This is a genomic window from Mesorhizobium sp. (genome assembly GCF_004963255.1).
Lineage (GTDB): Bacteria > Pseudomonadota > Alphaproteobacteria > Rhizobiales > Rhizobiaceae > Mesorhizobium.
Window position 1 is genome coordinate 110,625 of the sequence record NZ_SUGA01000010.1, and the last position, 54,708, is coordinate 165,332.

Annotated in this window: 58 protein-coding genes and 1 tRNA gene (1 of these 59 cut by a window edge); 29 read left to right on the top strand and 30 right to left on the bottom strand. The window is 64.6% G+C overall.

Going from position 1 to position 54,708, the window contains the following annotated elements; all coding sequences use genetic code 11:
• Positions 1-618: the 5' portion of an argininosuccinate lyase gene (gene argH / locus E5X34_RS14025; protein WP_292565473.1), read on the bottom strand. 783 nt of this gene lie to the left of the window's left edge; the window shows 618 of its 1,401 coding nt (coding positions 1-618); it begins with the start codon at positions 616-618; its stop codon lies beyond the left edge, outside the window.
• A 33-nt stretch (positions 619-651) separates the two neighbouring features.
• Here argH and E5X34_RS14030 point away from each other — a divergent pair, with 33 nt between their 5' ends.
• Positions 652-1,332, top strand: coding sequence for a TlpA disulfide reductase family protein (locus E5X34_RS14030; RefSeq protein WP_292565476.1), 681 nt, complete (start codon positions 652-654; stop codon positions 1,330-1,332).
• A 9-nt stretch (positions 1,333-1,341) separates the two neighbouring features.
• Here E5X34_RS14030 and E5X34_RS14035 read toward each other — a convergent pair whose 3' ends face one another.
• Positions 1,342-2,382 (bottom strand): endonuclease/exonuclease/phosphatase family protein, encoded by a 1,041-nt coding sequence (locus tag E5X34_RS14035; RefSeq protein ID WP_292565479.1) that lies wholly within the window; start codon positions 2,380-2,382, stop codon positions 1,342-1,344.
• 242 nt (positions 2,383-2,624) lie between these two features.
• On the opposite strand from E5X34_RS14035, the gene E5X34_RS14040 reads away from it, so the two are divergent.
• The 5 genes from E5X34_RS14040 (at position 2,625) to E5X34_RS14060 (ending at position 7,854) form a co-directional block, all read left to right on the top strand.
• Positions 2,625-3,977 carry an extracellular solute-binding protein gene (locus E5X34_RS14040; RefSeq protein ID WP_292565482.1) on the top strand — a complete coding sequence of 451 codons (1,353 nt, stop codon included), beginning with the start codon at positions 2,625-2,627 and terminating at the stop codon, positions 3,975-3,977.
• Positions 3,978-4,083: 106 nt separating this feature from the next.
• Positions 4,084-4,968 carry an ABC transporter permease subunit gene (locus E5X34_RS14045; RefSeq protein WP_126081041.1) on the top strand — a complete coding sequence of 295 codons (885 nt, stop codon included), beginning with the start codon at positions 4,084-4,086 and terminating at the stop codon, positions 4,966-4,968.
• Positions 4,969-4,975: 7 nt separating this feature from the next.
• Positions 4,976-5,890, top strand: a complete 915-nt coding sequence (locus E5X34_RS14050; protein ID WP_292565485.1) for an ABC transporter permease subunit — start codon at positions 4,976-4,978, stop codon at positions 5,888-5,890.
• 12 nt (positions 5,891-5,902) lie between these two features.
• A complete protein-coding gene (locus tag E5X34_RS14055) occupies positions 5,903-7,009 on the top strand; it encodes a sn-glycerol-3-phosphate import ATP-binding protein UgpC (protein WP_292565488.1) in 1,107 nt (368 codons plus the stop codon).
• Between the two features lie 47 nt (positions 7,010-7,056).
• Positions 7,057-7,854: a phosphodiesterase gene (locus E5X34_RS14060; protein WP_292565491.1), complete on the top strand. Its 798-nt coding sequence runs from the start codon at positions 7,057-7,059 to the stop codon at positions 7,852-7,854.
• A 1-nt stretch (position 7,855) separates the two neighbouring features.
• On the opposite strand, the gene E5X34_RS14065 is transcribed toward E5X34_RS14060, so the two are convergent.
• From E5X34_RS14065 to E5X34_RS14085, 5 genes are all read right to left on the bottom strand, one after another.
• A complete protein-coding gene (locus tag E5X34_RS14065; protein ID WP_292565494.1) occupies positions 7,856-8,254 on the bottom strand; it encodes a type II toxin-antitoxin system VapC family toxin in 399 nt (132 codons plus the stop codon).
• Positions 8,251-8,526, bottom strand: coding sequence for an AbrB/MazE/SpoVT family DNA-binding domain-containing protein (locus E5X34_RS14070; RefSeq protein ID WP_292565497.1), 276 nt, complete (start codon positions 8,524-8,526; stop codon positions 8,251-8,253). The genes E5X34_RS14065 and E5X34_RS14070 overlap by 4 nt, the downstream gene beginning before the upstream one ends.
• 56 nt (positions 8,527-8,582) lie before the next feature.
• Positions 8,583-9,665: an ABC transporter ATP-binding protein gene (locus tag E5X34_RS14075; RefSeq protein WP_292565500.1), complete on the bottom strand. Its 1,083-nt coding sequence runs from the start codon at positions 9,663-9,665 to the stop codon at positions 8,583-8,585.
• Complete coding sequence (locus E5X34_RS14080; RefSeq protein ID WP_292565503.1) at positions 9,662-11,236, bottom strand: iron ABC transporter permease; 1,575 nt, start codon at positions 11,234-11,236, stop codon at positions 9,662-9,664. Before E5X34_RS14080 ends, E5X34_RS14075 begins: the two co-directional genes overlap by 4 nt.
• Before the next feature lie 160 nt (positions 11,237-11,396).
• Positions 11,397-12,401 carry an iron ABC transporter substrate-binding protein gene (locus E5X34_RS14085; protein ID WP_292565506.1) on the bottom strand — a complete coding sequence of 335 codons (1,005 nt, stop codon included), beginning with the start codon at positions 12,399-12,401 and terminating at the stop codon, positions 11,397-11,399.
• Positions 12,402-12,606: 205 nt separating this feature from the next.
• Here E5X34_RS14085 and E5X34_RS14090 point away from each other — a divergent pair, with 205 nt between their 5' ends.
• The 3 genes from E5X34_RS14090 to E5X34_RS14100 all read left to right on the top strand — a co-directional run bounded on the left by E5X34_RS14090 (position 12,607) and on the right by E5X34_RS14100 (position 15,894).
• Positions 12,607-13,143 carry a sigma-70 family RNA polymerase sigma factor gene (locus tag E5X34_RS14090; RefSeq protein ID WP_127250972.1) on the top strand — a complete coding sequence of 179 codons (537 nt, stop codon included), beginning with the start codon at positions 12,607-12,609 and terminating at the stop codon, positions 13,141-13,143.
• Between the two features lies 1 nt (position 13,144).
• Positions 13,145-13,783: an NrsF family protein gene (locus E5X34_RS14095; RefSeq protein WP_292565507.1), complete on the top strand. Its 639-nt coding sequence runs from the start codon at positions 13,145-13,147 to the stop codon at positions 13,781-13,783.
• 152 nt (positions 13,784-13,935) lie between these two features.
• A complete protein-coding gene (locus E5X34_RS14100) occupies positions 13,936-15,894 on the top strand; it encodes a PAS domain S-box protein (RefSeq protein WP_292565509.1) in 1,959 nt (652 codons plus the stop codon).
• Between the two features lie 30 nt (positions 15,895-15,924).
• On the opposite strand, the gene E5X34_RS14105 is transcribed toward E5X34_RS14100, so the two are convergent.
• The 7 genes from E5X34_RS14105 to E5X34_RS14135 all read right to left on the bottom strand — a co-directional run bounded on the left by E5X34_RS14105 (position 15,925) and on the right by E5X34_RS14135 (position 21,396).
• Positions 15,925-16,803, bottom strand: coding sequence for a 3-hydroxybutyryl-CoA dehydrogenase (locus E5X34_RS14105; RefSeq protein WP_292565511.1), 879 nt, complete (start codon positions 16,801-16,803; stop codon positions 15,925-15,927).
• A gap of 201 nt (positions 16,804-17,004) precedes the next feature.
• Positions 17,005-17,934, bottom strand: a complete 930-nt coding sequence (locus E5X34_RS14110; RefSeq protein WP_292565512.1) for an electron transfer flavoprotein subunit alpha/FixB family protein — start codon at positions 17,932-17,934, stop codon at positions 17,005-17,007.
• A gap of 24 nt (positions 17,935-17,958) precedes the next feature.
• Complete coding sequence (locus E5X34_RS14115; protein WP_126081055.1) at positions 17,959-18,708, bottom strand: electron transfer flavoprotein subunit beta/FixA family protein; 750 nt, start codon at positions 18,706-18,708, stop codon at positions 17,959-17,961.
• A gap of 162 nt (positions 18,709-18,870) precedes the next feature.
• Positions 18,871-19,680, bottom strand: coding sequence for a rhomboid family intramembrane serine protease (locus E5X34_RS14120; protein WP_292565515.1), 810 nt, complete (start codon positions 19,678-19,680; stop codon positions 18,871-18,873).
• A gap of 33 nt (positions 19,681-19,713) precedes the next feature.
• Complete coding sequence (locus E5X34_RS14125) at positions 19,714-20,295, bottom strand: cob(I)yrinic acid a,c-diamide adenosyltransferase (protein ID WP_292565518.1); 582 nt, start codon at positions 20,293-20,295, stop codon at positions 19,714-19,716.
• 17 nt (positions 20,296-20,312) lie between these two features.
• Positions 20,313-20,504, bottom strand: coding sequence for a twin transmembrane helix small protein (locus E5X34_RS14130; protein ID WP_292565521.1), 192 nt, complete (start codon positions 20,502-20,504; stop codon positions 20,313-20,315).
• A gap of 25 nt (positions 20,505-20,529) precedes the next feature.
• Positions 20,530-21,396 carry an SDR family oxidoreductase gene (locus E5X34_RS14135; protein ID WP_292565523.1) on the bottom strand — a complete coding sequence of 289 codons (867 nt, stop codon included), beginning with the start codon at positions 21,394-21,396 and terminating at the stop codon, positions 20,530-20,532.
• 58 nt (positions 21,397-21,454) lie between these two features.
• On the opposite strand from E5X34_RS14135, the gene E5X34_RS14140 reads away from it, so the two are divergent.
• Positions 21,455-22,306, top strand: a complete 852-nt coding sequence (locus E5X34_RS14140; RefSeq protein WP_126081059.1) for a YihY/virulence factor BrkB family protein — start codon at positions 21,455-21,457, stop codon at positions 22,304-22,306.
• A 124-nt stretch (positions 22,307-22,430) separates the two neighbouring features.
• Here E5X34_RS14140 and E5X34_RS14145 read toward each other — a convergent pair whose 3' ends face one another.
• Complete coding sequence (locus E5X34_RS14145) at positions 22,431-23,330, bottom strand: DMT family transporter (protein WP_292565526.1); 900 nt, start codon at positions 23,328-23,330, stop codon at positions 22,431-22,433.
• Between the two features lie 47 nt (positions 23,331-23,377).
• On the opposite strand from E5X34_RS14145, the gene E5X34_RS14150 reads away from it, so the two are divergent.
• On the top strand, positions 23,378-23,773 hold the full coding sequence (locus tag E5X34_RS14150; RefSeq protein WP_292565529.1) for a hypothetical protein: 396 nt from the start codon (positions 23,378-23,380) through the stop codon (positions 23,771-23,773).
• Here the strand turns inward: E5X34_RS14150 and gluQRS are convergent.
• The gene (gene gluQRS / locus E5X34_RS14155) at positions 23,770-24,642 is read right to left on the bottom strand and encodes a tRNA glutamyl-Q(34) synthetase GluQRS (protein WP_292565624.1); all 873 of its coding nucleotides are present in this window, start codon (positions 24,640-24,642) and stop codon (positions 23,770-23,772) included. The genes E5X34_RS14150 and gluQRS overlap by 4 nt on opposite strands.
• Positions 24,643-24,733: 91 nt before the next feature.
• Between gluQRS and E5X34_RS14160 the strand changes: the two genes are divergently transcribed.
• A complete protein-coding gene (locus tag E5X34_RS14160) occupies positions 24,734-25,393 on the top strand; it encodes a DNA-3-methyladenine glycosylase (protein ID WP_292565531.1) in 660 nt (219 codons plus the stop codon).
• A 110-nt stretch (positions 25,394-25,503) separates the two neighbouring features.
• Complete coding sequence (locus E5X34_RS14165) at positions 25,504-26,061, top strand: HNH endonuclease (RefSeq protein WP_027167440.1); 558 nt, start codon at positions 25,504-25,506, stop codon at positions 26,059-26,061.
• Positions 26,062-26,222: 161 nt separating this feature from the next.
• Here the strand turns inward: E5X34_RS14165 and E5X34_RS14170 are convergent, their stop codons facing one another.
• Positions 26,223-26,741: a disulfide bond formation protein B gene (locus E5X34_RS14170; protein WP_292565534.1), complete on the bottom strand. Its 519-nt coding sequence runs from the start codon at positions 26,739-26,741 to the stop codon at positions 26,223-26,225.
• 25 nt (positions 26,742-26,766) lie between these two features.
• A complete protein-coding gene (locus E5X34_RS14175) occupies positions 26,767-27,354 on the bottom strand; it encodes a YqaA family protein (protein WP_042641375.1) in 588 nt (195 codons plus the stop codon).
• Positions 27,355-27,688: 334 nt separating this feature from the next.
• Between E5X34_RS14175 and E5X34_RS14180 the strand changes: the two genes are divergently transcribed.
• A tRNA-Leu gene (locus tag E5X34_RS14180) sits at positions 27,689-27,773 on the top strand.
• Between the two features lie 152 nt (positions 27,774-27,925).
• Here E5X34_RS14180 and E5X34_RS14185 read toward each other — a convergent pair.
• From E5X34_RS14185 to E5X34_RS14210, 6 genes are all read right to left on the bottom strand, one after another.
• Positions 27,926-28,951 carry an ABC transporter transmembrane domain-containing protein gene (locus E5X34_RS14185; RefSeq protein ID WP_131614278.1) on the bottom strand — a complete coding sequence of 342 codons (1,026 nt, stop codon included), beginning with the start codon at positions 28,949-28,951 and terminating at the stop codon, positions 27,926-27,928.
• A gap of 487 nt (positions 28,952-29,438) precedes the next feature.
• Positions 29,439-30,599, bottom strand: coding sequence for a YncE family protein (locus E5X34_RS14190; RefSeq protein WP_292565538.1), 1,161 nt, complete (start codon positions 30,597-30,599; stop codon positions 29,439-29,441).
• Positions 30,600-30,667: 68 nt separating this feature from the next.
• Complete coding sequence (locus E5X34_RS14195; RefSeq protein WP_292565540.1) at positions 30,668-31,948, bottom strand: GNAT family N-acetyltransferase; 1,281 nt, start codon at positions 31,946-31,948, stop codon at positions 30,668-30,670.
• Positions 31,948-33,351 carry a lipopolysaccharide biosynthesis protein gene (locus tag E5X34_RS14200; RefSeq protein ID WP_292565542.1) on the bottom strand — a complete coding sequence of 468 codons (1,404 nt, stop codon included), beginning with the start codon at positions 33,349-33,351 and terminating at the stop codon, positions 31,948-31,950. The genes E5X34_RS14195 and E5X34_RS14200 overlap by 1 nt, the downstream gene beginning before the upstream one ends.
• 369 nt (positions 33,352-33,720) lie before the next feature.
• On the bottom strand, positions 33,721-34,227 hold the full coding sequence (locus E5X34_RS14205; protein WP_292317961.1) for a hypothetical protein: 507 nt from the start codon (positions 34,225-34,227) through the stop codon (positions 33,721-33,723).
• A gap of 378 nt (positions 34,228-34,605) precedes the next feature.
• Entirely contained in the window at positions 34,606-34,878 is a 273-nt protein-coding gene (locus E5X34_RS14210; protein ID WP_126081070.1) for a DUF4242 domain-containing protein, read from the bottom strand.
• 324 nt (positions 34,879-35,202) lie between these two features.
• Here E5X34_RS14210 and E5X34_RS14215 point away from each other — a divergent pair, with 324 nt between their 5' ends.
• Positions 35,203-37,788, top strand: coding sequence for a LuxR family transcriptional regulator (locus E5X34_RS14215; RefSeq protein ID WP_292565627.1), 2,586 nt, complete (start codon positions 35,203-35,205; stop codon positions 37,786-37,788).
• 119 nt (positions 37,789-37,907) lie between these two features.
• On the opposite strand, the gene secA is transcribed toward E5X34_RS14215, so the two are convergent.
• Positions 37,908-40,640, bottom strand: a complete 2,733-nt coding sequence (gene secA / locus E5X34_RS14220) for a preprotein translocase subunit SecA (protein ID WP_292565545.1) — start codon at positions 40,638-40,640, stop codon at positions 37,908-37,910.
• Between the two features lie 262 nt (positions 40,641-40,902).
• Here secA and E5X34_RS14225 point away from each other — a divergent pair, with 262 nt between their 5' ends.
• A complete protein-coding gene (locus E5X34_RS14225; RefSeq protein ID WP_292565548.1) occupies positions 40,903-41,823 on the top strand; it encodes a peptidylprolyl isomerase in 921 nt (306 codons plus the stop codon).
• 59 nt (positions 41,824-41,882) lie between these two features.
• Here E5X34_RS14225 and E5X34_RS14230 read toward each other — a convergent pair whose 3' ends face one another.
• Positions 41,883-42,476, bottom strand: coding sequence for a TetR/AcrR family transcriptional regulator (locus E5X34_RS14230; RefSeq protein WP_292565551.1), 594 nt, complete (start codon positions 42,474-42,476; stop codon positions 41,883-41,885).
• 188 nt (positions 42,477-42,664) lie between these two features.
• Here E5X34_RS14230 and argJ point away from each other — a divergent pair, with 188 nt between their 5' ends.
• The 5 genes from argJ to E5X34_RS14255 all read left to right on the top strand — a co-directional run bounded on the left by argJ (position 42,665) and on the right by E5X34_RS14255 (position 45,871).
• Complete coding sequence (gene argJ / locus E5X34_RS14235) at positions 42,665-43,906, top strand: bifunctional glutamate N-acetyltransferase/amino-acid acetyltransferase ArgJ (protein WP_292565554.1); 1,242 nt, start codon at positions 42,665-42,667, stop codon at positions 43,904-43,906.
• Positions 43,906-44,685, top strand: coding sequence for a GNAT family N-acetyltransferase (locus E5X34_RS14240; protein WP_292565557.1), 780 nt, complete (start codon positions 43,906-43,908; stop codon positions 44,683-44,685). Before argJ ends, E5X34_RS14240 begins: the two co-directional genes overlap by 1 nt.
• A complete protein-coding gene (locus E5X34_RS14245) occupies positions 44,682-45,104 on the top strand; it encodes a (deoxy)nucleoside triphosphate pyrophosphohydrolase (RefSeq protein ID WP_126064239.1) in 423 nt (140 codons plus the stop codon). The genes E5X34_RS14240 and E5X34_RS14245 overlap by 4 nt, the downstream gene beginning before the upstream one ends.
• Positions 45,105-45,259: 155 nt before the next feature.
• Positions 45,260-45,580, top strand: a complete 321-nt coding sequence (locus tag E5X34_RS14250; protein WP_292565561.1) for a hypothetical protein — start codon at positions 45,260-45,262, stop codon at positions 45,578-45,580.
• A gap of 105 nt (positions 45,581-45,685) precedes the next feature.
• Positions 45,686-45,871, top strand: coding sequence for a Flp family type IVb pilin (locus E5X34_RS14255; protein WP_292565563.1), 186 nt, complete (start codon positions 45,686-45,688; stop codon positions 45,869-45,871).
• A 29-nt stretch (positions 45,872-45,900) separates the two neighbouring features.
• Here E5X34_RS14255 and E5X34_RS14260 read toward each other — a convergent pair whose 3' ends face one another.
• Positions 45,901-46,773: a methyltransferase domain-containing protein gene (locus tag E5X34_RS14260; RefSeq protein WP_292565566.1), complete on the bottom strand. Its 873-nt coding sequence runs from the start codon at positions 46,771-46,773 to the stop codon at positions 45,901-45,903.
• Positions 46,774-46,838: 65 nt separating this feature from the next.
• Between E5X34_RS14260 and E5X34_RS14265 the strand changes: the two genes are divergently transcribed.
• From E5X34_RS14265 to E5X34_RS14280, 4 genes are all read left to right on the top strand, one after another.
• Complete coding sequence (locus tag E5X34_RS14265; protein WP_292565629.1) at positions 46,839-47,639, top strand: ComF family protein; 801 nt, start codon at positions 46,839-46,841, stop codon at positions 47,637-47,639.
• Between the two features lie 75 nt (positions 47,640-47,714).
• Complete coding sequence (grxC, locus tag E5X34_RS14270; RefSeq protein ID WP_292565569.1) at positions 47,715-47,978, top strand: glutaredoxin 3; 264 nt, start codon at positions 47,715-47,717, stop codon at positions 47,976-47,978.
• A gap of 2 nt (positions 47,979-47,980) precedes the next feature.
• Entirely contained in the window at positions 47,981-48,847 is an 867-nt protein-coding gene (locus E5X34_RS14275) for a carbon-nitrogen hydrolase family protein (protein WP_292565571.1), read from the top strand.
• Positions 48,844-49,269 (top strand): DUF1178 family protein, encoded by a 426-nt coding sequence (locus E5X34_RS14280; protein WP_292565573.1) that lies wholly within the window; start codon positions 48,844-48,846, stop codon positions 49,267-49,269. The genes E5X34_RS14275 and E5X34_RS14280 overlap by 4 nt, the downstream gene beginning before the upstream one ends.
• 173 nt (positions 49,270-49,442) lie before the next feature.
• Here E5X34_RS14280 and E5X34_RS14285 read toward each other — a convergent pair whose 3' ends face one another.
• Complete coding sequence (locus E5X34_RS14285; RefSeq protein ID WP_292565632.1) at positions 49,443-49,940, bottom strand: MarR family transcriptional regulator; 498 nt, start codon at positions 49,938-49,940, stop codon at positions 49,443-49,445.
• Positions 49,941-50,039: 99 nt separating this feature from the next.
• On the opposite strand from E5X34_RS14285, the gene E5X34_RS14290 reads away from it, so the two are divergent.
• Together E5X34_RS14290 and E5X34_RS14295 are read left to right on the top strand one after the other, a co-directional pair.
• Positions 50,040-50,972: a DMT family transporter gene (locus E5X34_RS14290; protein ID WP_292565575.1), complete on the top strand. Its 933-nt coding sequence runs from the start codon at positions 50,040-50,042 to the stop codon at positions 50,970-50,972.
• Between the two features lie 262 nt (positions 50,973-51,234).
• The gene (locus tag E5X34_RS14295; protein ID WP_292565578.1) at positions 51,235-51,738 is read left to right on the top strand and encodes a flavin reductase family protein; all 504 of its coding nucleotides are present in this window, start codon (positions 51,235-51,237) and stop codon (positions 51,736-51,738) included.
• Positions 51,739-51,750: 12 nt separating this feature from the next.
• Here E5X34_RS14295 and ubiG read toward each other — a convergent pair whose 3' ends face one another.
• Positions 51,751-52,500, bottom strand: a complete 750-nt coding sequence (ubiG, locus tag E5X34_RS14300; RefSeq protein ID WP_127884764.1) for a bifunctional 2-polyprenyl-6-hydroxyphenol methylase/3-demethylubiquinol 3-O-methyltransferase UbiG — start codon at positions 52,498-52,500, stop codon at positions 51,751-51,753.
• Positions 52,501-52,534: 34 nt separating this feature from the next.
• On the opposite strand from ubiG, the gene E5X34_RS14305 reads away from it, so the two are divergent.
• The gene (locus tag E5X34_RS14305) at positions 52,535-52,900 is read left to right on the top strand and encodes a putative glycolipid-binding domain-containing protein (RefSeq protein WP_292565582.1); all 366 of its coding nucleotides are present in this window, start codon (positions 52,535-52,537) and stop codon (positions 52,898-52,900) included.
• A gap of 13 nt (positions 52,901-52,913) precedes the next feature.
• On the opposite strand, the gene E5X34_RS14310 is transcribed toward E5X34_RS14305, so the two are convergent.
• Positions 52,914-53,210, bottom strand: a complete 297-nt coding sequence (locus tag E5X34_RS14310) for a hypothetical protein (protein WP_292565584.1) — start codon at positions 53,208-53,210, stop codon at positions 52,914-52,916.
• Positions 53,211-53,423: 213 nt separating this feature from the next.
• Here E5X34_RS14310 and E5X34_RS14315 point away from each other — a divergent pair, with 213 nt between their 5' ends.
• Positions 53,424-54,677, top strand: a complete 1,254-nt coding sequence (locus E5X34_RS14315; RefSeq protein ID WP_292565587.1) for an aspartate kinase — start codon at positions 53,424-53,426, stop codon at positions 54,675-54,677.
• The last annotated feature ends 31 nt before the right edge of the window (positions 54,678-54,708 follow it).

The following is a 54,708-nucleotide window of genomic DNA, read 5'->3' on the forward strand; positions in this document are numbered from 1 at the left end:
AAGGGCCGCCGCGCCAAGCGGGCTTTCGTCCATGCGCTCGATGGCGTCGCGGACGCGCGAGAGGTCGCGGCCGAACATCTCGACATAGGCCATGCAATGGTGTCCGAAGGTCACCGGCTGCGCGGCCTGCATATGGGTGAAACCGGGCATGACGGTCGCCGCATGTTCCTCGGCGCGTTCGAGGAACGCGGCGATCAAGTCTTTCAATGCCCCGGCGACGCGCTGGCATTCCTGCTTGACCCAGAGCCTCAGATCGACCGCCACCTGGTCGTTGCGCGAGCGGGCGGTGTGCAGACGTCCGGCCGCAGGGCCGATCAGGTCGGCAAGGCGGGCCTCGACATTCATGTGGATGTCTTCCAGCCTGGTCGAGAATTCGAAGGTGCCGGCCTCGATCTCTTTCAGGATCGTGTTCAGCCCGTGAGCGATTTTTTCTTGATCGGCCGCCGAAATAATGCCTGTTTCAGCCAGCATTTCGCTATGGGCGATCGATCCGCTTATGTCCTGCGCATAGAGCTTGCGGTCGAAGCCGATCGACGCGTTGATCGCTTCCATGATCGCGGCCGGACCCGAGGCAAAACGTCCGCCCCACATCTGGTTGCTGGCCTTCTTATCGCTCATCGCTATAACCCGTGCTCCGGAGCAGTTTTGAAAATGGCAGACGGCAAGAGATTCTTTTTTCCGGCTACGCGCCTCATCCTTGCCGCTTTGCTGGCGGGCGTGCTGGCCGGCGCGGTCGCGGTATATGTCAGCGAGAGCGGTTCTGGCAACAACACTCCGGAGAAGGTCGCCGCGGCCACCGGCAAGGACGACGCCTGTGCGGCCAAGGCTGGCCGCGCCAAGACAATCGGCGCGAAAGCCGTTGGCCAGGTCGCGGCGCTGCAGCCGGCCGATCCGCCGCAATCGCTGAAAAGCCTCGCCTTCAACGGTCCCGATGGCAAGCCGATGACGATCGCCGACCATGCCGGCAAGACGGTGCTGCTCAATCTGTGGGCGACATGGTGCGCGCCGTGCCGGGCCGAGATGCCGGCGCTCGATGCGCTGCAGAAGGACAAGGGCAGCAAGGACTTCGAGGTCGTCGCGGTCAATGTCGATACGGGCGACGACGCGAAGCCGAAGAAGTTCCTCAAGGAGATCGGCGTCGAGACGCTCGGCTTCTACCGGGATCCGACGATCGCGCTGTTCAACGAGGCGAAGACGCGCGGCCTGGCGCTCGGACTTCCCGTGACCATGCTGATCGACGGCGAAGGCTGCCTGATCGCGCATATGAACGGCCCGGCCGAATGGTCGAGCCCCGACGCCAAGCGGCTTGTGGAAGCGGCGCTCGCGCCGTGAGCGCCGCCGTCACTTCACCCGCACCGTGACCACCAGCGCCTCGTGGTCGGCGCTCGGGCTGCCGTCCGGCAAGACCGCCGGCAGCGTCGCCGCCGCGCTTGCGGAAAGGCCGCGGATGAAGAACCAGTCGATATGGCCGGCGGGCGTCAGGTCGCCGGCCGCGCGCCGCTGCGTCGGCTTGTCGAACGCGTTGGCGTCGCGCCAATCGTAGCCGCGTTCGGCCATGATCGCGAAGAGGGGCTCGTGGCGGTCCGGGCACATCAGCCGGTCCGGTTCGGCGGCGATGCGCTTTCGCCACCCGACCGGTTCGTCATTGCGCTCGGGATAGGTGGCGGTGAGCGTGTTGAAGTCGCCGCCGATGAGAACCGGCGCTTCCGCGTCATATCTGTCGACGGCGTCGAGCAGGTGGCGCGTCTGGTCGGCCCGGCCGCCAGGCGTGGTGCGGTTCTCGAGATGCACGGAAACGACGGTCACACGGCGGTCGCCGAGCATCACCTGGCCTCCGAGAGCCATGCGGCCGCCGATGCGCGGCTGACCGTGCTCCGGCAGGAACCAGGCGCCAGCGGCGTCGAAGCGAACGAGAAAAGGCCGCAGCAGCGGAACGGCGCTGGTTATGGCGTTGCCGTGGAAGCCCTCCGCATTCTCGGCGCCGCCATTTGCCGCCTGTTCCGTCTCATTACCGGTGCCGAGTTCGAGGAACTCGACGCCATAGGCGTAGGAATGGTCCAGGCGATCGGCAAGCCGGCTCAAAAGATGGCCGTTGCCGGAGCGCGCCATGCCCTTGTCGACCTCGGACAGCAGCACGACGTGTGGCGCCTGGCCGGCGATCGTTGCTGCGATGGCATCGACGTGGCGCAGCCGCTCGACGTTCCAGGCCATGACGGTAAGGCTCTCGCCGGCGCTTTCACGCGAAGCCTTGCCGCCGATCTCGATCTCGCCGAGAGCGGGAATGGCGGCGGCGTGGCGCAGATGGGTGGCGCTGTCGCGCGGCCCGTCGCGCATCGCGTTACGCTCGCTGACAGGCACGTGTGTGAGTTGCGGGACCAGCATGTGTCTTCTCAATCAGTTAGCCGGTTAATCACGTCTAGATCTTTTCGACGCTTCTAGGCGCCCTAGCTTCCTAGAGCGCCGATGTGACGTTTTCATGCCGGCGCTGCCGCTGCCAGGGGAGGAGAGACTGGCTGTCCACAGGGGCTTCGGGCCCACAACAGAACTGTCACATACCTTCTCTATGAGAGCGGGCAAGGACTTGCGCAAAACCCTTGTCACACTGCCACTCAAGAGGGAAAATCATGACGATCATCAAGCGGGGCTTCGCTGCCCTTGCCGCCGGCGCGCTGAGCACCGCGCTTGCGGTTCCTGCTATTGCCGAGCCGGTCAAATTCGACTTCTGGTTCGGTCTGTCGGGCGATCTCGCCCGCGTCGTCGACACGCTGTGCAAGAACTTCAACGCTTCGCAGAAGGACTACGAGGTCGTTTGCACCAGCCAGGGCAATTACGACGCCACGCTGCAGAACACGATCGCCGCCTTCCGCGCCGGCAAGCAGCCCACCGTCGTCCAGGTCTATGACGTCGGCACCGCCACCATGATGCTGTCGGGCGCCTATAAGCCCGCCGACAAGCTGATGGAAGAGAACGGCTACAAGATCGACTACAGCGACTATTTCCCCGGCATCGCCCGCTATTACGCGACGTCGAAGGGCGAGATGCTGTCCTTCCCGTTCAACTCCTCGACGGCGCTGATGTACTGGAACAAGGACGCCTTCGCCAAGATCGGCAAGACCGAGGCGCCGAAGACCTGGGAAGATGTCGGCGCCGATCTCAAGGCGCTGAAGGACGCCGGCTATGATTGCCCGATGGCGATCAACATTTCGGCCAATGAAAGCTGGCAGCTGATGGAGCAGTTCTCGGCGCTGCACAACCAGCCGATCGCCACCAAGAACAACGGCTATGACGGCCTCGACGCGCGTCTGGAAGTCAACAAGACCAAGTTCGTCCAGTACGTCACCGACCTCAAGAAGTGGTATGACGCCGGTCTCATCAAGATCAAATCCAAGGATCTCGGCCAGGATATGGTGCAGGCCTTCGCCACCGGCACCTGCCAGCTCATCCTGACCTCGGTCGGCGACCACGGCACGGTCGGCCGCACCCAGAAGGAAGGCATGAGCTGGGATGTCGCCGAGCTGCCGGTCTATGCCGGCACCGAGCGCAAGAACTCTTTGGTCGGCGGCGCCTCGCTGTGGGTGCTGTCCGGCAAGTCGGACGCCGAATACAAGGGCGCGGCCGCCTTCCTCAACTTCATCCACGACCCCAAGACCGCTTTGTTCTGGTCGACCAACACCGGCTATATCCCGGTGACGAAGTCGGGCTTCAATTTCATGAAATCCAACGGCTTCTACGACAAGGCGCCCTATAAGGGCCGCGAGGTGGCCATCGCCAGCCTGACCGCGTCGGAGCCGACCGAGATCACCCGCGGCATCCGCCTCGGCAACTTCACCCAGATCCGCGCCGAATTCGGCACGCAGATGCAGGCGATCTTCGCCAACAAGGTCAGCGTCCAGGAAGGCCTCGACACGCTGGTCAAGAATGGCGACGCCATCCTCGAGCGCTTCCAGCAGACCTATCCGGGTAAGACCCTGCCCTGACCCCGGATAGCGCAACGGCCGCCCGTCGAGATTCGACGGGCGGCCATTTCATATCTAGTTTGTCCCGCGAAGGCGGGCTGATGGGTTCCACTGCATCGGCGGATCGATGGAAAAACGCGTCACTTTCGGCAGATGGACGATCGGCATCCTGTTCGCGGTGCCGCAGCTCATCCTGATCTTCACCTTCTTCTACTGGCCGGCTGGCCAGGCGGTCTACTGGTCGCTGACGCTGCAGCAGCCCTGGGGCGGCGGCAACATCTGGGTCGGGCTCGACAATTTCCGCTCGATCCTCGCCAACGCCGACTACTGGAATTCCATCACCGCCAGCATGATCTTCGCCGGGATCAGCACGGGCCTGGCGATGGTCATCGCGCTGGTGCTCGCCGCCCTGACCGACCGGCAGCTTGCCGGCTCATGGCTCTATCGCGTGGTGCTGATCTGGCCCTACGGCATCGCTGCGCCGGCGCTGGCTCTGGCATTTCGTTTCATCCTGGCGCCGGAGGCCGGCTTCATGGCCGTCGTCAACAAGGTTTGGCCCGGCTTCTGGGACCCCGGCCTCGATGGCGCCGACGCGATGGCATCCGTCATCATCGCCTTCTCTTGGAAATATGTCGGCTACAACTTCATCTTCTTCCTCGCTGCCTTGCAGGCGATCCCGCGTTCGCTGATCGAGGCGGCGGCGATGGACGGCTCCGGCGTCATCCGGCGGTTCTGGGACATCCAGTTCCCGCTGATCACGCCGACGATCTTCTTCCTGCTGGTCATCAACATCACCGAGAGTTTCCAGGATTCCTTCGGCATCGTCGACATCATGACCGCCGGCGGGCCGGCCAACGCCACCAATCTGATGGTCTACAAGATCTATTCCGACGGCTTCAAAGGCCTGGATTACTCCGGCGCGGCCGCGCAGAGCATCATCCTGATGCTCTTGATCATCGCGCTCACCATCGTCCAGTTCCGCTTCATCGAGCGGCGCGTGCATTATCGTTGAGGCGGCCATGGTCGAGCGCACTCCGATCCTCAATTTCTTCACGCATCTGATCCTGTTCGCCGGCTTCGTCTTCTGCGTGGCGCCGTTCGTCATCGTGGCGATCGCCGCCTCGCACAATCTGAAGGACGTCAACGACGTGCCGATGTCGCTGCTGCCGGGCAGCGACTTCTGGGTCAACATCAAGACGGCATGGACGACGGCCGATCTCGGCCCGAAGCTGCTCAATTCCTTCATCATGGCGTTTGGCGTTGCCGCCGGCAAAGTGATCGTCTCGGCGCTCACCGCCTTCTCGATCGTCTATTTCCGCTATCCTGGCCGCATGCTGATCTTCTGGCTGATCTTCATCACGCTGATGCTGCCGCTCGAAGTGCGCATCGTGCCGACCTATGCGGTGGTCGCCAACGTGCTCGAGCCGTATCAGACGATCATGGACCTGACAGGGCTGTCCTGGCTGATCGAGAAGATATCGGGCGTTCAGGTCCAGCTCAGCCTGGGGCTGCTCAATTCCTATAGCGGCCTGATCCTGCCGCTGGTCGCGACCGCGACCGGCACGTTCCTTTACCGCCAGTTCTTCCTGACCGTGCCGGACGAATTGACCGAGGCGGCGCGCATGGACGGCGCCGGCGCGCTGCGCTTCTTCGTCGATATCCTTTTGCCGCTGTCGCGCAACAACATGGCGGCGCTCGGCACCATCATGTTCCTGTGGGCCTGGAACCAGTATCTGTGGCCGCTGCTCATCACCACCGACCAGTCGCACGCGATGGCGGTGACCGAGCTTAAGCAACTCATCCCCAATGTCGGCGGCGCGCCCGAATGGCATATCGCCATGGCCGGCACGCTGATCGTCATGCTGCCGCCGCTGATCGTCGTGGTGCTGATGCAGCGATGGTTCGTGCGCGGCCTGATCGCCACCGAAAAATAAGGAGACGATAAGATGGCCTCCATCACCATTCGCGGCGTCAAGAAGAACTATGCCAAGACGCAGGTCGTGCACGGCGTCGACCTCGACTTCGCCTCGGGCGAATTCGTCGTCATCCTGGGACCCTCCGGCTGCGGCAAGTCCACGCTGCTCAGGATGATCGCGGGGCTGGAAGAGATTTCCGACGGCACGATCGCCATCGACGGCACGGTCGTCAACAAGCTCGAGCCGCGCGAACGCGGCTGCGCCATGGTGTTCCAGAACTACGCGCTCTACCCGCATATGAGCGTGGCGCAGAACATCGGCTATTCGCTGAAGGTGGCCGGCGTTCCGTCGGCCGAACGGACCCAGCGCATCCAGGCGGTGGCGCGCGTCCTGGAACTGGAGCACCTGCTCGACCGCAAGCCGATGGCGCTGTCCGGCGGCCAGCGCCAGCGCGTCGCCATGGGCCGCGCCATAATCCGAGAGCCGAAGGTGTTCCTCTTCGACGAGCCGCTTTCCAACCTCGACGCCAAGCTTCGCGTGCAGATGCGTTCGGAAATCCGCAAGCTGCACCGGCGGCTCAATGCCACCTCCGTCTTCGTCACGCATGACCAGGTCGAGGCGATGACGCTGGCCGACCGGCTGGTGGTAATGAATGGCGGCCGCGTCGAGCAGGTCGGCACGCCGGCGGAAGTTTATGGCCGGCCGGCAAGCCGCTTCGTCGCCACCTTCGTCGGCGCGCCGGCGATGAACATGCTCGAAGGCACGGTGACGCTCGACGGCATTTCGCTGCTTGGCGGCAGCCGCAAGCTCAGCGTGTCGCGCACGGGTCTTGCCGTGGGCTCGAAGGTCGCGGTCGGCGTCCGGCCGGAAGCGGTGCGCATGGTGGCGCCGGGGACGCCCGGAGCGCTCGCGGCGACGGTCGACCTCATCGAGGAATTGGGCGCCGGCCGTGTCATCTATGTCGATCTCGACGGCGCGCCGTTCTCTGTCGTGACGTCTGAGACCGTCCACCCCGAACCGGGCAGCACGATCGGTCTGCAATTCGCGGAAGCGGACCTGCACTTCTTCTCTTCGGAGACAGGCGGTAGGCTGGAGGTGTTCAAGGCTTCTGTGCCGGAGCCGGCGCTACAAGGGTGATCCCTTTCCGTCGGCTTTTGCGGACATTTTGATTGAGGGTTCAGGGCATGAAGATCATCCAGGTTACCGACGTCCATCTCGGCCGTCTGCGCGAGATGCGATATGGCGCGAACCTGAATGAGCGGCTCGATCATTGCATCGACCATATCAATCAGCGCCACAGCGATGCGGCGCTCTGCATCTTCACCGGCGACCTGACCGACGACGGCGAGGCCGACAGCTATGCCGACCTGAAGGCGGCGCTGAGCCGGCTTGCCGTGCCTTACCGGCTGCTGCCTGGAAACCACGACCGGCGCGCCAACCTCATCGCCGCCTTCCCGGAAAACGGGACCGACGGCAACGGTTTCGTGCAGTCGGTTTTCGACACGCCGGAGGGGCAGCTCATTTTCCTCGACAGCCTGGCCGAAGGCCGCGTCACCGGCGAGTTGTGCGACGACCGGCTTGGCTGGCTCGATGCGCGGCTCGCCGAGGCGACGGGCAAGGCCGCCTATATCTTCCTGCACCATCCGCCGGTCGAGCTTGGGCTCACGCTGCTCGACCCGCTCGGGCTCGAGCAGCCGCAGCGGCTCATCGACGTGCTGACGCGCCACGGCAATGTCCGCTACATCTTCTTCGGCCATGTCCACCGCGACATAGCCGGCACCGTCGCCGGCATTCCGTTCTCGGTGCAACGCGGCCTGCATGCCCGCTTCATGCTCGACGTGGTCGGCGACGAGATGGTCGAGCAGGCGCCGCCCGCCTATTCGATCATCCTGATCGACGGGCAGCGCGTCGTCATCCACAGCCACGACTTTCTCGAGCAATGGCCGCTCTGGTCGCCGGCAACGGGACAGCGCGTGCGGTAGATCACTCGAGCAGCAGTGTGGGCGTTCCCTGTCCTTCGACCAGCTTTACCGCTTTCCTATCGAAGGACACGAAGGTTTCGCCGCCGAGCCACTGACCGTCGAACGCTATCACGCCGTCGGCGAAATCTCCGCCGGCGTCGAGCACGGCCAGGCCCGCCTCGATCGTTGGTCGGTTGGCTACGACGTTGCGCATATCAAGGATGCGACGGATCGAGGCTGATATGTCGGGCCGCGCGACCCGGTAGCTTCTGTCCAGCACCCAAACAAACTCGCAGAGCGCTTGAACGCTGATCGCGACCAGTTCGGCCCCTTCCAGGGTCTCGGCTGCGGTCTGCTGCTGCGCTTCGTCATCCCCGACAATGAGCCGCAACAGCACGTTGGTGTCTAGGCTGACCTTCACTTGCGCTCGATTCCGCGCATCCCTCTCGAAGCCCCGGCGTCGGCGATCGCATCGTTGATCTCCTCGATCGAAAGCCGTGCGCCGTTGGTTTTGCCCTTGAGCATCCCGCTCAGCTCTTGCCAGGAGCCCTTGCCCTGGTCGGCTTTCAGCTCAGCCCGGCCACCAGGTAGAAGATCAAGCCTGATCTTGTCGCCGGGCTGGATGCCGAGGTGCTTGAGCACATCCTTCCGGAACGTGACCTGCCCCCGCGCTGTAACCGTCAATGTCGTCATGGTGTGGCCTCCGACCGCTGAAGATAATGCAGAATTGCATTATTTCAAGGCGAAGATTAAGCGAATACGTGTGCCTTGCCGGTGACGGTCAGCCGCACGATCTCGCCGACGGACGGCGCGTCCATGCCTGTCCTGCGCAAGATGAGCGGCGTGTTGCCGATGGCGGCGGCGTCCGGCGGATCCGGGCTGTTGAGCAGCCGTACCGCCACGGTGCAGACGGCGCCCGCGAATTCGCAGTCCGTCACCTCGCCGAACAGCATGTCCGGCGTGCCCGACATGCCTTCGCGGGAGGTGAGCTTGAGCAGGATCTGCTCGGGCCGCAGCATGATGCGCGCGACATCGCGCCGTTCCTTCGTGTCGACGGCGATGCGGCCGAGCCGCGACACGGCGAAGCCATCCGCGATCCTGGCGGGCACGATGATGGCGTCGCCAAGGAATTCGGCGACCATCCTGTCCTTGGGCTGGAAATAGAGCTCGCGCGGCGTCCCGACCTGCGAGAACAGACCGTCGCGCATCACCGCCACCTGGCTGGCGAAGGACAGCGCTTCGGCCTGGTCGTGCGTGACCAGGATGGTGGTGATGCCCGCCTCTTCCAGAAGCTCTGCCACCGCCTTGCGCATCGAAGCACGAAGCCCGGTGTCGAGCGCCGAGAAAGGTTCGTCGAGCAGCATCAGCCGCGGCTTCATCGCCATGGCGCGGGCAAGCGCGACGCGCTGCTGCTGGCCGCCGGACAGCTCATGCGGCCGGCGTTTCAGGACAGCCTTGTCCAGTCCGACGATATAGGCGAGCTCGACGATATGCTCGGCCCGTTTGTCGGCATTTCGCGCGATGCCGAAACCGATATTGTCGGCGATGCTGAGATGCGGGAACAGGGCGCCATCCTGGGCCACCACGCCGATGCCGCGGCGATGCGCCGGCACGGCCGCGTCGCCATTGGCGAGCACCTTGCCGTCAAGCGCGATGCGGCCGCGGTCCGGCGCCTCGAAGCCGGCGATCAGCCTGAGCAATGTGGTCTTGCCGCAGCCGGACGGCCCGACGATCGCGGTGCGGCTGCCGCTTTCGACCTGAAGGTCGACGCCGGCCAGCGCCGTCACCGGACCATAGTTCTTGGCGACATCGCTGAGTTCGAGAAAGCTCATCGTCCGGCCATCCGCTTTGACTGGACATAGAGCCACCAGGTCATCGGCAGCGACATCGCCACCATGATCAGCGCGTAAGGAGCGGCGGAGGCGTAGTCGATCTCGCCGCTGTAGGACCAGAAGGCCATCGCCAGGGTGCGGGTGCCGTTGGGCGCGAGCATCTGGGTGGCGGTGAGCTCGTTGGTGATGCCGAGCGCCACCATCGCCATGCCGGCCGCCGCACCCGGCGCCGACAGACGGATGGTTGTCGCCCACAGCGCCTTGACCGGCGGCCGGCCGAGGCTGGAGGCGGCGCGCTCCAGCTCCACCGGAGCCTGCGCGATCGAAGCGCGCAGGCTTATCAGCGCGCGCGGCAGGAACATCAGCGCATAGCCGAACAGGATGGTGAACAGCGTCTGGTAGAGCGGCAGCGCGACGCGCACGGTGATCGTCACCAGCGCCAGCGCAATGACCACGCCCGGCAAGGCGCCGACGATGTAGTTGCAGCCCTCGAGCAGGCGCTGCAGCCGGCCCGGCGCGCGGATCGAGATCCAGGCCATCGGCATGGCGGCAACCGTCGCAAGCACCGCGCCGACGATGGCAAGAAACAGCGTCTGGCCGAGCGCCAGCCCAATCTCGTCCCAGCGCCAGACATCCGCGCCCCCGGCGAGCAGCCAGCGGCCGACAGTGACGAAGGGCACGCCGAGCGACAGCAGTGCGACACCGGCCGGCAAAAGCAGGCAGGGCAGGGCGGCGCGGCCGAGGCGGGCACGCTGCTGCTTGCGCGCGGCGCCGGAACCGACACGCGCATAGCGCTCCTCGCCGCGTATCATCACCTCGAGGGCGAGCAGGAAAAGGCAGCAAGCCACAAGCACGGCGGCCAGCATGTTGGCGGCCGGGCCGTTGAAGGTCGACTGGAACTGGTCGACGATCGCGGTGGTGAAGGTGTCGAAGCGGATGAAGACATAGAGGCCGTATTCGGCCAGAAGATGCAGGCCGACCAGCAGCGAGCCGCCGCAGATGGCAAGCCTCAACTGCGGCAGCACGACGCGCGCGAAAACCCGCCACGGGCCAAGGCCAAGCGCCGCCGCCGCATCCTCCAGCGCCGGGTCGAGACGGCGCAACGCGGCGGAGATCGGCAGATAGAGGAAAGGGAAATAGGCGATGACGGAGACCAGCACCCCGGCCCAGAGCCCGTGCAGGCCAGGGACAAAGCTGATCCAGGCATAGGAGTGCACGAAAGCAGGGATGGCGAGCGGCGCCACCGACAGCCACGACCACAGCCGATTGCCCGGCAGGTCGCTGCGTTCGGTCAGCCAAGCCAGCGCCACCGACAGCGTGATGGCGATCGGCACGGTGACGATGACGAGGAGCACGGTGTTGATCAGCAACTCGCCGACGCGCGGGCGGAAGATCAGCGCAACCACCGTATCCCAGCCGGTCTGGATCGCGATCCAGACGATGAAGGCGAGAGGCAGCAGCGCGATGAGCGAGATCAAAGCCGCGGCGAGCGTGATCCACGACATGGCCCGGCGCTTCTTCATTCCGGCCGCCGGCAGCGCGGAAGGCGTGAGGTGGATCGCGGACGCCATCAGTCGGAATAGGCCGCCCGGAAGCGACGTGATGAACCGCGGCCGTGGCCGCAAACGCAGATGATCGTCATCGACGAGGCCATCTCCAAAACAAAAGCGCTCCCACGGAAGCGAGTTCCCGCGGGAGCACGGTCGTTTGCCCTTTTAGGACGAACGCGAACTAAAGCAAGCCGGCTTGCGTCATCAGGTCGATGACCTTCTTGGAATTCAGCGTCGCCGGATCGATTTTCGGCGCCTGCAGGTCGGCCAGCGGCACCAGCTTCGGGTTGGACTGGGCATCCTTGCCGACCGCATATTCATACGACGTGCCCGTTTTCAGCACGTCCTGGCCGCCCTTGCCGGTCACCCATTTCAGGAACGCCTGGGCTTCCCTCTGATGCTTGCTGGAGGCCAGCACGCCGCCGCCCGAAACCGAAACGAAGGCGCCCGGGTCCTGGTTCTTGAAATAATGCAGGCCGACATTCTTGCTGTTCTCGCCGGTCTTGGCCTGATCGCCGAACCAGTAATAATGGTAGATCACGCCGCCATCGATCTCGCCGGCATTGACCGCCTTCATGACAGTGCTGTTGCCCTTGTAGGCGGTGAAATTCTCCTTCATCGCCTTCAGCCAGTCGGCGGTCGCGGCCTCGCCCTTCAACTGGAGCAGGGCGCTGACGATGGCTTGGAAGTCGGCGCCCGACGGCGAGGCGGCCCAGCGGCCTTTCCAGCTCGGATCGGCGAGGTCCAGCAGCGACTTGGGGAGCTGGTCTTCCTTCAGCTTGTCCTTGTTGTAGGCAAAGACGGTGCTGCGGGCGGCGACGCCGACCCATTTGCCGCTCGACGGCTGGTATTGCTGGGGAACCTGGGCGAGGGTGCCGGCATCGACCGGTGCGAACAGGCCGGCCGCCTCGACCAGCGCCATGGCCGGCGAATTCTCGGTCAGGAACACATCGGCCGGAGAGGCCGCGCCCTCGGCGACGATCTGGTTGGAGAAATCGCTGTCGCCGCCATTGCGCAGCGTGACCTTGATGCCGGTTTCCTTGGTGAAGCCGGCAGCCCATTCCTTGGCGAGGCTCTCATGCTGGGCATTGTAGACGACGATGCCTTGATCCTCCGCCATGGCCGGGCCGGCGATCAGGCCGAGCGCCATCGCAGCGCCGGCGAGCGTGGAAAGGGCAATTTTCATGGGGCATCGTCCTCGAATTTGGAGACAGGGGTTCAGGCTTGGCTCACCTATAAATACCTGATCATTGTAGTCAAGATTGTGACCCTGCTTCAATCCGTCGCCATGCCGCAAACTTTCGTGATTCTGCGGCAGTTTGGCTTGGACATTATTTCGCCGGCCACGTAACAAACCCAGGCCGAGATGCGAACTTCGGGGGTAAACTCTTGTGACCGGCAAGGACGAGGCAGAGCTCTCCGGGCTGCTCAGGGCCGCGATTGCGGGAGACGAAAGGGCTTATGCCAACTTTCTGCATCGCATCGCCGCCCTCGTTCGCGGTTTTGTCCGGCGCAAGATCGTTCAGGGCGGAGTCGACCCCGAGGATGTCGTGCAGGAAACCTTGCTTGCCATTCATGTGAAACGCCACACCTGGCGGCCGGATGCGCCGGTGCTGCCCTGGGTCTACGCGATCGCCCGCTTCAAGCTTATCGACGCGTTTCGCCGGCGAGGGCGCCGCATCGAGGTCGAGATCGACGAGATCGCCGAGACCTTCGCCGAGCCGGAGACGGAGACGGTCAGCGAGCGCGACATAAACCGGGCGCTCGAGGGACTGCCGCCGACGCAACGCTCGGTCGTCTCGTCAATCTCGGTCGACGGTCATTCGATCGGCGAGACCGCCGCCAAGCTCGGCGTCAGCGAAACGGCTGTGCGCGTGTCGCTGCATCGCGGCCTCGCCGCGATCGCCAAACGATTCGGACGACAGTGACATGAGGACAGAGGATCTGATCAAAGCGCTCGACGCGGATGCCGGCAAGGAGGCCATGCCGATGGGCAAGGCGTGGTGGCTGGCGGTCTGCGTTGCCGTGGCGATCGCGGCAGCCGTGTTCTTTACGACCATCGGGCCGCGTCCCGACATCATGCCGGCCATGCACACGATGCGCTTCATGTCGAAATTCGTGTTCACGCTGGTGCTTGCGGCCAGCGCCTTTGCGCTGATCCGCGCGCTGTCGGTGCCGGGCGCTTCGACCAGGCGGAGGATGGCCTGGATGCTCGCGGCGCCGCTTCTGGTCGTGCTGGCGGTGGTCCTCGAGCTTTTCGTCGTGCCCCAGGCCGATTGGAGCAAGCGGCTCGTCGGCTCGAACATGATGATCTGCATGACTTTCATCCCGCTGATCGGCATCGGCCCGCTGGCGGTCTTCCTCGGGATGCTGCGCTACGGCGCGCCGACGCGGCCGGTGCTTGCGGGCGCGGTGGCCGGGCTGCTCGCAGGCGGGCTCGCGGCAACCTTCTACGCCGCGCATTGTTTCGACGATTCGCCGCTCTTCGTCGCCACCTGGTACACGATCGCCATCGCCTTCCTGACGCTGCTCGGGGCCATCGGCGGGCGGCTTTTCGTGCGCTGGTAGCCCGCCGGGGCTGTTTCGAAACCGTCCCTTAATCATGCCGGCAATTGTTTGCCGGTTAGCGGACAGATCTCACCCTTCCACGCAACCATTCCTTAAAATCGATCCGCCAGGGTTGTGGCAACGTGCAGTTGCGTGGTGGGGTGGATCGCATCGTGGCGTGGTTGAACTGGAAAGGGCTTCGTGCCGACAGGCACGCCGCGCAGGGTTTGCTGGCAGTCGGCCTGGCTGCCACTGCTGTGTCGATCTTGCTGCCGCGCCTCGAATTTGGCGCCGACGCGCTGAGGCTCAGCCTGCAGATTTCCGTCGCCATCACGGCCGCGACGCTGTTTCTGTCGGCCATGTTCATTCACCGCATCGTCGACGACCGCCGGCAGATCGCCGAGAGCGAGCAGCGCTTCCGCCGCGCCATGGAGGATTCGGCGATCGGCGTCGCCATTGTCGGCCTCGACGGGCGCATCCAGCGGGCCAACCCCGCTTTCGCCGACATGCTGGGCTATAGCCGCGCCGAGATCGAGGCACTGACCTTCCCGCAGATCACGCATCCGGACGACCTGCCGATCGGCCGCGAGACGATGCTGAACGTGAAGGAAGGCAGGATCAGCTCCTACCATTTCGAAAAACGCTACCTCAGGAAGGACGGGACTCCAGTCTGGGCGCAACTCGCCGGGTCGGTCATCCTCGACGAGGACACCGGCAAGCCGCTTTATCTGGTGTCGCAGATCGAGGACATCGACGCCCGCAAGCAGGCGGAGGCGCGCATCGCCGAGGCCGAGACCCGTTGGAATTTCGCGCTCACCAGCACCGGACAGGGCGTCTGGAGCCTCGATATGCGCAAGGGCGGCACAACCTATTCCGAAACCTGGGCGAAGATGCTGGGCTATGCCGCTGGCGAGCTCGACGGCGACCCGGACCGTTGGCTGACCATGATCCATCCCGACGATCAGGCAGGCGTCGCCGAGGCGGATCGCGCGCACCTTGCCGGCGAGACGCCCTTTTTCGAAGCCGAGTTCCGGATGCGGCACAAGGACGGCCACTGGGTCTGGATCCTCGACCGTGGCAAGACGATCGAGCGCGACGCGGATGGCCGGGTGATCCGCGCCATCGGCAGCCTGACCGATATCACGCAGCGCAAGGAGGCCGAGACGCGGCTGATGGTTTCGGCGGCGATGCTGGCCGATGAGAAGGAGCGTCTGAGGGTCACGCTGCAGTCGATCGGCGACGCGGTGATCTGCACCGATGCCGCCAACCGCGTCACCTTCATGAACCCGGTCGCGGAAAAGCTCACCGGCGTTGAAGTCAGCGAAGCCCTTGGAAAGGTGCTCGGCCATGTCTATTGGGCGGTCGATGAGGAAAGCGGGCAGAGAATCGCGCTGACGCGCCCTTTGGCGAGCGAACGGCCTCGTTGCGACCAGAACACGCGCGCGGTTCTCGTGCGGCGCGACGATACGCGCTGCAGCATCCGCCAGGTGGTGTCGCCGATCATGAACGACCGCGAGCAGTTCTGCGGCCTGGTCATCGTCTTCCAGGACTTCACCGACGCGCGCGCCCTGCAGCGCCAACTGGCCTATGCCGCCGCCCATGACGCGCTGACCGGGCTCGCCAACCGTTCGAGCTTCATGCGCACCATGGAGGAACTGGTCGACCAGTGCCGCCTCAATGGCGGCGAGCACCAGTTCATGTTCGTCGACCTCGACCACTTCAAGGCCGTCAATGACACCGGCGGCCATGCCGCGGGCGACGCGCTGCTCAGGCGCGTGGCCGACACCTTGCGCAATGTGCTTGGCCCGGAAGAGATCGTCGCGCGGCTCGGCGGCGACGAGTTCGCCGTCATCCTCAAATCGGGCGACGCGGCGCGCGGGCAGATCGCGGCGCGCTCGATCATCGATGCAATCCGCAACCTCAATTTCAGCTGGGACGGCCGCCCGCATTCGATCGGCGCCAGCATCGGGCTCGCGCCGATCCGCGCCGGTTGCGGCGAGGTGGATGAGATCATCGCCCGCGCCGACGCCGCCTGCTACGATGCCAAGGCGGCCGGCCGCGGCTGCGTTTCCGCAGCACCGGACGAAGCTTCGAGAGATGTGCCGCCTATGCCGCTCGCCGCGGCGTCCTGAGTCGCGCCGGAAGGGTTCAGCCGCGGAAGATCAGCGCGTCGGCACCGGATGGTCGCCGCGATAGTCGTAGAAGCCGCGGCCGGTCTTGCGGCCGAGCCAGCCCGCCTCGACATATTTCACCAGCAGCGGGCAGGGGCGGTATTTCGAGTCCGACAGGCCCTCATGCAGCACCTGCATGATCGAAAGACAGGTATCGAGGCCGATGAAGTCGGCGAGCTGCAGCGGTCCCATCGGATGGTTGGCACCGAGCCGCATGGCGGTGTCGATGGCGTCGACCGTGCCCACGCCCTCATAGAGCGTGTAGATCGCCTCGTTGATCATCGGCAAAAGGATGCGGTTGACGATGAAGGCCGGGAAATCCTCCGAGACGGTGATCGTCTTGTCGAGGTGCTTCACATAGGTCTTGGCCGCCTCGAAGGTCTGGTCCTCGGTGGCGATGCCGCGCACGAGCTCGACCAGCTTCATCACCGGCACCGGGTTCATGAAATGTATGCCGATGAAGCGCTCGGGACGATCGGTCTGGGCGGCAAGCCGGGTGATCGAGATGGACGAGGTGTTGGTCGCCAGGATCGCTTCCGGATTGAGCTGCGGGCAGAGCTGCGCGTAGATCTTGCGCTTGACCGTCTCGTCCTCGGTCGCCGCTTCGATCACCAGATCGGCGGCGGCGAGGTCGGCCATGGCCGGGGCGGCGGAGATGCGCGCCATCGCGTCGTTGCGCGCCTTTTCCTCGAGCTTGCCGGAACCGACCTGGCGGGCCATGTTGCCGCTGATGGTGGCGATGCCCTTCTCGATCCGGTCGGCAGATATATCGTGGATGAGGACCTTGTAGCCACCCAGCGCCGAGACATGGGCAATACCGCCGCCCATCTGACCCGCGCCGACAATGCCGATCGTCTCGATCTTGCTCATGACCCCGATCCCGTCCGGAACGCCCGCACTTCCTGGAAGTACAAAGACGTTCCTGCTTGTTTGTTTCCCGCAATCCGGATGCGAAACCGCCGGATTGGCTCCGGGCCTTGATGGCCCGCTTTTTGTGCAGTGCAAACTAAAAGGGCGGGGCGACTTCGTCTACCCCACCCTTTGGATTTTAATATGCCAGAACGGACGGCGTCAAAGCGCCTTTTGCAGCTCCGGCAAAATGACGAAGAGATCGCCGATCAGGCCATAGTCGGCAACCTGGAAGATCGGCGCTTCCTCGTCCTTGTTGATGGCGACGATGACCTTGGAGTCCTTCATGCCGGCCAGATGCTGGATGGCGCCGGAGATGCCGACGGCGATGTAGAGGTCGGGCGCGACCACCTTGCCGGTCTGGCCGACCTGCCAGTCGTTCGGCGCGTAGCCGGCGTCGACGGCGGCGCGCGAGGCGCCAACCGCGGCGCCGAGCTTGTCGGCGACCGGCAGGATGACTTCCTGGAATTTCTCCGAGGAGCCGAGCGCGCGACCACCGGAGATGATGATCTTGGCCGAGGTCAGCTCCGGACGATCGTTTTCGGAGAGCTTGTTCTCGACGAAGGAGGAGAGGCCGGGGTTCGCGGCGGCGCCGACCGTCTCGACCGAGGCGGAACCGCCTTCCGGTGCTGCCACGAAGGAAGCGGTGCGCACGGTGATGACTTTCTTGGCGTCGGTCGACTGCACAGTCTGGATGGCGTTGCCGGCATAGATCGGTCGCTTGAAGATGTCCGGCGAGACCACCTCGATGATCTCGGACACCTGGGCGACGTCGAGCAGGGCGGCGACGCGCGGCGCGATGTTCTTGCCGGCGGAGGTCGCCGGCGCGACGATCGCGTCATAGGAGCCGGCCAGCGAGACGACGAGAGCTGCGGTTGGCTCGGCGAGGCGTTCCGAAAGCTCGTCAGCCTCGGCGAGCAGCACCTTGCGCACGCCCTTCAGCTTGGCGGCGGCGTCGGCGGCGCCCTTGGCGCCCTTGCCGGCCACCAGCACATCGACATCCGCGCCGATCTGGAGCGCCGCCGACAGCGCCTTGGCGGTCTGATCGGAAAGGCTTGCGTTGTCGTGTTCGGCGATGAGGAGAATTGCCATTTTCTTTGTCCTTTCCTGATCGCTTTACAGAACGCCGGCTTCGTTCTTCAGCTTCTCAACGAGCTCGGCCACGCTCTTGACCTTCACGCCAGCCTTGCGGCCGCCGGGCTCCTCGGTCTTGATCACCTTGAGGCGCGGCTTGACGTCGGCGCCGAAGTCGGCCGGGCTCTTCTCGTCGAGCGGCTTCTTCTTGGCCTTCATGATGTTGGGCAGCGAGGCATAGCGCGGCTGGTTGAGGCGAAGGTCGGCGGTGACGATCGCCGGCATCTTCAGTTCGACGGTCTGCAGGCCGCCGTCGACCTCGCGCGTCACCTTGGCATGATCGCCGGCGAGCTCGACCTTGGAGGCGAAGGTGCCCTGCGACCAGCCAAGCAGCGCGGCCAGCATCTGGCCGGTCTGGTTGGAATCGTCGTCGATCGCCTGCTTGCCGAGGATGACGAGGCCGGGCTTCTCCGCCTCGACGACGCCCTTCAGCACCTTGGCGACGCCGAGCGGCTCGGTCTGCTCGTCGGTCTTGACCAGGATGGCGCGGTCGGCGCCCATGGCGAGCGCGGTGCGCAGCGTCTCCTGCGCCTGCTGCGGGCCGACCGAGACGACGATGATCTCTTCCGCCTTGCCGGCTTCCTTGATGCGGATCGCTTCCTCGACCGCGATCTCGTCGAACGGGTTCATCGCCATCTTGACGTTGGCGAGCTCGACGCCGAGTCCATCGGCTTTCACCCGGACCTTGACGTTGGCATCCACAACCCGCTTCACGGGCACAAGGATCTTCATTTTCCTGTCACCTCTCCTGAGATAGTCGGGGCGCTATAGCAGCGTACGCCCTGTCAGAGTTGTCGAAAGCCGACATTACGGGCGGAATATCCGCCCAGCGGTGCCGTTTCCGTAGTGGCGGCAAATCCGCGCGTCAATATCCCACGACTCACCCAAATCGGTTCAGTCGCGAGGCGTTGCTGCTCCACGGCCCCATTGCGACCCCGGCTGCGCCGGGGTGCCGTCGCTCGCGGCGGGCTCGACGGGCACAGGCGGCTGCTGGATGTTCGGCGTCGGGTCCGGCTCGCCGTCGGCGCCGGCCAGCAGCGGCACGCCGCGGCTGCGCAGCACCAGCACCAGCACGAATCCGGCGATGATGCCGCCAATATGGCAGGCCCAGGAGATCTGGTCCTCGCCGCCGGCGGCGAACATCACGATCTGGAACAGAATCCAGAGGATGAGCGGGATGAAGGCCGGAATGCGCAAGGGGATGCGGGCAAAGGCCAGCACCCAGACTTTCACGCGAGGGTAGAGAATCAAATAGGCGGTGACGACGCCGGCAATGGCGCCGGAGGCGCCGATCAGCGGCACCTGCGAATCCCAGGCCACCAGCCCCTGGAAGAAAGCGCCGGCGACGGCGCAGGCCAAGTAGAAGATCAGGTAACGTATGTGGCCGAGCGCATCCTCGACATTGTCGCCGAACACCCACAGGAACAGCATGTTGCCGCCGAGGTGGAAAATGTCGGCATGCAGGAACGAATAGGTGAGATAGCTGAGGCTTTCGGGGATGACGACGAATTCGGGCGACAGCTCGACCTTGTCGTGGACCACCGAGGGGATGAAGCCGAGACCGAGAACCGCGGCATTGGTGAAGTTCTCACCGCCGAGCGTGGTCGCCAGATAGACCAGCGCATTCACGACGATCAGACCGATCGTCACATATTGCAGGCGGATGTGGCGCAGCCTGTTGGTGTCGTAAAGCGGGATGAACATCGGACCCTCCCGCCCCCGAATTCAGCGGTTCATTCAGCGGTTCTTGCCGGGAACCCATAGCACGTCGGCCTTTCCATTGTCATTGACCGCACGGGCGGCGACGAACAGGAAATCCGAGACGCGGTTGATGTATTTGAGCGCCTCGCGATTGACATGCTCGGCCGGATCCTGCGCCAGCGCCACCATCAGGCGCTCGGCCCGGCGCGCCACGGTGCGGGCCAGATGGAGCGCGGCGGCGGCCGGCGTGCCGCCGTTCAGCACGAAGGATTTCAGCGGCTGCAGGTCCTTGTTGAGGAGGTCGATGTCCTGCTCGACGCGGCCGGTCTGGGCGGCGACGATACGCAGCGGCTCGTATTCCAGCGGCTTGCCGTCGTCGGGCACGGCGAGGTCGGCTCCCAGATCGAACAGATCGTTCTGGATGCGCGACAGCATGGCGTCGATCGCGGGATGTTGGCCGGCGGTATGGATGCGGGCCATGCCGATGCAGGCATTGGCCTCGTCGACCGTGCCATAGGCATCGACGCGCAGGTCGGATTTCAGCCGCCGCTCGCCAGTGCCGAGCCCGGTGGTGCCGTCATCGCCGGTGCGGGTGTAGATCTTGTTGAGCTTGACCATAACGTCCCCAAAAGACCCTATTTGCGCGTGAAGTAGACCACCAGCAACAGCAGCGCCAACGCCACGGCCTGCAGCATCACACGGGCTTGCATCAGCTTGTTCGAGGTGACGCCGGAGCCGCCGCGCATCATGTTGATCAGGCCGCGAACCAGCACGATCAGCACGGCCGCCATCGCGATGACGGCGAGAAGCTTCAAGACGATGACCATCTGGCTGGCTCCGGTTCAGTTTCGGTCAGGCGCGCCTGGCGAGCACGCGATAGAGCAGGGACGCCGGCAGGATGCGTTTGAGCACCGCGCCGATCCTGGCCGGCACCGTTACCACATAGTGCGGGCGCGGGCGCTGTGACAGAAGCGCGTGACGGAGCGCCTTGTGCACGACCTCCGGCCCCGGCTTCAGTTTCGACACGCTGCCGCCGGCCTGAAGCCGGGCGAGCTGCGCCTGATAGTCGGCGCGGTGGACGGAATTATCGACATCGATGTTCTTCAGGAACCAGGCGAGGCCATTGCTGGCGATCTTCGACGTCACCGGTCCCGGTTCGATGAGGGAAAGGTGGATGCCGCTGCCTTCGAGTTCCTGGCGCATGCACAGCATCAGGCCTTCGATGGCGTGCTTGGATGCCGAATAGGCGCCGCGGAAGCGGACAGGCGCCAGTCCGAGGATCGAGGAGCAATGGACGAGACGGCCGTGCCCCTGGCGGCGCATGACCGGCATGACGCGCCGGGTGAGATCATGCCAGCCGAAGAAATTCGCCTCGAACTGCTCGCGCAGCGCCGGGACCGGCAGGTCCTCGACGGCGCCGGGCTGAGCGTAGGCGCCGTTGTTGAACAGCGCGTCAAGCGTGCCGCCGGTGCGTTCAAGCACCGCCTCGACCAGCGCGGCGATGGATTCCGGCTCACGATAGTCGAGGTAAAAGGCCTCCAGGCCGTCGGCCTCGAGCAAGGCGATATCGTCCGGCTTGCGCGCCGTGGCGAAGACCCGCCAGCCCTCAGCCTTCAAGGCCCGCGCGCAATAGGCGCCGATGCCGGAGGAGGCCCCGGTGACGATGACGGTGCGCAACTCTTTCGCGACGGTGGACGTTGTCTGACCTGGGGTTGCCATTTGCCGCAATCACTTCCCATATTCGCGGCGTCGACACAATCGAGCGGAGCGCGGGTCCTTGCTCAGGAATATCGTCGCCGTCAAGCGCGTGCTCTACGATGCGATCGGCCATTTCAACAATGACGACGGCTGGGCGATGGCCAGCCATCTCGCCATCACCTCGCTGATGGCGCTGTTTCCCTTCCTGATCTTCGCCACGACGCTGGCGAGCTTCCTCGGCGCGCAGGCGTTCTCGGACACGGCGGTGCATCTTGTCTTCGACACCTGGCCGGAGCAGATCGCCAAGCCGATCGCGCGCGAGGTGCAGAACGTTCTCACCGTCAGGCGAACCGACCTTTTGACCTACGGCGTCGTGCTTGCCGCCTATTTCGCGTCGAACGGCATCGAGGCGCTGCGCACCTCGCTCAACCGGGCCTATCGCGTCACCGAAACGCGGGGCATCATCCACCGCAGGGTGCAGAGCATCATTTTCGTGCTGATCGCCACGGCCTGTTTTCTGGCCGTCAGCGTGCTTCTGGTGTTCGCCCCTCTGCTGGCCAGGCTGGCGGAGGCGCATCTCGAATGGATCAAGCCCTATATGGGCACCATCACGCTGTGGCGTTACGTCGTCGCCTCCACCGTCATCGTCATCGGGCTGTTCTCGGTGCATATCTGGCTGCCGGCCGGCAAGCGCCGCTTTGTCTCGATCATACCGGGTATCGTCTTCACGCTGATCGCCTGGCTCGCCGGCTCGACCATCTTCGCCACCTATCTCGATCATTTCTCGTCCTACGTGACGACCTATGCGGGGCTCGCCTCGATCATGATCGCGGTGGTTTTCCTCTACATCATCTCGGCGATCTTCATCCTCGGCGGCGAGCTCAACGCCGCGATCAGCCGTTACCTGGAGGCTCGTGCGCGCGTCGGGTGAGTTGCGTCGGGAGAAGGGGAACTGGGGAACTGAGGAATTGAAGAAATGAAGAATTTAAGAAAAACACAGCGCCAGTTGTTGCCCGCGATTCCTCAGTTCCTCAGTTCCTCGGTTCTTCAATTCTTCAATTCTTCAATTCTTCAATTCCCCTTCCCCTAGCCTGCCCCGCTGTCGCCAGGCCCACGCCAAGGGTCGCGATTGCCATGCCGGCGATCTGCAGCAGGTTGAGCTGCTCGTCGAAAAGCATCCAGGCGATGACCGCGGTTACGGCCGGCACCAGGTAGAACAGCGAGGCTACCTTCGACATCTCGCCGTCCCTGATCATCACCATCAACAGGAAGATGGCGCCCACCGACAACACCAGGACCAGCCAGGCCATGGCGAAGATCAGCTCGCCATTGACGGTGATGGCGCGCGTCTCGAAGGCGAGCGAGCCCAGGATCATCACGATGGAGCCGCCGACATATTGCCACATCGTCGCCGACACCAGATCGCCGCCGGAGGCGTAGCGCTTCTGCCAGATGGTGCCGGCGCTCATGCCGAGCACCGAGACGAGCGAGGCGGTCAATGTTGCCGCGGTCACGCCGCCACCGACCGCTCCGAGCTTGGGCCACAGCACGATGACGACGCCGACTAGGCCGACGGCGAGCCCGGCCCAATGGCGGGGCAGGATCGCCTCGCCGAGGAATCTGCCGGCGAGCACGGCGGTGATCAGCGGCTGCAGGCCGACGATCAATGCCGAAAACCCCGCCGGCATGCCGCGGTGGATCGCCCAGAAGACGGCGCCGAGATAGACGCCATGCATGAGGACGCCGGCCATCATCGCATGTAACGCCTCGTCGCGCGCCGCCTTGCGCGAGCCCAGCAGCACGGCGAGGCCGGCAAACAGGATCGCAGCGATCACGAAGCGGATGGCAAGGAAGGTGAAGGGTTCCGCCCAGGGCATGGCGTAGCGCGCGCCGATGAAGCCTGTCGCCCACAAAACGACGAAGGAGGCGGGAATGAACCGCTTGATGCTCTGCATGGGTGGGAGGCTGCCGGGGTGAACGGTTGATGACGGCATTTGCTCTAATGCCGTTCAATCCGGCAAGCAAAACGAAACGGTTGATCCATAAGCTAAGTCGAATTCAACAAACCGTGCCAAGAGGGGCATGGCGCGTCGGCGCGCCATGGGTGGGCATGTTTTTGCATCTCGACACGACCTGGCTGTTGTTCGCCTTCTTGATCATCGCCGGCTTCGGTTTCTTCTTCGGCACGGCGCTCGACGCGATCATGAAGGAGAGCGGGTTTGGCCCGACCGGCAACACGCTGCTGTTCATCTTCGGTTTTTTTGCCGCGATGGTGATCGCCCACAAGCATGGCATCAGCCTGAGCGATCTCAGGCTGGCGGTTGCCTGTGGGCTCGGCGGCGCCTTTGCCTTCATCAGCGTGCTGGCGCTGATCAAGGCCGGGATGGCGCGGCTTTAATCAAACCCGACAAGCCGCCTGACGTCCTGCGGCGACATGCCTGCCTCGCGAAGCGCGGCAAGACCGGTGTCCTTGAAGCTCTTGGACAGTTTCCTGCCGTCCGGACCAAGGATCAGGCGGTGGTGGAAATAGCGCGGCTGGGACAGGCCAAGCAGTTCCTGCAGCAGGCGCTGCACGCCGGTCGCCGCATAGAGATCCTGGCCGCGCACGACATGGCTGACGCCCTGCAGCGCGTCGTCAAGGACGACGGCGAGATGATAGCTGGTCGGGATGTCGCGGCGGGCGACGATGACGTCGCCCCAGGCCTGCGGTTGCGCTTCGATCGCTCGTGTCGCCGACATCGTCTCATCGGTGAATTCGGTCCATGACAGGTCGGCGGTGACGCGCATCCTTGCCGCTTCGACGTCGAGCCGCCAGGCGAAGGGCATGTTCTCGGCGATCCGCCGCTTGCGCTCCCTGGCCGGCAGGGCCTTGTCGAGCGGCGGGTAGAGCGGCACGCCATCCGGATCGCGCGGCCAGTCGCGGCCGCCTCTCTCGGCGATGAAGGCGCGGATCTCGCCCCGGCTCATGAAGGCCGGATAGACCAGTTCCTCAGCGATCAGCCGGTCCAGCACCGCCCGGTATTCGGCAAAATGCTCGGACTGGCGGCGCACCGGTTCTTCCCAGCGCAATCCCAGCCATTCGAGCTCGAGAAGAATGCCAGCCTCGAATTGCGGTGTGCAGCGGGTGATATCGATATCCTCGATGCGCAGCAGCAAGCGTCCGCCCACCCGCGCCGCCATCCGCTGGTTGAGCAAGGCGGAATAGGCATGGCCGAGATGCAGTTCACCATTCGGGCTCGGCGCAAAGCGGAATGTCAGGAGCGTCATCTTCGAGACGGCATTCGGGTTGAAAGGTGCTTTCGCGAGTTGATAGTTAGCCATCCATTGCCACTTCGCGGGCGCCCTGGGAACAAGCAACGTGCAACGCATCGCCTCGCTCGACGACATTGCGGCAGGGCTCGACGCCCTCTGCCGGATCGATCCGCGGCTGGAGACGGTGCGCGGCAAGGCGGGCGAGGTGCCGCTTCGGCTGTCGGAACCGGGGTTTCGAAGCCTGGCTTCGATCATCGTTTCGCAGCAGGTTTCCCGCGCCAGCGCCGATGCGATCTTCGGGCGGCTGGTCAAGCTGGTCGATCCGCTGACGCCACAGGCAATCCTGGCCGCGGGCGAAGACGTGTTTCGCGAGGCCGGGCTGTCGCGGCCGAAGCAGCGTGGGCTGCTCGCCGTGGCCGAAGCGGTGGCCGGTGGGCTCGACCTCGATCACCTCTGTACGCTCGATGCCGGCGAGGCGATCGCCGCGATGACGGCCGTGCCCGGCATCGGCCCATGGACGGCCGAATGCTATCTGCTGTTCGCCGCCGGCCATCCGGACGTCTTCCCCGCGCGCGATGTCGCGCTGCAGACGGCGGTCGGCCATGCGCTCGGCATCGACCCGCGTCCGCCGGAGAAAATGCTGATCCGGCTGGCCGAATCATGGAGCCCCTGGCGGGGTGTCGCGTCGCGGCTTTTTTGGGCCTACTATCGTGAACTGAAGGGCAGGGACGCGGCGCCTCCCGTCGAAATAGCCAAAAAAGCATGAAAATCATGCGTTTTTGAGAGTTTCGGCGAGAGACAATCCGCTTCACATCCCTGTCATGTCGGGCTTACAGTATCCGCGGCGTTCGGTTTGGAATGTAGGAGGCGAAGGACGTGACGGTTGCCGTATCTCCGGATGGGCTTCCCGCGCTGGTGCTGAATGCGGACTACCGCCCGCTCAGCTATTACCCCCTGTCGCTCTGGTCGTGGCAGGACGCCATCAAGGCTGTCTTCCTCGACCGGGTCAACATCGTCGCAGAATACGAGCACGCCGTCTCCTCGCCGACCTTCTCGATGAAGCTGCCGAGCGTGGTGAGCCTCAAGGCCTATGTGAAGCCGTCGCGGCATCCCGCCTTCACCCGCTTCAACGTGTTCCTGCGCGACCGTTTCCAGTGCCAATATTGCGGCACGCCGGAGGATTTGACCTTCGACCATGTCATCCCGCGCCATCGCGGCGGGGCGACGACCTGGGAGAATGTCGTCGCCGCCTGCTCGCCCTGCAATCTTCGCAAGGGCGGCATGATGCCGGCCCAGGCCAAGATGTGGCCGCTGCAGAAGCCCTACCAGCCGACGGTGCATGACCTGCACAACAACGGCCGCCTGTTCCCGCCCAACCATCTGCATGAAAGCTGGATGGATTATCTATACTGGGATGTCGAACTCGAACCTTGAGATCGTTCGAGAATTCGTGAGGCTGGCCGTCTGAAGCAAGCGTCTGCGCTTCCGGTGCTCACGTACTGTAAGTACGCTCCGCTCCGGTTCTCGACGCTCACTTCATACGGCTCATCCTGCCGAATTCTTTGAACGATCTCGCGTCGGCGCTTTGGTCCTGCTCAATCCCGCGCGAGCGCGCTGCGGAAGGCGACGGCGGCCAGCACGAGGCTGGCGATGGCGTTCCAGCCGGCGAGCGACAGGCCAAGGATGCGCAGCGCCGCCTTGTCGCAGGACGGCGGCACGAATTTGTCGAGCGCGTCGAGCACCCCCTTGCCGCCGGTGTCGACCGGGCCGGCGCCCGCCGTGCAGTCGGTCGGGCCGGCCCACCAATGCCATTCGACGCCGGAGTGGTAGACGCCGAGATAGAGGCCGTAGAGCATCAGCAAGCCGCCGATCGCCAGCAGGCCGCGCGTCGCCCAGGCCGGCGCATGAAGCATCGAGGCGATCACCGCCAGCAGCATCAGCGGCGCGCCGACATAATAGGGCGTGCGCTGCTCGAGGCAGAGGTGGCAGGGGATGTAGCCGCCGATATATTGGAAAGCCAGCGCCGAGCCGACGGTCGCGGCCATGGCGACGGCGAGAAACAGCGCCGCGCGCGTGCGCTGGCGTCCGGTATCGGCATTCATGGTCACTGTCATCTAATCGGGTCCGTTGGTTGCGTCGCTATCCGTGGGCGTATCTGACGAGGATATAGAGCAAAATCAGGGCAGCCGCGCCGGCGCCGACGATCAATCCCAAGCGCTTTTCGATGAACTCCCGGATCGATTCGCCATAGCGGCGCAGCAGCCAGGCCAGCAGCAGGAAACGGGCGCCGCGCGCCACGATGGCCGAGACGACGAAGACAAGAATGTTGACGTGAAGCGCGCCGGCCAGAATGGTGACCACCTTGATCGGCGGCAGGTGCGCAGCGCCGGATGTGACGAGCAGCACGAGCATCAGCCCGGTGCCTGACGACTGCCACCTCTCGAACGTGTCGAGGCCGCCGAAATGCTCCAGGATCGGCCGCGCTATCGTGTCATAGGCATAGTAGCCGATCAGCCAGCCGGCAATGCCGCCCAGCACGGAGGCAACCGTGGCGGTCAGGGCGTAGCGATAGGCGCGATCGGGCCGCGCCAACGCCATGGGCAGGAACAGCACGTCGGCCGGTATGAAGAACACGGAGCTTTCGACGAAGGCGATGAAGGCCAGCCACCATTCGGCGGATTTGCGCGCCGCCAGCGAGAGCGTCCAGTCGTAAAGCCCGCGAAGCATCGGCTCTCCTAATGCAGTCGACGCAATTCCGGACGGAAAACCGCAGCGCGCTTTTCCTGGAATTGCTCTGATCAATGTCACCCGAGGCGCTAGGCGGTTTTGGGCAACGGCAGGCAGGAAGACAAGAACCCAAAGCGCCGCATCCAGCTTGCGGATGCGAGGCGCTCAACGCTTCGCCTGTCTAGAAAGATTTTCCGCGACGCACAATGTCTGCGTCGCCACGAGGCCGAAGGGTGGGCGATGCCGCCGGTTGCGCGGGCAAATCCGCAACAGGCCAGTTGACGAACACCCATCCGCCCGTATAGTCCGCGCCCATCCAGGCCGCCCGGCCTGAGCCCCTATGGCGGAATTGGTAGACGCGCTCGACTCAAAATCGAGTTCCGCAAGGAGTGCTGGTTCGATCCCGGCTAGGGGCACCACCACCTTCATGCTGGTGTTGACGTATTTACCGTTGGGTCTCCGGCGCTGGGCGCTTAACAAAAGCAAGACCGTCACCCACGGACGCCAATAGGTTCACCAAACCATCGGCTTGCGCTTGCAGAGCACCGGTTCCGGCAACAGGCTGGCAAGATCATCGATCAATTCTGTGCGCGGAATGCCCGGTTTGCGCGGGATGATCGCCATCAACCCACTGGACGATCATCCGGAATTGCACTTTCGCTTGCGAATAGGAGCGATAGAAGTCGAGAAGTTCCCCTGTGGGTTCCGACAAGCGTTGGAAGCCCGAAATAAAGGCGACGACCGTGCCGATCGTCGTCTGCCCGCGGATCACAAGATAGCCGCCAACGATCAGGACCATCAGGGACCCCACCGCGTTGGCTATATTCAGCAACGTCTTCAGCCCGAATTTCAACAAATAGAATTCGATGCGGGTGCTGAAGATCGTGCGTATGGTGCGAAAGGCGGCACGGCGCTTCGTGGAGTGGCTGGCGAAGGAATTGACTGCTTGGTTGCCAAGCTTTCGGACCAGCGCGACCTGCCGTTCCACTAGTGTGTTCAGGTCCTTCTGCATGTAAAGCGCAAGCAGGATTTGCGGCAGGAGTGACACGCCGCTGACCAGAGCGATCACCGGCTGCATATAGGTCATGTAAGATGCGACGGAAACCATCAGCGTGACGTTGACCACGCAATCAGAAATGCTGGTGCCGACAAATCCACCAACATAGTCGATCTCGTTGCCGATGATGCCGGCGGTCTGACCACTCCTTGCGTGCTCGCGCGCGGACCTTTGCGTGGCGACGAGAGCGAGTTGGTCGCGGGCCGTCTTCACCACGCTCTCTCCGACCCAGCCTTGATAGACGATCAGTGCGTATTTCAGGCCCGCATGCAGGAGTATAGCCCCAAGATAAAGGCCGCCGAGCATCAGGAGCCCCCGTACGTCCTTGTCGGCAATTGCCACATCGACGACCCGTCTCTGCAGGTCGATGGGTAGAAAGTTGGCCAAGGCAACCGAAATTGCGATCACGCTGACATAGACCTGTTGCATGCCGCTGGCGCGCCGGACAAAACTGGGAAACTTCTCGCCAGGGCGCATCGCGTCGGCCATCGGCTCAAACGGGGCGAAGCGCCGCGCAATTGTCGCGAAAATTCCGCTCACCTTCGGTGCGCCTCCGTCGTATCCATTTCCGGTCCAACCGATCAGAGCAACGCACCCTGTCGGTGACCTGCTGAACAGGCAGCCTCTGTCAGGCCCGGGACTGCCGCCCGGTCATGCCTTTTGCCAGCCCACGCCACATGAGGAGGCTGAGTTCTCTATCTTCACGGTTTGATAGCGAAGAAGGCCGCGAGCCCCTTTGATCGGCATCAAGGCCAGGGGAATTTACGATCCGAGCTGAATCAGGCAGGCTGCGCGATAGATACGCTGGAGAGCTCAGAGCCGTCCGTCTCGATATTTTTAAGCATGCGTTTCGGGCCTGGAACGATCAGCGCGAGCGGCAGGCATTTGGCGCGCACATCATAGGCTGCAATTCCCGCTCCTCGACCTTCAGACGCTCTGCAAAATGGCAGGCGTGACGTTCAAGGATTCGTGCTGGTCGACTACACAATGCCGGCTGCGTCGAGTCTATTAGCGGCATCCAGCCTGCCTACCGCATATTCCCCGTATGCCCCTGCGAATACCGCCCCGGCTGCGGCCATACGGTGAGCCCATGCGGCTCGACGCCGACGCGGATTTTGGTCACGGCGCCGCTCACCGTGTCGATCATGTAGACGTCGCTGTCGAAGCGGCCGGAGAGCCATAGCTGCTTGCCGTCGGCGCTGACATTGCCCATGTCGGGGCTGCCGCCGCCGGGGATCGGCCATTGCGCGACGACGGCGCGGGTGGCGAAGTCGATCACGGTCACGCTGCCCGGACCCTTGGCCTTGCCCTGCTCCATCTTGTGCGAGCCGCGGTTCGACACATAGAGCCGCTTGCCGTCGCGGCTGACGACGAAGCCATGCGCGCCGATGCCGGTCGGGATGAAGCCGATTTCCTTGAAACTGTCGCCGTCGACCAGGAACACGCCGTCATTCATCATGTCGGCCACGTAGAAGACCTTGCCGTCGGGCGACAGGCGGATGTCCTGCGGCATGCCCATCTTGGACAGATCGAGGTGGCCGAGCACCTTCTGGTTCTTCAGGTCGATCTTGGCCAGGCCGCCATCGCCATATTCGCAGGTGAAGATCGCGTAGGAGCCGTCGACCGAAAAATCGGCATGGTTGATGCCAAGGCAGGTCGGCGTCGGCAGGCTCGATTTCAGCGCCATGGTGTGCGGGTCGCGGAAATCGAGCTGCTGCAATGCCTCGTCGACGACGATTGCCGCGCTGCCGTCCGGCATGAAATAGAGGTTGTAGGGATCGTCGACCGGGACCTGCTGGCCGGGCTTGGCCGTCATCGGGTCGATCGGCGTCAGGCTGCCGTTTTTGCCGGTGCCGTTGTTGGCGACCCACAGCGTCTTCAAATCCCAGGACGGCACGACGTGCTGCGGCTTGCTGCCGACATTGAAGCGGTCGACTTCCTTGAGCGTCACGCTGTCGATCACAGAGACGCTGTTGGAGGAACGGTTGGGCACATAGACGCGCGGCAGCGATCCGGTCGTCACGGGGTTGAGATGACCGGCGGCGGTGTGTTTGTAGATGTTGACGGCGGGCGGTGGCGGTTCGCTGCAGTCCTCGGGACAGGTTTCGGCCCAGGCTCGAGCAGGCAGGAGCGCAATCAGCAGCAGGGCCGCACGAAGACTGGTGTGACGCAAAAGACTTCTGATCATCTGGATGGTTTCGTGAAGGCCCGGCCCGAGTTCCCGCCCGGACCCATAGCTTGTGTCCCGCCGTTGATCTAGCGCCTTTTCAGGAGGCTCCGCATGCGGTTGCGCAGCAGGCGCGCCATGTTGCGGGTCTCGCGGTAGAGGTGCAGTTGCGAGGCCGCCTGGCGGGCTAGCCGGTCGGCGTCCGGCGTCAGCCCGACCACCAGCGTGCCCATCGGCTTGCGCTCGCTCCACAGGCGGCTCATCACCGGATGGTCCGGAACCGCGCAGGAATCGGTCATGACGATGTTGGGATCGTCGAGATGTTGCTTGGTCACCTCGATCATCAGCAGCGTGCCCGGCGAATAGGCGGAGAGCGTCTCGTCATAGGCTGTCTTCCAGGTGTAGGCGACGCCGGCCTCGACGAAGACGACCAGGCAGGCGATGGCGCGGCCGTCGAGCGTCAGGAGATGGATGCGGCACATGTCCTGCTCGGCCAGCCGGTGCACGGCCTCGCGGGCGAAGGCGGCGCGGTAGCGGTCGATCGCCATGGCGGTGCGCTCGCGACCCTTCCAGCCGGCGGCCTCCAGCGTCAGGAAGCTTTCGATGGCGTGGCGGATCTCGTCCGGCCCGCGCGCCACGACGTGCTCCAGCTTGCCGTGGTCGGCAAGGCGCCGCTTCAGCCGGCGGAATTCGCGGTAATGGTGCGCGCGCAGCGATGCCTTGAGGTAGTCCTCGCCGTCGGCATCGCTTTCAAGCACCGGACGCTCGACCTTGCCGGTGGTCACCAGGGTCAGGCCGCGGCTGTCGGCGAAGGAGGTCAGCAGGCTCGCCACCGGACCGTCGAGGCGCATGTCGGGCAGCACGAAGACCTTTGGCAGCTTGAGATGCGGCCGCGACAGCATCGAGAAGAAATCCTCGATGACGCCGACCGGGTCGTCGCGGTCGACCAGCGGTGTGCCGAGCGGGCCGAACGGGCTCGACCATGTGCGCATCACCGGAACGCCGAGCGGGATCGCCGGCCGCTCGACCGAGAAGGGCACCAGAAGCCTGAGCCGGTTGCGGTATTCGTCGCCGTCGCGGATGACGGCCAGCCGCACCTCGCGGTCTTCCAGCCGGGGCATTGCCGGGGCGAGGAAGCGCGGGTTGAAGAAGACATTGGGCTCGACCGTGCGGGCGCTGAGATAGTCGAGTTCCTCGACGAGGTCGAAGCCGGCCGAGGCCGGGTAGATGGCGAGCTTGCGTTCTGGCCTGTTGCTGGCGAAGAGCTCGATATGGGCGGGGTCGACTTCGCGCGCCAGGCCGGCAAGGTTGGAGACCATGGCGCCGGCGGGGCCGCCGCTGGTCTCTTCAAGCAACGGGACGGCGGCCATCAGGCGACTTCCTTTCTTGCGGGCACGAAGATCGCCATCACGATGCCGAGCTTGCGCCAGACGGTGAAGGAGAGCGCGCTGGCCTCGAAGATCATGGCGAGGCTGGTTGCGATCGCCGCGCCCCAGAGGCCGAACAGTGGGATGAGGATCACGTTGAGGCCGATGTTGAGCGCAAGCGTCATGGCGTAGACGGCGGCGCAGATGTTCTGGTTGCCGCTCATGGTCAGCAGGCTTTCGCAGGGGCCGACGGCGGCGCGCGCCACGACGCCCAGCACAAGCAGGAAAAGCAGCGGATAGCCGGCGGTGAATTCGGGGCCGAACAGCACCAGCATCGGCTCGCCCAGCGCCAGCACCAGCAGCGCCATCAAAAGCGAAGGCCAGAAGGTCCAGGAGACGGTCTCGCGGGCGAAGGCGGCAAGCCTGTCCGGCTCGCCATGGGTGAATTGCGCATAGCGCTGGGCAACGCCGGCCTTGACGGCGAAATAAACGAAATGCACCAGCGCCAGCGTCTTCACGGTCGCGAAATAGACGGCGACATCGTTGGGCGGGAGGTAGGCGCCCACCATCAGCACGTCGGCATTGGTGAGCAGGAAGAAGAAGCTCTCGACCAGGAAGATCGGCAGCGAGACAAGGATCCATTGGCCGAAATGCACCGTCATCGGCCCGGGCGCGACCTTCTTGTCCATGCGAGAGGTGACGGCCATCAGCTGGCCGAGCGTCGTGACATAGGTGGCGGCGATCGAGGCGAAGATCGCGGTCTTGGCGTCGGGCAAGTAGTGCAGGCCAAGCATCAGTGCCATGAAAGCCAGGATCAGCACCGGCCGCACCAGATAGGTCGGCGACAACGCCAGCAGCGCCCAGGAATTGGCGCGCGCCAGCCCTTGCAGGAGATCGCCGAGCGCGATCATCGGCAGGCAGATGACGCCGAGGATGAAAGGGATGACGTAGTAGTTCTCGATCCAGTCCGAGGCGAGCCACACGCCAAGGGCGCCGAGACCGGCGATCAGCGTCGAGGCGACGAGCACGAACAGGCGGCTGGCAAGCACGATGCCGCGCAGCTCGGCCAGCATGCCGCGCTCACGATACTCCGGAATGAAGCGGATGACGGAGGTGTGGAAGCCAAGGCAGGCGAGATTGCCGACGATGACCATCGTCACCCAGACCAGCACCGAGATGCCGTATTCGAACGACCCCATCCAGCGCGCCATCAGCACCTGGCTGACAAAGGCGATCAAGGCGCTGATGATCCGGATGGAAAAAGCAATCAGCGACATGCGCCCGGCTTCGCCGCGCGCGTCGGCGGTGAAGAGGATGGCATCGATGCGGCCAAGCAGCGGCCGCATGCGCAGCGCCCAGCGCTGCGGTAAGAACCGCCCGGCAGTCGTTGCCGCGGAAAAGCGCACCCAGAACTCTCCGTTTTCCGCCTTTTTCCAGCGTTCGGGTCTACCCGAAACACCTTAAGAAAGGGTGGGTGGGGAGTTTCCCTCTCCCGTCACTATACGGGAGGTGAGGAGTGGTCCGCGCAGCGGACGAAAAGCCAATTGCTTGGCTTTTCGAATGACTATCGCCGGCGGGCGGATGAGGAGCAGAGCCGGCTTCGGAAATTTGGGATGAACCGCGTGTCCGAAGAGGTTCTTTGCGGGAGTGCCCTAAAGAGGGTGATTATCCTCTGTTGGACTACGAAGGGCGGCCAATCGCAATCACCGGCGCCGCCCCTCATCCGACCCTTCGGACCACCTTCTCCCCGTGAAACGGGGAGAAGGAAAAGGCGCTCACATCCCCTTCATCGCATCGCACGAGACGTTCGGGTTCATGTCGGCGAAGGCGCCCGTCGGGTTCTGCTTCCAGGCCCAGACATGCAGCTCGTAGAACGGGCCGAGGCCGTAGCGGTTGGGGGCCGTGTTGAAGTTGAAGAGATGGCCTTCGAGCGAGGCAGGGCCTTTCGAAGTGATGTATTCGACGGCGATCAGCTTCAGCGTGCCGTCGGCCATCGGCTCGTACATGACGGCTTCCGGCTTGGCGACGTCAACGGCGTCGTCCTTCAGATAGGCGGCGTTGACGTAGTGGATGCCCATGGCGCCGCCGGTGAGGCCGCTGGCGCAGGGGATAGGCGCGTAGCCTTCGGCCTTCGCCACCGCGACGTCCTCGAAGCGGCTGTCGAGCGCCCGCACCTTTTCGGCCAGCGGGTTGACGGTCTCGGCTGTGGCGGCGCCCGCCGTCAGCAGGATGATCGCGGCAGAGGCGCCGACAAGGCACCTGGCCCAATTGCGAATGGTCATTTCATGTCTCCAATGCGGTTGAGGCGCGCAACGGCGGGCCGGCCCGCCAAGGCCAACTCCGGGCGCCGGCGACGCTTGTCGTTAAAAGAATGGACACTGATCCCGACGCGGCGGGATCAGTGGTGATGCCACCAATATTCCCAGTATTCGCGCGGCATCTCCCGCTCATCGAGGCCGATGTCGCGTCTCAGGTAATCGTCCCGAGGCGGCAGAAGGCGGCGCCGGTTTCGCAACGGCGAAAGCAGCGCCGACAAGGCCCGTCGCATGACGCCGCGCCGTGGCGGGAGGTAATCCGCCGCGGCGGATACACTCTCGCTGTCCGGCACGGCGTCAGGTCCGCCGGCGACGGGTATGGTCTGCCCGACACGATCTTCCCCGTCAGCGATAAAAGTAGGGGTCGAGGACCCGCACCTCCGTGATCTTGTCGACAGGAAGCGCATTCTTTTGCGCGGTGCTGCGGATCGCCTCCGGCGAGGGCGCGTCGTAGATGCAGAAACTCTTGCCCTTGTCGGGCGAGACGAAGGATTGCACCCAGGTGACGCCTTTCTCGGCATTGCGGGCGATGACGCCGCCCATCGCCGTGGCGCCGGCATCGTTCATCGGCACATGCAGGCCTTCCGGGAAGGTGCGTTCAACGAGATAACGTGGCACGATCGTCTTTCCTTTCGTGATTGGATTGCAAGTTTCCACGCAATTCCGGACGGAAGGCCACGGCGAAGTCGCCGAGCCCAACCGCTACGCAGTTTTCCCGGAATTGCTGCGGGCTCGTTTCGAGCAAGGCGGATACCACCATTTCGGGAAAGGCCATGCATCGGAGCCATTCCCCATATTGCCCGGGACGATTCCCTATCTTTGGGACGTTTTATGTGGAAGATGGCACTTGAATGTGTGGAAAGTCACATTTCAGGGCTGTCTCCCACGCTATCGCGGCGGCGATCCGCCACGATGGAATTCCAATTTCGCGAGAGAGCGATGATGCTTCTGGAACGGCAGCCGCAGCTGCAGCAGATGGATGCCCTGTTGGCGGACGCAATCGGAGGCCGCGGCCGCGTCGTGGTCGTCTTGGGTGAGGCGGGCGCCGGCAAGACGGCGCTGGTCGAGGCGTTCGCGAGCCGACTGGATGATGGCCTGACAATGCTTCGCAGCGCCTGCGAGGACCTATCCATCCCGGATCCGCTGGGGCCGCTTTATGATCTGGCCCGCGACGCGCGGTGGGAACTGCCGCGGGCGATGGACGACCGCCAGGTGCAGCGGCTGCCGTTGTTTTCCGAGGCGCTCGACATCTTCGAGGCGAAAGGCCCGTGCCTGCTCGTCATCGAGGATCTGCACTGGGCCGACGACGCGACACTCGACTTTGTGCGCTTCCTCGGCCGGCGCATCGCAAACACCCGCATCCTGCTTCTGATCACGGCCCGCACCGACCGCAGCGAAGGGCAGATGCGTGTGCGCCGGGCGCTCGGCGAGATCCCGGCCGGCAATGTCGTGCGTGTCGACGTGCCCCTGCTCAGCGAAAGCGCCGTGCTTTCGCTCGCCGCGACCGCCGAGCGCGACGGCGAGGCGATCTACCGGGCAAGCGCCGGCAACGCCTTCTTCGTCACCGAGCTGCTTGCCGCCGAAAGCGATGGGGCCTTGCCGGCGAGCGTGCGCGACGCCGTGCTGGCGCGCGCCGAAAAACTGTCGCCGGGCGCGCGCTCGATGCTCGACGCCGTCTCGGTGTTTCCACGCCGCGCCGACGCCTGGGCGCTGAGCGGCCTTTGCGGGATTGCCGCCGCCGGCCAGCTCGCCGAATGCGTCGCCAACGGCCTGCTCGAGGATTTCGGAGACGGCTATGCCTTCCGGCACGAGATCGCCCGTACGGCAATCGAGATGGCGCTGACGCCGAGCAAACGGCGCGAATACAATGAACGCGCCTTGTCGGCCTTGCGCGAAAACCCGCAAGTGGCCACCGCAAGGCTGGTGCATCATGCCGTGGAAGCGCAGAACCTGGACGTGGTGCGCGAGCTCGCGCCGACCGCGGCGCGCGAGGCTTCGCGGGTTGGCGCGCATCGCGACGCGGTGGGTTATTACGAGGTTGCCCTGCGCTATGCGGATATGCTGCCGGTCGAGAAGCGAGCCGAGCTCTATGAGGGCCACGCTTTCGAGTGCCACTTGATCGGCCGCGTCGAGGCGGCGATGGAGGCGCAGGACCAGGCGCGTCTGCTGCGCCAGGCGTTGGGCGACCGGGTTAAGGAAGGCGACAGCCTCAGGTGCCTGTCGCGCTTTGCCTACCTGCTCGGCGATCGCGAGACCGCGGACAGGTTCGGAGCACAGGCCGTGGAGCTTCTGGAGACAGCGCCCGACGGTCCCGAACTCGCCATGGCCTATTCCAACCTTTCGCAGCTGGCGATGCTCGCCGAACGGCTCGAGGACACGCTCATGCTCGGCGGCAAGGCCGTGGAGCTGGCGGAGCGGCTCAACCGGCCTGACATCCTCTGCCATGCCCTCAACAATGTCGGCGCCGCCGGGCAATGGCTGGACTTCGCCAAGGGGCGGCGCGATCTCGCCCGCAGCCTGGGAATCGCATTGTCGGGCAACTTCCAGGAACATGCGGCGCGCGCCTTCACCAACTGCGCCTGCGTCGAGATGAACAGGCTCAACTTCAAGGAGGCGTCCTCGTTGCTGGAGCGCGGCATCGGCTATTGCGTCGAGAACGATCTCGCGACATGGCGCGACTACATGCGCGGCGTGCAGGCGCAGCTGCTGCTGAGGCTCGGCCTCTGGGACGACGCCGCGGGGGTAGCGCATGAGGTTGTCGACGATGAAGCAACGACGCCGTTGGTGCGCTATCCGTCGCTGGTGGCCCTGGCCAGATTGCGCATCCGCCGCGGCGACCCGTCGGCCGAGCCGATGGTTGAAGAGATGAGGCGGTTCCTGGACAAGGGCATGGAACTGCAACGGCTCGTGCCTTTTGCCGAGGTGATGGCCGAGCTGGCGTGGCTGGGCGAGGGCGACAGAGATGAAGCGCTGCATCTGATCGCCCTTGCCGAAGGCCTCGCGCCGACGCGGGCGGTGCTCGGTGGGCTGGCGATCTGGCGGCGGCTTTTGTCGCCGGAAAGCGATCCCGGCGAGACCGACGGCATGGCCGAGCCGCATCGCCTGCAATTGATCGGCGACTGGCGCACCGCCGCTGCGCTTTGGGCGAGAATGGGCGCGCCTTTCGAACGGGCGCTCGCCTTGCTGCAGGGCGACGAGGCCGCGCAGCGTGAAGCACTGGATATTTTCGAGGCGCTCGGCGCAAGACCAGTGGCGCAGCATGTGCGCGGCCTGCTGCGGCAGAGCGGTGTGAGCGGCATTGCCAGGGGTCCAAGGCAGGCGACGCGCGCCAACCAGGCTGGCCTCACGCAGCGCCAGATGGAGGTCCTGCAGTTGATCGAACGAGGCTTCTCCAACAAGAAGATCGCCGCGCATCTGACGATCTCGCCGAAGACGGTCGACCACCATGTTTCGGCGGTGCTCGGGAAACTGGAAGCCGTCTCGCGCGGCGAAGCGGCGGCCGCGGCGCGCGCGTCGGGGCTGGTGTGAGATTTGACTAGCGAAGCCTAACGCAAGTCTAGCATTGCAAATATTGCCGGGCGCCGGCGCTGCCCCTCATCCGCCCTTCGGGCACCTTCTCCCCGTGAACGGGGAGAAGGAAAGAAGGGTCAGGCGAAGGCGCCGTGGCAGTGCTTGTATTTCTTGCCGGAGCCGCAGGGGCAGGCTTCGTTGCGGCCGACCTTGCCCCAGGTCGCCGGGTTCTTCGGGTCGCGGTTTTCCGGAGCGACGACGGTATTCGAATCCTGGCGCAGGAGAAGCGCGGTTTCGCCGCCCTGGAAATCGTCCTCGCCGGTGGAGCCGTCGATATGGCTGCCGAACATCTCGGGCGCCTCGGGCGGCGGCGCGTCCGCAGCCTCGCGCACCAGCTCGACGCGCATCAGCTGCGCGGTGACGGCCTGGCGCAAATTGCCCAGCATGCCCTGGAACAGCTCGAAGGCTTCGCCCTTGTATTCCTGCAGCGGGTCGCGCTGGGCGTAGCCGCGGAAACCGACGACCGAGCGCAGATGGTCGAGATTGACGATATGCTCGCGCCACAGATGGTCGAGCGTCTGCAACACCACCGAACGCTCGACATAATTCATCACGTCGGGGCCGAAGCGATCGGCGCGCTCCTTGGCGGCGGCATCGGCCGCGGCCGTGATGCGCTCGCGGATGTCGTCCTCGGCGATACCCTCTTCCTTGACCCATTCCTCGATCGGCAGGTCGAGGTTGAGGTATTGCCCCACCTCTTCCTTGAGGCCGGCGACGTTCCACTGCTCGGCATAGGCGTTTTCGGGGATGTTCTTGGCGACGATCTCCTCGATGACGCCTTCACGCATCTCGGTGATCGTCTCCGACAGGCCTTCGCCGTCCATTAGCTCGATGCGCTGCTCGAACACCACCTTGCGCTGGTCGTTCGAGACGTCGTCATATTTCAGAAGGTTCTTGCGGATGTCGAAGTTGCGCGCCTCGACCTTCTTCTGCGCCTTCTCCAGCGCCTTGTTGATCCAGGGATGGATGATCGCCTCGTCTTCCTTGAGGCCGAGCTTCTGCAGCATGCCGTCCATGCGCTCGGAGCCGAAGATGCGCATCAGGTCATCCTGCAGCGACAGGAAGAATTTCGAGCGGCCCGGATCGCCCTGACGGCCGGAGCGGCCGCGCAGCTGGTTGTCGATGCGGCGCGATTCGTGGCGTTCGGTGGCCAGAACGTAAAGGCCGCCGGCGGCCAGCGCCTTTTCCTTCAGGCGCTCGACATCGTCGATGATGGCCTTCTCCCGGGCCTCGCGCTCGGGGCCGGCCGGCATGTCGCCAAGCTCCTCGGCGATGCGCATCTCGGCATTGCCGCCGAGCTTGATGTCGGTGCCGCGGCCGGCCATGTTGGTGGCGATGGTGATGGCGCCGGGCTTGCCGGCCTGGGCGACGATGGATGCCTCGCGCTCATGGTGGCGGGCGTTCAGCACTTCGAAGTCCTTGATGCCTTCCTTGCGCAGGCGCTCGGCCAGTTGCTCGGATTTCTCGATCGAGGTGGTGCCGACCAGGATCGGCTGGCCACGGTCGCGCGCGTCTTTGATTTCCTTGACGATCGCCTTGTATTTCTCGTCGACCGTCCGGTAGACCTCGTCGTCCTCGTCCTTGCGGGCGACCGGCAGGTTGGTCGGGATCTCGGTGACTTCGAGATTGTAGATGTTGGCGAATTCCTCGGCCTCGGTCAGCGCCGTTCCGGTCATGCCGGCGAGCTTCTTGTAGAGGCGGAAATAGTTCTGGAAGGTGACGGAGGCCAGCGTCTGGTTCTCCGGCTGGATCTGCACATGCTCCTTGGCCTCGAGCGCCTGGTGCAGGCCTTCCGAATAGCGGCGTCCGGGCATCATGCGGCCGGTGAATTCGTCGATGATGACGATCTCGCCATTGCGCACGATGTAATCGCGGTCCTTCTGGAACAGCAGATGCGCCTTCAGCGCATTGTTGACGTGGTGGACGATGGCCACGTTCTCGACGTCGTAGAGCGACTCGCCCTTCAACAAGCCGGCCGCGGTCAGCATGTTTTCCAGCTTTTCGGTGCCTTCCTCGGTGAAGATCGTCGTCTTCTGCTTCTCGTCGACCTCGTAGTCGGCCGGGCCGAGCTTCAGCATGAAGGCGTCGATGGTGTTGTACATTTCCGAGCGGTCCTCGAGCGGACCGGAAATGATCAGCGGCGTGCGCGCCTCATCCACCAGGATGGAATCGACCTCGTCGACGATGGCGTAGGAGTGGCCGCGCTGCACCATCTGCGAGCGCTCATACTTCATGTTGTCGCGCAGATAGTCGAAGCCGAGCTCGTTGTTGGTGGCGTAGGTGACGTCGCAGGCATAGGCCTCGCGGCGCTCGTCGTCGGAAAGGCCGTGGACGATGATGCCGACCGTCAGGCCGAGGAATTTGTAGACGCGGCCCATCCATTCGGCGTCGCGCTTGGCGAGGTAGTCGTTGACGGTGACGACATGCACGCCCTTGCCGGCGAGCGCGTTGAGATAGACGGGCAAGGTGGCGACTAGCGTCTTGCCCTCGCCGGTGCGCATCTCGGCGATGCCGCCATTGTGCAGCACCATCCCGCCGATCAACTGGACGTCGAAAGGCCGCATGCCGAGCACGCGGCGGGCCGCCTCGCGCACCGTGGCGAAGGCCGGGACCAGCAGGTCGTCGAGCGAAGCGCCGTTGGCAAGGTCCTGGCGGAATTTCTCCGTGCGCCCGGCAAGCTCGGCGTCGGAAAGCGCCCGCATCTCGTTTTCCATGGCGTTGATGGCCTCGACCCTGGGCCGGGTCGCCTTGACGCGGCGGTCGTTGGAAGAACCGAAAACCTTACGGGCGAGACCGCCGAGACTGACCATCCAATGGTCCTTTCGATAGCAATTTTGGCCGTTTGCGACAGGCGCCTGGCGGGCCCATCAAATCCGCGTGAATGCGGACAAACGCAAAAAGCGCCCGGAAAACGGTTCTGGACGCCAAGTCGTTGGACAGATAAGAGGGGGCTCAATCGATGTCAACGCCGCGTTAGCCCTATCGGCAGCGCCAAATTCCGCCACAATTCGACTGATCTGGAACCCTTCCGCTCACGCGATCCTCATTGGCAATCCCATTGGAGTTATCTTGATGTCCCTGTCGTTCCGCCGCGCCTCGCTCGCCAGCCTCGGTCTGGCCTTCGGGCTCTCGGCTCTGTGCCTGTCGCCGCTGATGGCGCAGGAGACCAAGCCCGCGGATGCCACCGCGCCTGCCGCCGCTCCCGCCGCGCCGGTCGATCCCAATGCCGTGGTTGCCACCATCAATGGCGAGAAGCTGACCGAGGCCGATCTTCAGCTCGCCGAAGGCGAACTCTCGCAACAGTTCGCGCAGCTGCCGCCGGAACAGCGCCGCGCGGCCGCCCTTTCGGCGGCGATCGAAATCCGCGTCATGGCCAAGAAGGCGGTCGACAGCGGCCTCGACAAGGACGCCGACTTCCAGCGCCGCATGGCTTTCCTGCAGGCGCGCGCGCTGCATGGCGAGGTCGTCGAGAAGGAAGTGGTCGACAAGGTCACGGACGCCGAAGTCCGCGCCCGCTACGACCAGGAGATCGCCAACACGCCGCCAGTCAACGAAGTGCATGCGCGTCACATCCTCGTGAAGACGAAGGAAGAGGCCGAGGCGATCATCAAGCAGCTCGACGGCGGCGCCGATTTCCAGAAGCTGGCCAACGAACACACCAACGACCCCTCGGGCAAGACCAGTGGCGGCGATCTCGGCTGGTTCGGACCGGGCCAGATGGTGCCGGAATTCGACAAGGCGGCCTTCGCGCTCGATGTCGGCAAATACACCAAGGAGCCGGTGCAGACGCAGTTCGGCTGGCACGTCATCAAGCTCGAGGACAAGCGCGCCAAGCAGCCGCCGGCCTTCGACGACGTCAAGGATCAGGCCAAGCAGGCGGTGATCCGCGACAAGTATTTCGCCATGGTGAAGGACCTGCGCGCCGCCGCCAAGGTCGAGATCCCGGACGAGAAGCTCAAGAAGGACGTCGACACGCTGGAAGCGGGCAAGTAATCGGCTATCGGCCTGGTTATCCTGAAAAGGGCGCCATCCGGCGCCCTTTTGCTTTTGGCTCAGGCGGTCAGTATCCCCCGCGTGATGTAGCCAACGGCCGCGCGGATCGCCGCCTCGTCCTCGCCGAGCCGTCCGGTCAGCAGATGCCGCCAGGCGTAGGACGCGATCAGATCGGCGACGATCCCGGCATCGACATCGGCCGCCACCTCGCCCCGCGCCTTGGCGCGCTCGATGATCCGGCCGGTATGGCTGCGGCGTTCCCTCGAATACTCGGCAAGCACGGCCGCGGCTGCCTCGTCCGACTGTGCCTCCGCGATCAGCGAGCGGTAGATGTTGCCCGAGGGGGTGTCGCGCCAATGGGCGAAGAGATTTTCGAGAAAGCCGGCCAGGTCGTCCTCGACGTTTCCGGTGTCGGGTGTCTCGACATGCTTCTGCCTCTGGTAGATCTCGATCAGCAGCGCCGCCTTGCTTGGCCACCAGCGATAGATGGTCGGCTTTCCCGCCCGCGCCCGCCGGGCGACGGCCTCGATCGAGAAGCCGGCATAGCCCGCTTCGCGCAACACGGCCTCGGCCGCCTCGATGATGGCATCGGCGCTCTCGGGATTGCGTTTCGCGCCGATCGACTTGCGCCCGCGAGCGGCGGCTTCGCCCATTCCAGTCTTCCTTAGCCGGTGAATCTGTCGCCGATCATATTGGCTTCGCGGGCGAAACGAAACGATCCGTTTCAGACCGCAAGCCCTTCGGCCGAGGCGATCAGGCGTGGCCAGAACGCCCCTTGCGCCGGGACGCGCTATCGGGCAAACCGGCCTTCCTTTCGCTTCATTGCCGTTCCGGGGTTCCGATGTCCGCTACGATCTCGCCGCTCGCACCGAAGAAATATCCCAAGATGCCGGCCATCGAGGGTGTGCGCATCGCGACCGCGGAAGCGGGCATCAAATACCGGAATAGGACCGATCTGCTCGCCATGGTCTTCGATCCGGGCACGGCTGTCGCGGGCGTGTTCACCAGGTCGAAATGCCCGTCGGCGCCGGTCGACTTCTGCCGCCAGAACCTGCCCGCCGGCAAGGCGCGCGTGCTGGTGGTCAATTCCGGCAATGCCAACGCCTTCACCGGCAAGAAGGGCAAGGTCTCGACCGCGCTGACCGGCGAGGCGGCGGCGAAGGCCGCCGGCTGTTCCGAAAGCGAAGTGTTCCTGGCCTCGACCGGGGTCATCGGCGAGCCGCTCGACACCACCAAATTCAGCCATCTGCTCGCCGGCCTGGTCAAGGACGGCAAGCCGGACCTGTGGACCGAGGCCGCCAAGGCCATCATGACCACCGACACCTATCCGAAGGTGGCGACGGCGACGGTCAAGCTCGGCGATGCCGACGTCACCATCAACGGCATCGCCAAGGGCGCCGGCATGATCGCGCCCGACATGGCGACGATGCTTTCCTTCATCGCCACCGACGCGCCGATCGCCGCGCCCGTGCTGCAGGACCTGCTGTCGCGCGGCACGGCCAAGACCTTCAACGCGGTTACCGTCGACAGCGACACCTCGACCAGCGACACGCTGCTCATCTTCGCCACCGGCAAGGCCGCCGCGCGGGGCGCGCCGGCGATCAGCGACGCCAAGGATGCGCGGCTTGGCGCGTTCCGTCGGGCGCTCGGCAAGGTGCTGAAGTCGCTGGCGCTGCAAGTGGTGCGCGACGGCGAGGGCGCGCGCAAGCAGGTCGAGGTCACCGTCACCGGCGCCAAGTCGGCGCGTTCGGCCAAGCGCATCGCGCTTTCGATCGCCAATTCGCCGCTGGTCAAGACGGCCGTCGCCGGCGAGGACGCCAATTGGGGCCGCGTCGTCATGGCCGTCGGCAAGGCCGGCGAGCCGGCCGACCGCGACCGGCTGTCGATCTGGTTTGGCGACAATCGCCTCGCGCACGAGGGCGAGCGCGATCCGGCCTATTCGGAGGAAGCGACGTCTGCCTACATGAAGCGCGACGACATCCGCATCCGCGCCGACATCGGCATCGGCCGCGGCAAGGCGACGGTGTGGACCTGCGACCTCACCAAGGAATATGTCGCCATCAACGGCGACTACCGGAGCTGATGGCGCCGGTGTCCAGGCATCCGGCAAGCGTGCTGGCGGTCGTGCGCCGCTACGAGGCGGCGGGCTTTCGCGCCTGGCCGGCGGCGGCCGTCCATTATGACGGGACCTGGGTGGTGCGGCTGACCGCCGGGCATCCGGCCAAGCGCCTGAACTCGGTCAATCCGCTCGATCCGGGCGACACGCACGCCATCGAGGAGCGCATCGGTCGCGCCGCGCGCCGTTTCGATGCCTATGGCAGGCCGCTGACCTTTCGCATGTCGCCGCTGTCGGGACAGGTGCTGTCCACCCATCTCGACAAGGCCGGCTGGAACAAGTTCGACGAATCCATGGTGATGCGGCTGCCGCTCAAGGACCTCGAGCTCGGCGCGGCCATGGACCAGATACCGCTCAAGGACATCAGCCGCTTCATCGGCGCGTCGCTGAGGACCAGCGGCTCGGACGCCTCGCTGCGGCCCGGTCTGTCGGAGGTCATCGGCGCCATTCAGCCCGAAGCTGGGCTGTTCGCGCTGGAGGACGGCAATGAGCCGCTGGCGACGCTGATCTGCGTCCATGATGGCGACCTCGCCGGCCTGTTCGAGGTCGCCACCGAAAAATCGGCGCGCAAACAGGGCCATGGCCGCAATCTCATCCTGTCGGCACTGAAATGGGCGCGGCTGCGCGGCGCGCGCGAGGCCTGGCTGCAGGTCGAGGCCGGCAATCTACCGGCGCTCTCGCTCTACCGGTCGCTCGGCTTCGAGGAAGTCTACCGCTACCACTATCGACGGCCGCCGGGCGCATGAGCGAGGTGAAGCCAGCCGGAAAGCGCCTGCTGCTGGTCGCCGCCTGCGCGCTGGTTGATGCCGACCGGCGCGTGCTTCTGGCGCAACGCCCGGAGGGCAAGCAGCTTGCCGGCCTGTGGGAGTTTCCCGGCGGCAAGGTCGAGCCCGGCGAGACGCCTGAGGAGTGCCTGGTCCGCGAGCTGCATGAGGAACTCGGCATCGAGACCGAGATTCCGTGCCTGGCGCCGCTCACCTTCGCCAGCCATTCCTATGACGATTTCCATCTGCTGATGCCGCTTTATGTCTGCCGCCGCTTTCGCGGGATCGCGCAACCCAGGGAAGGGCAGGGGCTGAAATGGGTCAGGCCACGGCAGATGCGCGACTACCCGATGCCGCCGGCCGACGCGCCGCTGATCCAGTTCCTGATCGATCTGCTGTAATTTTCGCGACCTGCCTTCGCGGCCGTTCACCATTTGCCGAAAGCGTCGTTTTCCGGAACTGCTTTAGCCAGCGTTAATGGAAGATTTATCTCGACGTGAAAAATTGCTCGAGGCCGTTTCGCGCGGCAACATCGTTGATGACCGGGAACAACGGCATGAGCCTTGAAAGAGAGTGGGACTCGATCCGGCCTGACCGAGGCTTCCGCGCGGCGGAGGCCGGCATGGGGATCCTGCGAGTAACGCTTCTCTTCGGCTCGGCCGCCGTGGCGCTGGCGCTGATCGCAACGCCTTTCCTGGACAGCCAGACGCGATCGCAGGGCGCGCGCGACGGCTTGGCTGCCGGGCTCGACATGACGGCGACCGGATCGATCGGCCATCGCACCAATACATATACGGTGCGCCGCAGTGTGCTGCAGCCGATGCCCAGTTCAATCTGCGTCATCCGCAATGACGGCAGCCGCAGCGGCGAGTGCTGACGTGGTTAATGATTTTTTGGGACAGCGGCATTTCACTCGCTGTTAAGCTTTCGCCGTTAACCTTTCTTAACGGGTAGGACCTTAGAATTTCTGCATAAGGGATGGATGGCCATGAAAAACCTGCTGCAGCAATTCGTAAGGGATGAGACGGGCGCCACGGCCATCGAATATGGCCTGATCGCTGCCGTGCTCTCGCTTACAATCATCGGCGGCGTGGGCAGGGCGGCGGATGCGATCCAATGGCTGTTCAGCGACAACAACAGCAGGCTGGTCCAGGCCTTCTCCCACTGACGAAACCGATCGGGCAATCAGAGACGCAGTCAACTCTTTGGCGGATTCTCCAGGATCGCCTTCAGCGATACCTTGGCTGATCCAGGCTTGAGCGGCTTTTGCTGCGAGGCGTCGGGCGCCCAGCCGGACATCCAGACAACCGGAAAGCTTGCGCGGATGCGGCCGTCCGGGTCGGAGAACCGTTCGGCATAGCTTTCGGCCGCGCGGGCGAACAAACGCCTGCTGCCGGGTCGCCGGCTGCGGTCGATGAGTGGGCTGGTTTCGCCCATGGCGCGCAGATCGGCAGCGAGATCGAACAGCGTGTCGTAGCGTACTGCGACTGCTTCGACATCGGCGACAGGCAATGCCAGGCCGGCGCGCTGCAACAGCCCGCCCGCATCGCGCACGTCGGTGAAGGGAAGGATGCGCGGGCTCGCGCCGCCGTAAAGCTCCGTCTCGGCCGTCAACATGCTTTCGCGCAACTCGGCCAGCGTACCCGCGCCGGCAAGAGCGCCAAGGAAAAGCCCGTCCGGTTTCAGCGCTCGGCGGATTTGCGCCAGCACGCCTGGAATGTCGTTCATCGCGTGCAGCGAGAGCAGCGAGACGACAAGGTCGAGGCTGCCGTCCTCGAACGGCACGGTCTCCGGCGGCGCTACCAGGCCCGGGCCGCCGGCGAGAAGCGCTTCGTCCATCTCGACACGCACGATCTCGCCGACCTTGCCGCTGGCGGCGAGCACGTCGGCCGCCGCCGACGTCTGGCAGAACAGCGCGGCTGCCTTGCCGAAGCGGCGCTCGACGGCACCCAGCCGGTCGGCAAGGTCTTCGGCCGCTCGCCGCATCAGGAAATCGGCACCCTCGACGGGGCGGGCGAGGGCCCGGCGCTTGTGCGCGAGCCAGAGCTCAGTGTCGATCAAAGGCTGCAATCAAAAGCTTCCTGTTGTCCGCGCCCGCCGGAGTGGTGTTAATGTGGCGAGGGGTTTCCTTTCACGTGGCCGATCCGGTGCACAAGATCAAGACCAGCGCGGTTCAGGACATGACGCGGCAGGCACTGGCCTGGCCGGCGCGTCTGTTGTTTCCGCCGGTTTGCGCCGGCTGCCGTCGCCATGTGTCGCAGCCCGGCGTTTTGTGCGGCGCCTGCTGGCCGAAGCTCAGGCTGCTGGAGAAGCCCTGGTGCCCGGTGATGGGCACGCCCTTCACCCACGACATGGGCGAGGGGTTTCTGTCGGCGGAAGCGATCGCCGATCCGCCGCCCTTCGAGCGGGCGCGGGCCGCTGTCATCTATTCGGGCGTCGCCCGGCAGATGGTCCAGGGGCTGAAATACCAGGACCGGACGGACCTGGCGCCCTGGATGGCGAACTGGATGGTCCGCGCCGGCGCGGAGCTGATTGCCGAGGCCGACCTGGTCGTGCCGGTTCCGTTGCACTGGCGGCGCTTCTTCCGGCGCCAGTTCAACCAGTCTGCGGAGCTTGGACGCGCCGTTGCAAAGCTCAGCGGGCTGCCATTCTCGCCATCCGCGGTCAAACGCGTGAAGCTGACACGCCAGCAGGTCGGTCTCGAACGGCACGAGCGCGAGGAGAATGTGCGCGCCGCCTTCCGCGTTCCACCGGACGCCGAGATCCAAATCTCGGGCCGCCGGGTGCTGGTCGTCGACGATGTCTACACCACCGGCGCCACGGTGAGGGCGGTCGCCAAGTCACTGAAGCGGGGCGGCGCCGGGGCGGTCGACGTGCTGACGTTCGCCCGAGTCCTGCCGGGGGACTTTCGGGCCGATGAGTCCGCGACTATATAGAAACCCAAACGTTGTTTTGGTGCAGGTCGCTTTCATACAACCATTGGGCGACATGCACTGGCAGGATAGTGACCCATGGCCGATGTGACGATCTATACAAGGATGATGTGCGGCTACTGCAGCGCCGCCAAGCGGTTGCTCGACCGCAAGGGCGTGGCCTATACCGAGCACGATGCCTCGTTCTCGCCGGAACTGCGCCAGGAAATGATTTCCAAGGCGCATGGGCGAACCACCTTTCCGCAGATTTTCATCGGCGACACGCATGTCGGCGGCTGCGACGATCTCCATGATCTGGAGTCGCAGGGCCGGTTGGATGTGATGCTCGCCAACGGGAGATGATCATGGGTATTTTCAAGGCCGCCGCCGTGCAGATGCGTTCGGGCACGAGCCCCGAACGCAACGCCGCCGACATGGAAATTCTGGTCCGCCAGGCCGCCGGCCAAGGCGCCACCTATGTCCAGACGCCGGAAATGACGGGCGCGCTGGTGCGCGACAAGGAAGCCGGCGCGGCCGCCTTCACCACCGAGGACAAGGACATTGTCGTCGCCACCGCGCGCAGGCTGGCGAAGGATCTCGGCATCCACCTGCATATCGGCTCGACGGCGATCCGCCGCGCCGACGGCAAGCTCGCCAACCGCGCCTTCCTGTTTTCGCCCGACGGCACGCTGATTGCCGGCTACGACAAGATCCACATGTTCGATGTCGACCTCGACAATGGCGAGAGCTGGCGCGAATCCGCATCCTACGAGCCGGGAACGGAAGCGGTCGTGACCGACATCAAAGGGACGAAGCTGGGCTTTGCCGTCTGCTACGACCTGCGCTTTCCGCAGTTGTTCCGCGCCGAGGCGATGGCCGGGGCGGAGGTGCTGACGGTGCCCGCCGCCTTCACGCGTCAGACCGGCGAGGCGCATTGGCATGTGCTGCTGCGCGCCCGCGCCATCGAGAACGGCGCCTATGTCATCGCCGCAGCGCAGGGCGGCCTGCATGAGGACGGCCGCGAGACCTATGGCCATTCGCTGATCGTCGATCCGTGGGGGCGCGTCATCGCCGAGGCCGCGCATAACGAGCCGGGCGTGATCCTTGCCGAGATCGATCCGGCGCAGTCGCTTGCAGCGCGCCGCAAGATCCCCAATCTCAGGAATGCGCGGGATTTCACCGTCACTGCCGGTGCAGGCGAAACGCCGCGTCTCAGGGGTGCTGCGTCTTGATCCGCTTTTCCCTGATCTGCGAGCACGAGCATGAATTCGAAGCCTGGTTTCGCAGCAATGACGACTTCGACACCCAGAAGAAGCGCGGCTTCGTCGATTGCCCGGCCTGCGGCTCGCGCAAGATAGAGAAGGCGCTGATGGCGCCGGCCGTTTCGACCTCGCGCAGGCAGGAGAAGGTCGCTCTAGCGATGGGCGAGGCGCAGAAGCAGGCGCTGGCGCAGTTGAAGGCGCTGGCCGAGAAGGTGCGCGAGAATGCCGACTATGTCGGCGACAAATTCGCCGAGGAAGCGCGCAAGATCCACTTCGGCGAGACCGATCCGCGCGGCATCTATGGCGAGGCGACGCCGGAAGAGGCGCAAAGCCTGATCGAGGACGGCGTCGAGTTCATGCCGATACCCAGCTTTCCGGACGACCGGAACTGAGGTGTGTCGATATTCAGGTGAGGCCGGCCTGCGAATGGCGGCTTCCTGCGCGTCCGGTGCTCACGTACTTTAAGTACGCTCCGCTCCGGTTCTCGGAAACCACCATTCTCGACTCGGTCTGACCTGAATCTCAACACACCTTGGTGGAAGTTCACGAAGGTGGAAATCAAGGTCTAAGCAGCGGTTTGGCCTAGGGTTCCGATCAGTTTTTCCAGCAGTTTCGCCAGCATTTCCCGGTCCTCTTGCGTCAGGCCGGCAAGGATTTCGTGCTCGTTGGCGACATGGGCGGCGAGTGCGGTGTCGGTCAGGTCCCGGCCTTTCGCGGTGAGCTGCACGACAACGCCGCGCCGATCGCTCGGGTGCGGCGCGCGTTGGATCAGACCGGCCTTTTCCAGGCGGTCGAGGCGGGCGGTCATGGCGCCTGACGTCACCATCGTCGCCTCGTAAAGCTCAGTCGGCGTCAGCGCGTAGGGTGAGCCCGACCGGCGCAGTGTCGCCAGCACATCGAATTCGCCGGACTGCAGTCCGAAACGGGCGAAGACCGGGGCGAGCCGGTCGCGCGCGATAAGCGCCGAGGCCTCGTTCAGGCGCCCGATGACGCCCATCGGCGACACGTCAAGATCCGGTCGCTCCCGCCGCCACTGTTCCATAGCCCTGCCCGCCCGATCCATATCGCTCACCGCAAAGTATCTTGACGTAAAGAATCTTTGCGCTATCTTATCGCATGAGGAACCGCCCGCCAAGCGGTCACGCAGCGACAGGACAGCCCGATGAAATTTCTCTGGGATTCAGCTATCGGCCTTCTGGTCGTGACCGGCGGCCTGCTCGGCATGACGCTGCCCTTCGGCAAGCTCGCCACCGCCGCCGGCGCGCCGGCCATGGTCTGGGCTTTCATTATCTCGTTCGGCGCCGGCGGGGTGCTGTGGCTTGCGCTTCTGCTGCGCGGCGAGCGCATCCGGCTGACGCCGCACAAGCTGCGCTATTTCTTCGTCACCGCGGCGATTTCCTATGCCATCCCCAATCTTTTGATGTTCTCCGCCATCCCGCATCTCGGCGCCGGCTACACCGGCATCATGTTCACGCTGTCGCCGGTGATCACGCTGGTGTTCTCGATCCTGCTCGGCGTCAGGCGTCCGAACCTGCTTGGCGTCATCGGCATCGCCGTCGGCTTCGTCGGCGCGGTGATGGTGGCGCTCACGCGCGGCGAGGCCGGCCAGGCGGCGGATTATTTCTGGGTGGCGATCGGGCTGCTCATCCCGGTCAGCCTCGCTGCTGGCAACATCTACCGCACCGTCGACTGGCCGGAGGGCACCGGCCCGATCGAGCTCGCCGTCGGCAGCCACCTGGCCTCGGCCACGCTGCTCCTCGCCGGCATTTTGACGCTTTTGGGCTGGCAGGCCTTCGCATCGCTCGGCGAAGTTCCGCTGGTGATCGTCGGACAGGTCGCCTCGGCCTCGGCGATGTTCGTCTTCTTCTTCCGGCTGCAGGCGGTCGGCGGCCCGGTCTATCTCAGCCAGATCGGCTATGTGGCGGCGGCCGTCGGCCTGTTCGCCGGAACGATCCTTCTTGGCGAGCACTACCAGCTTCTGACCTGGCTGGGTGCGGCCATCATCACCACCGGCGTGTTCATCACCACCAAGGCGCAAAGCCAGGTCGGCGCGCCTGCGCCGGTTCGGATCGAGCCGGCATCGTCCCGCAGCTAATCCTCTTTGCCGCTAGCGGATTCCGGCGCGGATGGCGGCGACGATGGGTGGCGCCGCCTTGGCTCGCTGTCCCAGTCCTAAAGCGCGTCGCGATCTTTCAGATTCGCTCCATGCGCTTCAGGTCTTGGTTTTACGCATGCCTTTATCCCGAAACCGGATCCCACTTTCGGGAGACATGCTTTAAGTTCGTCTTGACGCTGTTCCAGACAGAGAACAACTGCGCATCTTTCCCTAGATTGCTTTCGGCGAAAAGGAGAAAGCCATGTCCAATGCGGAAGGTCCCGTCAGCGTCGCGGATTTCCACGCCGCCATGCGGCTCATCGTCGGCAATGTCAGCGTGATCACCGCTGGCGTAGGCGACGACCGCACCGGCCTCGTCGTCATCTCGGTGGTGTCGGTGTCGGCGGAACCGCCGAAGGTGATTGCCTGCGTCAACCGCTCCTCGTCGACCTGGCCGATCATCGAGCGCTACCGGCATTTCGGCGTCAACTCGCTCGGGCCCCAGCACCAGCGGGTGGCTGAGCGCTTCTCCGGCTTCGGCGGCATCAAGGGCAAGGACCGCTATGAGGGTGCCGAATGGACGACGCTGAAGACGGGCACATCACTGCTCACCGATGCGGTGGCCGCGTTCGACTGCAGCCTCGACGAGATGATCGACCGCGGCGCGCATTCGATCGTCATCGGCTCGGTCGAGGCGGTGCGGACGCAGGATTCCGGGCAGGCACTGATCTACTGGCGGGGCGGCTATCGGCCGTTGGAAGCCTGAGGTCTGACGCGATCAGACCGAGGCTTTCTCCGCCAGCACCATGTAGTTGACGTCCATATCCTTCGAGCGCTGCCAGCGGTCGGCCAGCGGGTGGTAGATGACGCCGGTACGGTCGATCACCGTAAGGCCCGCGGCGCCCAGCGCTTTTTCCAGTTCGTCCGGCCGCACCAGCTTGCCGAACTGATGCGTGCCGCGCGGCAGCCAGCGCAGCACATATTCGGCGCCGATGATGGCAAGGCCGAGCGCCTTCAGCGTGCGGTTGATCGTGGCGACGAACATGATGCCGCCGGGGCGGACCATCTGGCCGCATTTGGCGACGAACAGATCGACATCGGCGACATGCTCGACCACTTCCATGTTGAGGATGACGTCGAAGGTCTCGCCGGCATCGGCCAGTTCTTCGGCCGTCGTGGCCCGATAATCGATGCTCACGCCGACCTCGGCGGCATGCAGCTTGGCCACTTCGATGTTCGTCGCCGAAGCGTCGGCGCCGACCACTTCAGCGCCTAGCCGGGCCATCGGCTCGCACAGCAAGCCGCCGCCGCAGCCGATATCAAGGAAGCGCAGACCCTCGAAGGGCCGCGCGGCACGCGGATCGCGGCCGAAGCGGGCGGCCACCTGGTCGCGGATATAGGCAAGCCGAACCGGATTGAACTTGTGCAGCGGACGGAACTTGCCGTTCGGGTTCCACCATTCGGCGGCAAGGGCGGAAAAGCGTTCCACTTCTCCGGCATCGATGGTCGATCGGCGGGGTTCTGGCATAGGCGGTCTCCTCGGACGTTAGGAAGTCGGGTCCTTGGCGCCAAAAGTCAAGGCAAGGTTTTTTGGCTGCTGCCACACGCGTTCCCGGCAACCCTGCCGCGCGGCCCGGCGTTCCGCGGAGGCAGCCGGCCTTGTCGACGTCGACCTCGGTTTCACACCCGCCACCAATCTTCTGCCGATACGGCGCCTCGATCTTGGCCCCGGCAAGACGACGCCCGCCCCAGCCGCCTATCTGGCTTTTCCCCAGCTTGAGCTCGCGCGTCTTGATCAGACCTATCGTCGGCTCGACGAAAGCCGCTACGCCTACGCCGCATCGGCATTCGGCTACGAGGCCATGCTGACGGTTTCGTCCGCCGGCTTCGTTCTCGATTATCCAGGCCTGTGGCGAAGCGCTGCCTGAGCAAGTTGCGCGATCAGCGCGACAGCGCAATCTCGGCATGGCTCATGACAACGCTGGCGGGCTCGATCGCCTGGATGGCCTCGCTGTCGCCGATCTCGGCGATGATGCGGTCGGCCGCCGCCCGGGCCTGATCCAGGCTCCGCCAGCGCACAACGTCCACCCAGGCGCCATCCTCACGCTTCCCGAGGTGACGGGCAAGAAAGCCCGGCTGCCGGGCGAGCCAGTCGGTCATGACCCCATTGTTGGCGACAAAGCCGGCTTCGGTGCCGGGCTTGAGGCGGAAGGTTACGATTTCCAAGGTCTCGGTCATGAGAATCTCCAAAGGGCGGGTTTCGGCAGTCTATGGCACGATCGGCGACAGAAATCCGTCAGGATGAGCGTTGTCGGGCCGGCTATAGGCTCGCTCGCTTGCGAAGCCTTGTTGTTTTGGCTAAGGAGGCCGCGCATTTCCGTGCCCGGCTTAACTCCTGGCGTTTCCTTCGGTTCCGGCCTTGCCGGCTTCAGTCAAAGGCATTTCGCTTCCATGGCGCGTATCGTGATGAAATTCGGCGGAACCTCGGTCGCCGACATCGCCCGCATCCGCAATGTGGCGCGCCATGTCAAACGCGAGGTCGATGCCGGCCATGACGTAGCGGTCGTGGTTTCGGCGATGGCCGGCAAGACCAACGAACTGGTCGCCTGGACGCGCGAGGCCTCGCCGATGCATGACGCGCGCGAATATGACGCGGTCGTCGCCTCGGGCGAACAGGTCACCGCCGGCCTGCTGGCGATCACGCTGCAGAGCATGGGGGTGCACGCCCGCTCGTGGCAGGGCTGGCAGATCCCGATCAAGACCGACAATGCGCATGGCGCGGCGCGCATCCTCGACATCGACGGCGCTTTCCTGATCAAGCGCTTCGGCGAGGGCCAGGTGGCGGTGATCGCCGGTTTCCAGGGCATCGGCCCGGACAACCGCATCGCCACCCTCGGCCGCGGCGGCTCAGATACAAGCGCCGTCGCGATCGCGGCGGCGGTCAAGGCCGACCGCTGCGACATCTACACCGATGTCGACGGCGTCTACACCACCGACCCGCGCATCGAGCCGAAAGCCCGGCGTCTGGCCAAGATTTCCTTCGAGGAAATGCTCGAAATGGCTTCGCTCGGCGCCAAGGTGCTGCAGGTGCGCTCGGTGGAGCTTGCCATGGTACACAGGGTGCGTACCTTCGTGCGGTCGTCCTTTGACGATCCCGATGCGCCCGGAATGGGGGATTTGCTCAATCCGCCCGGAACGCTCATTTGCGACGAGGAAGAGATCGTGGAACAGCAGGTCGTCACCGGAATTGCCTACGCCAAGGACGAAGCGCAGATTTCGCTGCGCCGCGTCGGCGACCGTCCAGGCGTCGCCGCCGGCATTTTCGGCCCGCTGGCCGAAGCCAACATCAATGTCGACATGATCGTCCAGAACATCTCCGAGGACGGCAAGTTCACCGACATGACCTTCACCGTGCCGTCCGGCGACGTCGACAAGGCGCTTGCGGTGCTGGAGAAGCTGAAAGCCGAAGTCGGTTACGATGTCGTGCAGTCCGAAGCCGGCATGTCGAAGGTCTCGGTCATCGGCATCGGCATGAGGAGCCATGCCGGCGTCGCCGCCACCGCCTTCAAGGCCCTGGCCGACAAGGCGATCAACATCCGCGCCATCACCACTTCCGAGATCAAAATCTCGATACTGATCGACGGTCCCTATACGGAACTTGCAGTTCGTACTTTGCATTCCGTCTACGGTCTGGATAAGCAATAGCAAGAACTGAGTCAGTTGTTGCGTGAACGCC

What these genes read in the sequence shown, in the direction of transcription:
- E5X34_RS14030 (WP_292565476.1), top strand. Translation starts at nt 652, where the DNA reads ATGGCAGACGGCAAGAGATTCTTTTTTCCGGCTACGCGCCTCATCCTT.
- E5X34_RS14035 (WP_292565479.1), bottom strand. Translation starts at nt 2,382, where the DNA reads ATGCTGGTCCCGCAACTCACACACGTGCCTGTCAGCGAGCGTAACGCG.
- E5X34_RS14040 (WP_292565482.1), top strand. Translation starts at nt 2,625, where the DNA reads ATGACGATCATCAAGCGGGGCTTCGCTGCCCTTGCCGCCGGCGCGCTG.
- E5X34_RS14045 (WP_126081041.1), top strand. Translation starts at nt 4,084, where the DNA reads ATGGAAAAACGCGTCACTTTCGGCAGATGGACGATCGGCATCCTGTTC.
- E5X34_RS14050 (WP_292565485.1), top strand. Translation starts at nt 4,976, where the DNA reads ATGGTCGAGCGCACTCCGATCCTCAATTTCTTCACGCATCTGATCCTG.
- E5X34_RS14055 (WP_292565488.1), top strand. Translation starts at nt 5,903, where the DNA reads ATGGCCTCCATCACCATTCGCGGCGTCAAGAAGAACTATGCCAAGACG.
- E5X34_RS14060 (WP_292565491.1), top strand. Translation starts at nt 7,057, where the DNA reads ATGAAGATCATCCAGGTTACCGACGTCCATCTCGGCCGTCTGCGCGAG.
- E5X34_RS14070 (WP_292565497.1), bottom strand. Translation starts at nt 8,526, where the DNA reads ATGACGACATTGACGGTTACAGCGCGGGGGCAGGTCACGTTCCGGAAG.
- E5X34_RS14075 (WP_292565500.1), bottom strand. Translation starts at nt 9,665, where the DNA reads ATGAGCTTTCTCGAACTCAGCGATGTCGCCAAGAACTATGGTCCGGTG.
- E5X34_RS14080 (WP_292565503.1), bottom strand. Translation starts at nt 11,236, where the DNA reads ATGGCGTCCGCGATCCACCTCACGCCTTCCGCGCTGCCGGCGGCCGGA.
- E5X34_RS14085 (WP_292565506.1), bottom strand. Translation starts at nt 12,401, where the DNA reads ATGAAAATTGCCCTTTCCACGCTCGCCGGCGCTGCGATGGCGCTCGGC.
- E5X34_RS14095 (WP_292565507.1), top strand. Translation starts at nt 13,145, where the DNA reads ATGAGGACAGAGGATCTGATCAAAGCGCTCGACGCGGATGCCGGCAAG.
- E5X34_RS14105 (WP_292565511.1), bottom strand. Translation starts at nt 16,803, where the DNA reads ATGAGCAAGATCGAGACGATCGGCATTGTCGGCGCGGGTCAGATGGGC.
- E5X34_RS14110 (WP_292565512.1), bottom strand. Translation starts at nt 17,934, where the DNA reads ATGGCAATTCTCCTCATCGCCGAACACGACAACGCAAGCCTTTCCGAT.
- E5X34_RS14115 (WP_126081055.1), bottom strand. Translation starts at nt 18,708, where the DNA reads ATGAAGATCCTTGTGCCCGTGAAGCGGGTTGTGGATGCCAACGTCAAG.
- E5X34_RS14120 (WP_292565515.1), bottom strand. Translation starts at nt 19,680, where the DNA reads ATGTTCATCCCGCTTTACGACACCAACAGGCTGCGCCACATCCGCCTG.
- E5X34_RS14125 (WP_292565518.1), bottom strand. Translation starts at nt 20,295, where the DNA reads ATGGTCAAGCTCAACAAGATCTACACCCGCACCGGCGATGACGGCACC.
- E5X34_RS14130 (WP_292565521.1), bottom strand. Translation starts at nt 20,504, where the DNA reads ATGGTCATCGTCTTGAAGCTTCTCGCCGTCATCGCGATGGCGGCCGTG.
- E5X34_RS14135 (WP_292565523.1), bottom strand. Translation starts at nt 21,396, where the DNA reads ATGGCAACCCCAGGTCAGACAACGTCCACCGTCGCGAAAGAGTTGCGC.
- E5X34_RS14145 (WP_292565526.1), bottom strand. Translation starts at nt 23,330, where the DNA reads ATGCAGAGCATCAAGCGGTTCATTCCCGCCTCCTTCGTCGTTTTGTGG.
- E5X34_RS14150 (WP_292565529.1), top strand. Translation starts at nt 23,378, where the DNA reads ATGCCGTTCAATCCGGCAAGCAAAACGAAACGGTTGATCCATAAGCTA.
- gluQRS (WP_292565624.1), bottom strand. Translation starts at nt 24,642, where the DNA reads ATGACGCTCCTGACATTCCGCTTTGCGCCGAGCCCGAATGGTGAACTG.
- E5X34_RS14170 (WP_292565534.1), bottom strand. Translation starts at nt 26,741, where the DNA reads ATGACAGTGACCATGAATGCCGATACCGGACGCCAGCGCACGCGCGCG.
- E5X34_RS14175 (WP_042641375.1), bottom strand. Translation starts at nt 27,354, where the DNA reads ATGCTTCGCGGGCTTTACGACTGGACGCTCTCGCTGGCGGCGCGCAAA.
- E5X34_RS14190 (WP_292565538.1), bottom strand. Translation starts at nt 30,599, where the DNA reads ATGATCAGAAGTCTTTTGCGTCACACCAGTCTTCGTGCGGCCCTGCTG.
- E5X34_RS14195 (WP_292565540.1), bottom strand. Translation starts at nt 31,948, where the DNA reads ATGGCCGCCGTCCCGTTGCTTGAAGAGACCAGCGGCGGCCCCGCCGGC.
- E5X34_RS14205 (WP_292317961.1), bottom strand. Translation starts at nt 34,227, where the DNA reads ATGACCATTCGCAATTGGGCCAGGTGCCTTGTCGGCGCCTCTGCCGCG.
- E5X34_RS14215 (WP_292565627.1), top strand. Translation starts at nt 35,203, where the DNA reads ATGCTTCTGGAACGGCAGCCGCAGCTGCAGCAGATGGATGCCCTGTTG.
- secA (WP_292565545.1), bottom strand. Translation starts at nt 40,640, where the DNA reads ATGGTCAGTCTCGGCGGTCTCGCCCGTAAGGTTTTCGGTTCTTCCAAC.
- E5X34_RS14225 (WP_292565548.1), top strand. Translation starts at nt 40,903, where the DNA reads ATGTCCCTGTCGTTCCGCCGCGCCTCGCTCGCCAGCCTCGGTCTGGCC.
- E5X34_RS14230 (WP_292565551.1), bottom strand. Translation starts at nt 42,476, where the DNA reads ATGGGCGAAGCCGCCGCTCGCGGGCGCAAGTCGATCGGCGCGAAACGC.
- argJ (WP_292565554.1), top strand. Translation starts at nt 42,665, where the DNA reads ATGTCCGCTACGATCTCGCCGCTCGCACCGAAGAAATATCCCAAGATG.
- E5X34_RS14240 (WP_292565557.1), top strand. Translation starts at nt 43,906, where the DNA reads ATGGCGCCGGTGTCCAGGCATCCGGCAAGCGTGCTGGCGGTCGTGCGC.
- E5X34_RS14245 (WP_126064239.1), top strand. Translation starts at nt 44,682, where the DNA reads ATGAGCGAGGTGAAGCCAGCCGGAAAGCGCCTGCTGCTGGTCGCCGCC.
- E5X34_RS14250 (WP_292565561.1), top strand. Translation starts at nt 45,260, where the DNA reads ATGAGCCTTGAAAGAGAGTGGGACTCGATCCGGCCTGACCGAGGCTTC.
- E5X34_RS14255 (WP_292565563.1), top strand. Translation starts at nt 45,686, where the DNA reads ATGGCCATGAAAAACCTGCTGCAGCAATTCGTAAGGGATGAGACGGGC.
- grxC (WP_292565569.1), top strand. Translation starts at nt 47,715, where the DNA reads ATGGCCGATGTGACGATCTATACAAGGATGATGTGCGGCTACTGCAGC.
- E5X34_RS14275 (WP_292565571.1), top strand. Translation starts at nt 47,981, where the DNA reads ATGGGTATTTTCAAGGCCGCCGCCGTGCAGATGCGTTCGGGCACGAGC.
- E5X34_RS14285 (WP_292565632.1), bottom strand. Translation starts at nt 49,940, where the DNA reads ATGGATCGGGCGGGCAGGGCTATGGAACAGTGGCGGCGGGAGCGACCG.
- E5X34_RS14290 (WP_292565575.1), top strand. Translation starts at nt 50,040, where the DNA reads ATGAAATTTCTCTGGGATTCAGCTATCGGCCTTCTGGTCGTGACCGGC.
- E5X34_RS14295 (WP_292565578.1), top strand. Translation starts at nt 51,235, where the DNA reads ATGTCCAATGCGGAAGGTCCCGTCAGCGTCGCGGATTTCCACGCCGCC.
- ubiG (WP_127884764.1), bottom strand. Translation starts at nt 52,500, where the DNA reads ATGCCAGAACCCCGCCGATCGACCATCGATGCCGGAGAAGTGGAACGC.
- E5X34_RS14310 (WP_292565584.1), bottom strand. Translation starts at nt 53,210, where the DNA reads ATGACCGAGACCTTGGAAATCGTAACCTTCCGCCTCAAGCCCGGCACC.
- E5X34_RS14315 (WP_292565587.1), top strand. Translation starts at nt 53,424, where the DNA reads ATGGCGCGTATCGTGATGAAATTCGGCGGAACCTCGGTCGCCGACATC.